At 34.7% G+C, this 46,078-nt stretch carries 48 protein-coding genes; 17 read left to right on the top strand and 31 right to left on the bottom strand.

Annotation, left to right across the window (positions count from 1 at the left end; genetic code table 11):
• The first annotated feature begins 335 nt into the window (after positions 1–335).
• The 4 genes from EKM66_RS09770 (at position 336) to EKM66_RS09755 (ending at position 2,691) form a co-directional block, all read left to right on the top strand.
• Positions 336–962 (top strand): NAD(P)-dependent oxidoreductase, encoded by a 627-nt coding sequence (locus EKM66_RS09770; protein WP_125764082.1) that lies wholly within the window; start codon positions 336–338, stop codon positions 960–962.
• 110 nt (positions 963–1,072) lie between these two features.
• A complete protein-coding gene (locus EKM66_RS09765) occupies positions 1,073–1,471 on the top strand; it encodes a hypothetical protein (protein ID WP_125764080.1) in 399 nt (132 codons plus the stop codon).
• Positions 1,464–1,736, top strand: a complete 273-nt coding sequence (locus tag EKM66_RS09760; protein WP_125764078.1) for a hypothetical protein — start codon at positions 1,464–1,466, stop codon at positions 1,734–1,736. Before EKM66_RS09765 ends, EKM66_RS09760 begins: the two co-directional genes overlap by 8 nt.
• 244 nt (positions 1,737–1,980) lie before the next feature.
• A complete protein-coding gene (locus tag EKM66_RS09755) occupies positions 1,981–2,691 on the top strand; it encodes an alpha/beta family hydrolase (protein ID WP_125764076.1) in 711 nt (236 codons plus the stop codon).
• Positions 2,692–2,724: 33 nt separating this feature from the next.
• Here the strand turns inward: EKM66_RS09755 and EKM66_RS09750 are convergent, their stop codons facing one another.
• From EKM66_RS09750 to EKM66_RS09730, 5 genes are all read right to left on the bottom strand, one after another.
• Positions 2,725–3,660: an NADP-dependent oxidoreductase gene (locus EKM66_RS09750; protein WP_125764074.1), complete on the bottom strand. Its 936-nt coding sequence runs from the start codon at positions 3,658–3,660 to the stop codon at positions 2,725–2,727.
• A 15-nt stretch (positions 3,661–3,675) separates the two neighbouring features.
• Entirely contained in the window at positions 3,676–5,154 is a 1,479-nt protein-coding gene (locus EKM66_RS09745; RefSeq protein WP_125764072.1) for an MFS transporter, read from the bottom strand.
• 147 nt (positions 5,155–5,301) lie between these two features.
• On the bottom strand, positions 5,302–5,787 hold the full coding sequence (locus tag EKM66_RS09740; protein WP_125764070.1) for a GNAT family N-acetyltransferase: 486 nt from the start codon (positions 5,785–5,787) through the stop codon (positions 5,302–5,304).
• 91 nt (positions 5,788–5,878) lie between these two features.
• The gene (gene ppk1, locus EKM66_RS09735) at positions 5,879–7,873 is read right to left on the bottom strand and encodes a polyphosphate kinase 1 (RefSeq protein WP_125764068.1); all 1,995 of its coding nucleotides are present in this window, start codon (positions 7,871–7,873) and stop codon (positions 5,879–5,881) included.
• Complete coding sequence (locus EKM66_RS09730) at positions 7,863–9,239, bottom strand: DUF2252 domain-containing protein (protein ID WP_125764066.1); 1,377 nt, start codon at positions 9,237–9,239, stop codon at positions 7,863–7,865. The genes ppk1 and EKM66_RS09730 overlap by 11 nt, the downstream gene beginning before the upstream one ends.
• Before the next feature lie 279 nt (positions 9,240–9,518).
• Here EKM66_RS09730 and EKM66_RS09725 point away from each other — a divergent pair, with 279 nt between their 5' ends.
• Both EKM66_RS09725 and EKM66_RS09720 read left to right on the top strand, forming a co-directional pair.
• The gene (locus tag EKM66_RS09725) at positions 9,519–9,950 is read left to right on the top strand and encodes a pyridoxamine 5'-phosphate oxidase (RefSeq protein ID WP_125764064.1); all 432 of its coding nucleotides are present in this window, start codon (positions 9,519–9,521) and stop codon (positions 9,948–9,950) included.
• 20 nt (positions 9,951–9,970) lie between these two features.
• Positions 9,971–11,299: a replication-associated recombination protein A gene (locus EKM66_RS09720; RefSeq protein ID WP_125764062.1), complete on the top strand. Its 1,329-nt coding sequence runs from the start codon at positions 9,971–9,973 to the stop codon at positions 11,297–11,299.
• 38 nt (positions 11,300–11,337) lie between these two features.
• Here EKM66_RS09720 and EKM66_RS09715 read toward each other — a convergent pair whose 3' ends face one another.
• From EKM66_RS09715 to EKM66_RS09685, 7 genes are all read right to left on the bottom strand, one after another.
• Entirely contained in the window at positions 11,338–12,117 is a 780-nt protein-coding gene (locus EKM66_RS09715; RefSeq protein WP_125764060.1) for a hypothetical protein, read from the bottom strand.
• Positions 12,118–12,369: 252 nt separating this feature from the next.
• Positions 12,370–13,224, bottom strand: a complete 855-nt coding sequence (locus EKM66_RS09710; RefSeq protein ID WP_125764058.1) for a GGDEF domain-containing protein — start codon at positions 13,222–13,224, stop codon at positions 12,370–12,372.
• On the bottom strand, positions 13,214–15,277 hold the full coding sequence (locus EKM66_RS09705; protein WP_125764090.1) for a cellulose biosynthesis cyclic di-GMP-binding regulatory protein BcsB: 2,064 nt from the start codon (positions 15,275–15,277) through the stop codon (positions 13,214–13,216). Before EKM66_RS09705 ends, EKM66_RS09710 begins: the two co-directional genes overlap by 11 nt.
• 7 nt (positions 15,278–15,284) lie before the next feature.
• On the bottom strand, positions 15,285–16,538 hold the full coding sequence (locus EKM66_RS09700) for a glycosyltransferase (protein WP_191988042.1): 1,254 nt from the start codon (positions 16,536–16,538) through the stop codon (positions 15,285–15,287).
• A 5-nt stretch (positions 16,539–16,543) separates the two neighbouring features.
• The gene (locus tag EKM66_RS09695) at positions 16,544–18,097 is read right to left on the bottom strand and encodes a hypothetical protein (RefSeq protein ID WP_125764056.1); all 1,554 of its coding nucleotides are present in this window, start codon (positions 18,095–18,097) and stop codon (positions 16,544–16,546) included.
• Entirely contained in the window at positions 18,087–19,580 is a 1,494-nt protein-coding gene (wsfD, locus tag EKM66_RS09690) for a glycan biosynthesis hexose transferase WsfD (protein ID WP_318530621.1), read from the bottom strand. Before wsfD ends, EKM66_RS09695 begins: the two co-directional genes overlap by 11 nt.
• An 11-nt stretch (positions 19,581–19,591) precedes the next feature.
• Entirely contained in the window at positions 19,592–20,716 is a 1,125-nt protein-coding gene (locus tag EKM66_RS09685) for a hypothetical protein (protein WP_125764054.1), read from the bottom strand.
• Between the two features lie 217 nt (positions 20,717–20,933).
• Between EKM66_RS09685 and EKM66_RS09680 the strand changes: the two genes are divergently transcribed.
• A complete protein-coding gene (locus EKM66_RS09680; protein WP_125764052.1) occupies positions 20,934–21,728 on the top strand; it encodes a polysaccharide deacetylase family protein in 795 nt (264 codons plus the stop codon).
• A 290-nt stretch (positions 21,729–22,018) separates the two neighbouring features.
• On the opposite strand, the gene EKM66_RS09675 is transcribed toward EKM66_RS09680, so the two are convergent.
• On the bottom strand, positions 22,019–22,390 hold the full coding sequence (locus EKM66_RS09675; protein ID WP_125764050.1) for an iron chaperone: 372 nt from the start codon (positions 22,388–22,390) through the stop codon (positions 22,019–22,021).
• A 140-nt stretch (positions 22,391–22,530) separates the two neighbouring features.
• On the opposite strand from EKM66_RS09675, the gene EKM66_RS09670 reads away from it, so the two are divergent.
• The gene (locus EKM66_RS09670; RefSeq protein ID WP_125764048.1) at positions 22,531–23,724 is read left to right on the top strand and encodes a CPBP family intramembrane glutamic endopeptidase; all 1,194 of its coding nucleotides are present in this window, start codon (positions 22,531–22,533) and stop codon (positions 23,722–23,724) included.
• A gap of 39 nt (positions 23,725–23,763) precedes the next feature.
• Here the strand turns inward: EKM66_RS09670 and EKM66_RS09665 are convergent, their stop codons facing one another.
• A complete protein-coding gene (locus EKM66_RS09665) occupies positions 23,764–25,509 on the bottom strand; it encodes a glycosyltransferase family protein (protein WP_125764046.1) in 1,746 nt (581 codons plus the stop codon).
• Positions 25,510–25,848: 339 nt separating this feature from the next.
• On the opposite strand from EKM66_RS09665, the gene EKM66_RS12595 reads away from it, so the two are divergent.
• Positions 25,849–26,073 (top strand): hypothetical protein, encoded by a 225-nt coding sequence (locus tag EKM66_RS12595; protein WP_164505113.1) that lies wholly within the window; start codon positions 25,849–25,851, stop codon positions 26,071–26,073.
• Entirely contained in the window at positions 26,060–26,503 is a 444-nt protein-coding gene (locus tag EKM66_RS09660) for a DUF2335 domain-containing protein (protein ID WP_164505112.1), read from the top strand. Before EKM66_RS12595 ends, EKM66_RS09660 begins: the two co-directional genes overlap by 14 nt.
• A 40-nt stretch (positions 26,504–26,543) precedes the next feature.
• On the opposite strand, the gene EKM66_RS09655 is transcribed toward EKM66_RS09660, so the two are convergent.
• Positions 26,544–26,912 carry a nuclear transport factor 2 family protein gene (locus EKM66_RS09655; protein ID WP_125764042.1) on the bottom strand — a complete coding sequence of 123 codons (369 nt, stop codon included), beginning with the start codon at positions 26,910–26,912 and terminating at the stop codon, positions 26,544–26,546.
• Positions 26,913–27,143: 231 nt separating this feature from the next.
• Between EKM66_RS09655 and EKM66_RS09650 the strand changes: the two genes are divergently transcribed.
• Complete coding sequence (locus tag EKM66_RS09650) at positions 27,144–27,551, top strand: GNAT family N-acetyltransferase (RefSeq protein ID WP_125764040.1); 408 nt, start codon at positions 27,144–27,146, stop codon at positions 27,549–27,551.
• Between the two features lie 142 nt (positions 27,552–27,693).
• Positions 27,694–28,431: an oxygen-insensitive NADPH nitroreductase gene (gene nfsA, locus EKM66_RS09645; RefSeq protein ID WP_125764038.1), complete on the top strand. Its 738-nt coding sequence runs from the start codon at positions 27,694–27,696 to the stop codon at positions 28,429–28,431.
• A gap of 93 nt (positions 28,432–28,524) precedes the next feature.
• Here nfsA and EKM66_RS09640 read toward each other — a convergent pair whose 3' ends face one another.
• The 7 genes from EKM66_RS09640 to EKM66_RS09610 form a co-directional block, all read right to left on the bottom strand.
• Positions 28,525–29,004, bottom strand: a complete 480-nt coding sequence (locus tag EKM66_RS09640) for a GNAT family N-acetyltransferase (RefSeq protein ID WP_125764036.1) — start codon at positions 29,002–29,004, stop codon at positions 28,525–28,527.
• Between the two features lie 149 nt (positions 29,005–29,153).
• Positions 29,154–30,413, bottom strand: coding sequence for an SLAP domain-containing protein (locus EKM66_RS09635; protein WP_164505111.1), 1,260 nt, complete (start codon positions 30,411–30,413; stop codon positions 29,154–29,156).
• Between the two features lie 159 nt (positions 30,414–30,572).
• Entirely contained in the window at positions 30,573–31,142 is a 570-nt protein-coding gene (locus tag EKM66_RS09630; protein ID WP_125764032.1) for an LOG family protein, read from the bottom strand.
• A gap of 142 nt (positions 31,143–31,284) precedes the next feature.
• Entirely contained in the window at positions 31,285–32,655 is a 1,371-nt protein-coding gene (locus EKM66_RS09625) for an MFS transporter (RefSeq protein ID WP_125764030.1), read from the bottom strand.
• A gap of 129 nt (positions 32,656–32,784) precedes the next feature.
• Positions 32,785–33,066, bottom strand: a complete 282-nt coding sequence (locus tag EKM66_RS09620; RefSeq protein ID WP_125764028.1) for an ArsR/SmtB family transcription factor — start codon at positions 33,064–33,066, stop codon at positions 32,785–32,787.
• 51 nt (positions 33,067–33,117) lie between these two features.
• A complete protein-coding gene (locus tag EKM66_RS09615) occupies positions 33,118–33,459 on the bottom strand; it encodes a TetR-like C-terminal domain-containing protein (protein WP_125764026.1) in 342 nt (113 codons plus the stop codon).
• A gap of 54 nt (positions 33,460–33,513) precedes the next feature.
• Positions 33,514–33,687 carry a TetR/AcrR family transcriptional regulator gene (locus EKM66_RS09610; protein ID WP_125764024.1) on the bottom strand — a complete coding sequence of 58 codons (174 nt, stop codon included), beginning with the start codon at positions 33,685–33,687 and terminating at the stop codon, positions 33,514–33,516.
• Positions 33,688–33,791: 104 nt separating this feature from the next.
• Here EKM66_RS09610 and EKM66_RS09605 point away from each other — a divergent pair, with 104 nt between their 5' ends.
• The 3 genes from EKM66_RS09605 (at position 33,792) to EKM66_RS09600 (ending at position 36,711) form a co-directional block, all read left to right on the top strand.
• Entirely contained in the window at positions 33,792–35,522 is a 1,731-nt protein-coding gene (locus EKM66_RS09605; protein WP_125764022.1) for an MFS transporter, read from the top strand.
• A 356-nt stretch (positions 35,523–35,878) separates the two neighbouring features.
• The gene (locus tag EKM66_RS12590) at positions 35,879–36,052 is read left to right on the top strand and encodes a hypothetical protein (protein WP_164505110.1); all 174 of its coding nucleotides are present in this window, start codon (positions 35,879–35,881) and stop codon (positions 36,050–36,052) included.
• Between the two features lie 89 nt (positions 36,053–36,141).
• On the top strand, positions 36,142–36,711 hold the full coding sequence (locus EKM66_RS09600) for an AAA family ATPase (protein ID WP_125764020.1): 570 nt from the start codon (positions 36,142–36,144) through the stop codon (positions 36,709–36,711).
• Between the two features lie 44 nt (positions 36,712–36,755).
• Here the strand turns inward: EKM66_RS09600 and EKM66_RS12585 are convergent, their stop codons facing one another.
• The 3 genes from EKM66_RS12585 to EKM66_RS09590 all read right to left on the bottom strand — a co-directional run bounded on the left by EKM66_RS12585 (position 36,756) and on the right by EKM66_RS09590 (position 38,933).
• Entirely contained in the window at positions 36,756–36,926 is a 171-nt protein-coding gene (locus EKM66_RS12585) for a hypothetical protein (RefSeq protein ID WP_164505109.1), read from the bottom strand.
• 132 nt (positions 36,927–37,058) lie between these two features.
• Positions 37,059–37,904, bottom strand: coding sequence for an alpha/beta fold hydrolase (locus EKM66_RS09595; protein ID WP_125764018.1), 846 nt, complete (start codon positions 37,902–37,904; stop codon positions 37,059–37,061).
• A 27-nt stretch (positions 37,905–37,931) separates the two neighbouring features.
• Positions 37,932–38,933 (bottom strand): NADP-dependent oxidoreductase, encoded by a 1,002-nt coding sequence (locus tag EKM66_RS09590; RefSeq protein ID WP_125764016.1) that lies wholly within the window; start codon positions 38,931–38,933, stop codon positions 37,932–37,934.
• Positions 38,934–39,089: 156 nt separating this feature from the next.
• Between EKM66_RS09590 and EKM66_RS09585 the strand changes: the two genes are divergently transcribed.
• Complete coding sequence (locus tag EKM66_RS09585) at positions 39,090–39,632, top strand: TetR/AcrR family transcriptional regulator (protein ID WP_125764014.1); 543 nt, start codon at positions 39,090–39,092, stop codon at positions 39,630–39,632.
• A 48-nt stretch (positions 39,633–39,680) separates the two neighbouring features.
• Here EKM66_RS09585 and EKM66_RS09580 read toward each other — a convergent pair whose 3' ends face one another.
• The 4 genes from EKM66_RS09580 to EKM66_RS09565 form a co-directional block, all read right to left on the bottom strand.
• On the bottom strand, positions 39,681–40,427 hold the full coding sequence (locus EKM66_RS09580) for an HAD-IIB family hydrolase (RefSeq protein WP_164505108.1): 747 nt from the start codon (positions 40,425–40,427) through the stop codon (positions 39,681–39,683).
• Positions 40,428–40,657: 230 nt separating this feature from the next.
• Positions 40,658–41,200, bottom strand: a complete 543-nt coding sequence (locus tag EKM66_RS09575) for a hypothetical protein (RefSeq protein ID WP_125764010.1) — start codon at positions 41,198–41,200, stop codon at positions 40,658–40,660.
• A 172-nt stretch (positions 41,201–41,372) separates the two neighbouring features.
• A complete protein-coding gene (locus EKM66_RS09570) occupies positions 41,373–42,284 on the bottom strand; it encodes a zinc-binding dehydrogenase (RefSeq protein ID WP_125764008.1) in 912 nt (303 codons plus the stop codon).
• A gap of 233 nt (positions 42,285–42,517) precedes the next feature.
• Positions 42,518–43,243, bottom strand: coding sequence for an SDR family oxidoreductase (locus EKM66_RS09565; protein ID WP_125764006.1), 726 nt, complete (start codon positions 43,241–43,243; stop codon positions 42,518–42,520).
• 297 nt (positions 43,244–43,540) lie between these two features.
• On the opposite strand from EKM66_RS09565, the gene EKM66_RS09560 reads away from it, so the two are divergent.
• Positions 43,541–43,948 (top strand): winged helix-turn-helix transcriptional regulator, encoded by a 408-nt coding sequence (locus EKM66_RS09560; protein ID WP_225426592.1) that lies wholly within the window; start codon positions 43,541–43,543, stop codon positions 43,946–43,948.
• Here the strand turns inward: EKM66_RS09560 and EKM66_RS09555 are convergent.
• Positions 43,945–44,580 carry an NUDIX hydrolase gene (locus tag EKM66_RS09555; protein WP_125764004.1) on the bottom strand — a complete coding sequence of 212 codons (636 nt, stop codon included), beginning with the start codon at positions 44,578–44,580 and terminating at the stop codon, positions 43,945–43,947. The genes EKM66_RS09560 and EKM66_RS09555 overlap by 4 nt on opposite strands.
• A gap of 649 nt (positions 44,581–45,229) precedes the next feature.
• Entirely contained in the window at positions 45,230–45,553 is a 324-nt protein-coding gene (locus tag EKM66_RS09550) for a helix-turn-helix domain-containing protein (RefSeq protein ID WP_125764002.1), read from the bottom strand.
• Positions 45,554–46,078 lie beyond the last annotated feature (525 nt).

Here is a 46,078-nt window from a genome sequence, read left to right as displayed (position 1 = left end):
TCCAAAGCATTTGTGCTTCAAAATACACTTGTACCAGTAGTTCAGGTAGTATCGTAAATAGTCCCTACTTGCCCAATAAATAGAACACTTTTGGTACTAATACGTACCCAACAGGTCCAATCAATCGTTAATCAAAATGATTAACGATTTTTTTGTATTCAAAACAGTTCATCAAATACTTGTATCTATTGAAATAAAAAAAACATTGGAACAACCATCTGTTTAATCACAAAATAAGTATCCTTATGCTTTATTTACTTTTTTCACTTATCATCTTATTCTATATATGTTATGAATTCTATGGGGAAACCACAAATAGAAACCAGGTAAATAAAATGAAGATACTAATTATTGGTGCCACCGGACAAACTGGTAGATGCGTTATCCAATCAGCTTTAGACGCTGGTCATGAGGTTACTGCTTTTGCCCGCCATACTGAATCACTAAATGAATTGGATGATCAAATTGAAATCATCACGGGTGATGCAATTTCCACTCCTGAACTTGAAAAAGCCATGACTGGAAAAGATGCTGTAATTTCAACTCTTGGTCGTGGCAAATCAACCAGAGCTCACAATTTATTCACTCGTGCCGCAGTTTCAATCGTCAACGCCGCTAATCACACTGAAGTTAAACGACTAATTTGGATGTCTTCATTTGGTGTTGGTGAAACATTCAAAGATGCCAATGTTGCCCAAAAAGTTGCCTATAGTACTATGCTTCGCAATATTTATACCAACAAAGCTGATGCTGAGAGAATCATTCGCCTCAGTCATTTAAATTGGACAATTGTATATCCATCAGCACTCACTAATGGGAATCTAACAGGGGAATATCAAATCGGTGAACATTTACGAATGTCTGGAGCTCCCAGAATCAGTCGAGCAGATGTTGCTGATTGTATGATTAATCTACTGAAAGATGACGAATGGATTCATCGCGGTATTGAAATTACCAATTAAAAATTTTGCTTTAGTTTTTATAATTATTTAAATACCTGTTTCACCCCTGCAAAGCACAAATCAATAACCATTATTGATATAATTAAGTTGTGGTTCAAATTGGAGGTACGATGACGAATGAATTTAATTCCATTTACGTTACACAAAAAGATAATGGCATCCCAATTTGGTACTATGATATCTCCAATCATGAATTACAAATTGATATACATATACAATCCATAGGGTTCACTCTTGGGAAACATAAATTTGTAATGAGTGCAAAAAATCAATTTGGTAATGAATTACTAAGTTTGGATCCAATGACTTTGAATACAGATAATCAATACCCTATTTTTGCAAGCACTAACAATTCTTCAAAATATGGTGCTGGTGAATTTTCCTTTTATATTGAATTGAACGAAAAAGATTTGATCAATATCGGAAATAGATTAACTATTAATATCAAAATGGATAATGAGGTTGAAGGGACATTTGTCCTGCTGTTGATTGGAGAAAATAATGGCTAAATCAGGAATTAAGGACAAAGTAGTATACCCTTCCTTCAATGGAGATGGTGGTGACAATGGTATGGAAAAATACGTTACTAAGGCTGAACTAATTCATGCGGAACAGCTTTTGACTGAAAAAATTGACCATCGTTCTGATGTTTTGGAAGAAAAGTTTAATACTACTTTCACGAAAATTGATTCATTAAACAACACTGTTAAATGGTTATTTGGAATTATCGCATACCTACTTGCGGTGGGATCAGGGAAGATATTTTTTTATTAATTATCAAATAACAACCTAAAATAGACTGGCTATCACTTTGCCAGCCTATTTATTTGCAATTTTTTCGTTCCAATCCACATCTAGTCTCTTAACATAAATTTATTTAAAGACAACTTTTTATACCTTCATATCTGTTGTTCATACACAATTACCAATTAAATTTCAAATACATTCATTGTTAATATTGCCACATAATAATACAATTAATTAGACAAGTAATTAATCATATATTAAGGACGATTAGATGAAGAAAATTTTTAAATGGCTGGTTGGTATTTTCGTAGCCATCATAATCATTATTGGAGCAACCTTTGCGGTTGTTAAACACAAGGAATATCAACCATCGGACTCTGCCATAAAATCTGCAGCAACTACCACTACTATTTCAAATACAGTGAAGTTTCAAGGTGATGATACTAAACCAGCAGTAATATTTTATCCTGGTGCCTTGGTTGAACCCAAGAGCTACAGTATCTGGGCAAATGAAGTATCCAGAGCTGGCTACACTGTCTATATCATCAGATTCCCATTAGATTTGGCGGTAACTGAAGTCAATGCCGCAAACAAAGTTCAAAACGGTGGACCATACATTATTGGTGGTCATTCCCTAGGTGGGACCATGGCGGCACGATATGCCAAAAAGAACACAAAGGAACTCAAAGGTGTATTCTTACTAGGAAGCTACCCAGAAAAAAAGGGAAATTTAAGCAATGTTAATGTCCCAGTTCTATCTATAACTGGTAGTGAAGATGGCGTCCTTAATCAAAAAGCATATAAAAAGGCTAAAAAATACCTTCCTAAAAACACTGAGTATGTGACTATTAACGGCGGAAATCATGCCGGATTCGGTAGTTACGGCAAACAAAAAGGCGATAATCCTGCCAAAATCAGTAATGCTGATCAACAACGTGTTATTGCGGATCTTCTACTACATTGGTTAAATAAAATAGATTAAAAAAAATCTGTCGAAGAAATTTCGACAGATTTTTTATTTGATCAGAGCAACTTTACCAAACACATGATTACTCTGATAATAATTTTGAGCATCCCTTACACCATCTGCGGTTAATGGGAATTCTTTTTGAATATTCAATTTAACTTCACCATCAGAAATCAAATCCAATACTTCAGCCAATGGATTATCAAACTTACCACTTAGATACATGGCATGGACATTAAATTTATCGGCTAATTTTATATTAGAGTCTTCAACTAATGATACTAACCTACCACCCGGTTTTAAAACTTCAAAGCTATGTTTGTACGTTTCGCCACCGACCGTATCAATGACCAAATCCATGTCGGACAGTGTTTCCTCGAATTTTTCAGTGTGATAATCCAAAACTTTATCAGCGCCCAAATTCTTCAAGTCATCAAAGTTTCTAGGACTAGCCGTAGTATAAACGATTGCGCCAACACTATGTGCTAATTGTATTGCCATCGAGCCTACACCACCGGCTCCACCATGGATCAATACTTTTTCACCAGAAACTAGTTTTCCAAGATCAAATAATGAATTATAAGCTGGAATTGCAGTCATTGGCAAAACAGCAGCTGACTTGATATCCACAGCGTTGGGAACCTTGGCAGCTTTACTTTGTCCCAAAACCGCATAATCAGAATAAGCTCCGAATCCCTTAACGCCAACCATACCACAAACGTTATCGCCAATCTCAAATTGATCAACTTCTGAACCCTTAGCAACTACCTCTCCGGCAACATCAGTACCAGTAATAGCAGGCATCTTTAATTCAAAATCATCACTAAATTCACCACTTCTAACACCAATATCAAATGGTGTAACAGAACTACCAGCAACTTTAATCAACAGTTGCTTAGGTCTCAATTCTGGAATATCTACCATTTGATCACGAAATTCATCGCTATTTCCATACTTATCAATCACAACTGCATTTGCTTGCATATTAAATCTCCTCTTCTACTCATTTGAAATACTTTGCTTGTGGTAACGTATCATCATATTGATGACAATTACCAATGAAATAACGATCATGACTAATCCCAAGAACATGATATTGCGATATCCACTGTATAAAATCCGGCGCATTTCTGGAATTAAATTCTGCGGTAATTGTTTAGCTTTACTAGCATCACTCAAATGATTGAGCATCGCCATCGTGATTCGTCCATTAGACTCATGAACTCCACGAATCAAGGCATGATTAAGTATTACACCATATACAGAGGACATCAGCGTTTGACTAAGAATTCTCAACAAATACGCCAATGATGTAGCCGTTGGAATATCACGTCTTTCAGCATCTGTCTGCACATTCACTTGCAAAATATTGAAAATCAATCCGACTCCGAAACCTTCGAAGCCACCTGCTGTTAACAATAACCAAAAGGGAGTTTTTTGTCCAAATATCAATATCGTCACAAATGCAAGAAAAATGGAAGTAGCTCCAACAGTAACTATCAGATATTTACTCCACTTAGTTTGTAAGAATGATACTGACTCAGAACCAATGATATTAGTCGCTGCACCGGGAATTTGAGTCATCCCTCCCATTAGAGCACTTAATCCTAAGATTCCCTGTGCCCACATTGGAATATAAGTGATGAACGCAATAAATGATCCCCAGATAATCACGAATAAAATGAAATCAATAACCAAATCCTTATTGGTTAACAATCGACTGGGCACAATTGGATCTTCAGCTTTACTATCAACTTTGACCATCCAAGCAATTAGAGCCATTCCAATAATCAATAATATTGCAATAATCAAAACTGACCAAGAACCTATCATTTGAATTCCAGTCAGAATGGAAACCAATCCAATAACTAACAACGTAGCTCCCAGGTAATCAACCGACTTACCCTTGGCATTACGCTTAGTATCCTTATAAAAAATACTAAGAATTGTTACGGATATAAGAGCTACTGGAACGTTTAAATAAAATACCCAGCGCCAAGTTAAAGCATCAACGATCCAGCCACCAACCAGTGGTCCAATAATCGAAGCTGTACTGAATAATGCCGTTGCCAATCCGATCATCTGTGAGCGTTTACGCAAATCACGATAAATATCAGCAAAAACAATGAACGGGATAGTATTCATACCACCGCCACCAATGCCCATTACCGTTCTGGCAATAATAAACCATTGAATGTTGGGTGCAATACCTTGAAAAATAGCGCCAATGGCAAATAAAAAGGTCGAATAAATATAAGCGCGTTTATTGCCACGATGTTCACCAAATTTACTCCACAAAGGCGTAGAAACAGCCATCCCTAATAAAAATGTAGCTACGATCCACCCCATATACTGTAGACCATGTAAATCACCAGTAATTGCTGGCAAAGCAGTATTAACAATCGTCGCATCCATACCAGTCATGATATTGGACAATAGGAGAGCAATTGTTACTAAGGTACGTTTTTTATCTTTCACATTTATCCCCCTATTAAAATTTTATTATCTTATTAATTTTATAACTAGAGCCACATAAAAACCACTGTTGAGCTATCTCAACAGTGGTTTTGTTTTCAGTATTCAATTAAATATCTTACAACCAGAAAGGACAATCCTAAATAAATTCTATAGTGCCTTCTCCATATTGTGCCAAGTCTCATTCCCATGATTAGAATCAGAAATACCCTTATCAATATAACCATTGATCTCATAAAATGGAATTCTGTCTTCTAAGCATGTCAATGAGATAGTTTCTCTATGAGCTTTCTGAGCATTCTCTTCAAAATGCTTCAATAACTCACTACCAATTCCTTGTCCACGAAACTCCGGATCAATCGCAATTGAAAATACCAATTGATGTCCGCCTAACATTAAGTTCTTAGGTGTCTTGTTAAACATCTTGTCTTTAATATATCTATCTTTTACCGCTGGACCAACGATAAATCCAACGAGTTCATCATCATCATTTTTAGCAACTAAGAATGTTCCTTTTAACTTATCGATCCTGTCACTATAGACCTTTTTACTACCGGCTTCAGCTTCACTGAAGCTGGCATTTTCAATTTTTACTATGTCATCTAAATCTTCTGTTTTAGCAAATTCGTATTTCATGTTTTAATATTGCCTCCTCCTTAATTCTACAACTTATTCAGGCAATAAAAAAAACACCACCTAAAAAAAATCAGTGATGTTAATAAAAAAATTATACATATCGACGATATTTGATCTTATGTAGCCAATTTTGCTGAGCAGAGAAATTAAAATATTTATTTTGACACTTAAAATACTCGCCATCTTTATTCAAATAATATGAATTAGCGGTATCTTTTGAATACATCTTAATAATTTTACTCAACTTTTTCTTTGGTTTAGATTCAACAATCGGTATAGCAAGTTCAACACGTCTATCAAGGTTTCTAGTCATTGTATCAGCTGATGAAATCCAAATTTCATTCGTTCCATCGCTATAATTAAAGCCATAGATACGACTATGTTCAAGCAATTCACCAACAATACTTTTAACCACGATATCTTCTTTTTGGCCGCAAATACCTAATCTCAAAGAACAAGGACCACGAACAATAATTCTAAATGGCAATCCCAACCTTGCTGCACGATAAATACCATTGATTATATCGATATCGGTCAAGCCATTCACTTTCATAAAGACTTCTGCCTTGCCATTTCTCAAATAATCCTGTGTAGCTTTTTTGATTTTGTTAAGAATCATACGCTTCAAATTATTAGGTGAAGCAGTCATTAATTCATATCCATTGGAAATCTCCCCAGAAAGTCCATTGAAGAATTTGACCGCATCCCCGACGTAGCGCCGATTACTTGTATAAAAACTAATGTCAGAAAATACCTTTGCGGTTATAGCATTATAGTTACCAGTACCAATTTGAACATAACCTTTATCATCACCCTGAAGAACCAAGCAGATCTTGGCATGAACTTTATTTAATCTGTCACCATATAAGACTTTACAACCGGCATTTTTAAGCTCTTCAGCTACCTGAAGATTATGTTCCTCATCAAATCTAGCTCTCAATTCAACGACAACTTTAACTGAGATTCCCTTGGCGGCGGCCTTTTCTAATAGTTGGACCACCTGTGAATGATTCTCTGTACGATAAATCGTCATTTGAATGCTTGTAGTCTTAGGATCATCAACAGCGGTACTTAAAAAGTTTAAAAATATATCAAATGAGTCATATGGATATTGAACCAAAAGTGATTTCTGATCCAAATGTCTCAATATATTCTTCGAACTTCTCCAAGTTAGACCCTTGAATGGTGCAAATACCAGACTAGGTTGGCTCTTATATTTCTTGAATAATTTATCAAGGATCTTCAAATTGACTGGTCCAGGAATTGCATAAATACTCTTCTTGCTGATACCAAACAAACCAGACAAAAAGCTGCGTCCCTTGTGTTCTGGACTATAAAACTCAACACGTGTTATCTTTCTAGGTCCACGGTTATTTATATACTTCGTCATTTCAGACAAATATTGTTCATCACTAAGATTTTCATCCAAAAAATCGTACTTTTTATTCTTATCATAAGTAACACGGTAAACAAATTGATCAGTAATTTGAAGTTGTTGCGTAATCTCGTCAAAGTTATTGAATATCAAGTCTTCCAACAATATATATTTATTAGGAACACCTGTATCTACCAACCTATCGAGATCGTCTGGAATTGGAATCGTATAATTTTTATTCTCTGAAACTAATAAGAAGTTCAAATCAGTCTTCGTCTTGTTTTCAGGTGAAAAGTCTTCTACACGAATTTTTTCAGCGACGACCTTATCATAATAATCATCAACCTGAGCTTTCTCAACCGAACTTAATTCATGGTATCTCATTACTTCAAAGACGTTCTTCTTCTTCAAATCTTCAAGTACCAAGCTTAATGCCTGATACTCTTTGGTTATATTTCTAGAATTGAACTCATAAATATGAGCCAATAATTCATTTCCATCAAGACCTGTACGTTTGTCCACTCTACCTTTTGAAATCATAGATTGAACATTATGCAGCCTCACCCCAAAGAATTCATCCAGATTATTGGAAGCAATTGAAAGAAATCTCAATCTTTCCAATGCTGGAATCTTTTGATTATAAGCTTGATCGATTACTCGATTATCAAATAATATCCAGCTCAAATCCCTATTGTAATATTTATCCTTCATTTGCTAATTCCTCTTTAAATGAATCATAATCAAACATTACTTGTTCAGTGTAGCTGTTGACAAAATTCATCAATGAATTATCCAAATCCTTATATTCTTCTCCAAAACCAATAATTAATGGATAGTTTGGCGAATGTGAATGCGCTCTGGCTAATAAAATACAACACACTGTAACGTAATCTTCGAACGATTCAAAGTCTAATTTATCCAAATTTATAGATGTTTTCATATCCTTAAATTGACGCATATAGAAACTGTATTTCTCAGTATCAAATGCCCCTAAGAATGGATCCGATGCACTTTGCAAGATTAATTGACTATCAACAATATTTTGCCCCTGACTATTGTTCTTGTCAGTATACAATTCGTCGTTGTTATAAATTGGCAAGGCTTGTTTTGCTTGAAGAACCAAATAATTCTTATCTAGATCCTGCAACAAAATAAGATAGCAAAGGGTTCCGACACTACCTACACCAACGCTGTGTCTAACCACATCAATGACATCAAAATCTTCGAGGAACAATCTGACGTCACTACGCTGTCTCTTCTTATACTTGCGATAACCGTTGATCAATGCTTCAAAGTCTTCTTCACTGATATGCTGTGTTACCGGCTTATTCTCAACAAATCTGCGTTCGCCAAGTTCATTCAAAGTCGTATATTTCTCAATAACAAGCTTTGAATTACTCTTTTGAGCTTTTTTGATACTCTTAGTAATTAATTTTTCAAAAGATTGTTGGAAATACTCTTCATTATCTTTTAAATCACCAAATATTTCAGTAATATTCTGCAAAGTGTTAGGCAAAATAAAACGCTTCATCTCAGAAATCTTGGTCATATGCTTCAAAGTATCAAAATAAGTATGAACTGTCTTCAACAAGAACTCTTGAATATCAGTTTCTTCAAATCCGTGATCTCTGGCAACCAATAACGCACTTACCAAAAATCGTTTCAAATCATATTCCCAATAACTCAAATGAGCCTCATCAAAATCATTCATATCAAAAAGCAATTGACCTTCTGAAGACCCGTAAAAACCAAAGTTCCCAAGATGAGCATCCCCACCGATCAAAACCTTGATTCCACTATCCGGATGATTAGCCAAATCATAATGCATAACATCTGCTGTTCCACGGAAATATGCAAATAGCGATTTGGACATGCGTTCACGCTTCACATCGATCAATTCTGGAACTAATAACTTATTCTTAATATTCAATATTTGGTGAATATTTCTTTTCTTTGGTTCAAATTTATCAAAATTTTCAGGGACCATGGTCGCAAAGTAGCGACCTTTAATGATCAATTGTTCCGTGCTCTTAAAGGCATCGGTATCCTGAAAGGTATAAGGTGTAGGATTTGTCATCGTTTCATCTCCTTACAGTAATTATACAATAGCTCGACTGAATAATTATCGGCAATTGCACGTTTAATTTAAGGATTATATGAAATTCATCTTAAATTTATCTTTATTTTTTCTCCGTTCTAAAACTAAATTACGTGACATTCAAATTATTGGTCTCAAAAAAGCACAAGAAATCAAAAATTTATTATTTGAAACATTAATAGCGAACGTACGTTTAGATTTGTTTCAAAGTAAGTTATAATTGAGGTACATGTAAAACCATCAAAGGAGCTCTTAAATATGAACATTTCATTATTAAAACAAGTTGCTGGAACCACCAACAAAATTGCGCTTGGGACATCAATTGACAACCAAGCAAATGTCAAAATTGTTAACTTCGTCTGGTATGAAGAAACTCCAGACACCTTATACTTCTCTTCTGTTGCCGGAACCAAAGGCGTTGCCGACTACGAGAGAAACCCTGACGTTGCCTTCATCACAATCCCAAACAGCGATATGATCGGTAATCCTTATATCCGTGCTCAACATGTTACTTTGCAACGTTCAGATAAAACTATGAAAGAACTACTACCACAATATCTTGAAACAGTTCCTAACTATCAAAAAGTATGGGATATGATCGGATCAAAACTAGAAGTATTTGAACTCAAATTACACGACGTATACGTTGATCCAGGCTTGGATAAGGAAAAAATAACATTACACTTCTAATTCATTCATAGGAGGATCTTATGAAACAAGAGTCACTTTTTGCATCAGCAAATGAACAGAATACTCCTCTAGCTAATCGCATCAGGCCAAATAATCTCGATGAATTCGTTGGTCAGCAACAGTTAATTGGTAAAGGCAAAATTCTTAGAGAAATCATTGACGAAGATAAATTATCCTCAATGATTCTTTGGGGACCACCTGGTGTCGGTAAGACCACACTTGCACATATAATCGCCGAAAAAACAAAATCTAATTTTATTACCTTTAGTGCGGTCACTAGTGGAATAAAAGAAATCCGCAAAATAATGGAAGAGGCTGAGTTGAATCGTGAAATTGGTCAACGAACAATTGTCTTCATTGATGAAATCCACCGATTCAATAAAGCACAACAAGATGCCTTCTTACCGTTCGTTGAAAAAGGCAGCATTATTCTAATCGGTGCCACAACCGAGAATCCATCATTTGAAATCAATTCTGCCCTGCTTTCCAGATGTAAAGTATTCATCCTGCATTCACTGCAAAAAGCAGATATCGTTGAACTCTTACATAATGCTCTGAATAATAAAGAAGCCTTCCCAAAATTAAAGGTAAATATTGATGAAGAATCTATCGAAATAATCGCTGAATTTGCTAACGGCGATGCTCGAGCTGCATTGAACACCTTAGAAATGGCAGTTTTAAACGGCGATAAAAATAATGATACCGTAACTATTAACACCAAAACATTAAGTGAAACAATCAATACTAAGTCACTTCGATACGACAAAAAAGGTGAAGAACACTACAACATTATCTCAGCATTACATAAATCAATGCGTAACAGTGATGTTGATTCTGCAATTTATTGGCTTCACAGAATGCTTGATGGTGGCGAGGACCCACTGTACATAGCAAGACGATTGGTCAGATTCGCCAGTGAAGACATTGGATTAGCCGATACACGTGCACTATCGCTGACGATTGACGTCTTCCAAGCCTGCCAATTCATCGGAATGCCAGAGTGCAACGTCCACTTGACTGAAGCAGTGATTTATCTTTCACTAGCACCAAAATCAAATGCCGTCTACGTTGCCCACCAAAATGCCGAAAAAGACATCAAGGAATACGGCAACTTACCCGTTCCACTCCAAATAAGAAATGCACCAACTAGTCTTATGAAAGACTTGGATTACGGCAAAAATTATGAATATGCACATGATTCAAAAGATAAGATCACAACTATGAAAACTACGCCGCCAGAACTAGACGGACACGAGTATTATTATCCAACAGAACAAGGAAATGAAAAACGATTCAAAGAACGTTTCGAATATATCAAAGAGTGGCACAAACGTAATGATGACAAATAAAAAGCTGTTTAATCCAATTTTTAGGATAAACAGCTTTTTTAAAATATATCGAAAATACCCAAAATCTTAATTACAATAATTGCTAACAACATACTTAATACAGCATGAACCATAAATAATATCGAAAAAGATGTGAACTCTAGTAAGTAATTATCAAGTGTATCCATCTTGCCTAAAATAATAAAAATATTACCGATAACAAACTGCACCACTATCCACGGTAAAACCCCTTTATTGACAGTCTGAAAATCAGCATCACTCAAATCATAGCCGGTACTGGCAATCATAATTGTCAAAACAAGATATAGCAGAATCATCGACCACGTTCCGCTCGCATACGATGTTTTCATATTATTCAATACTGATTCTGTGATACCGGTCAAGGTTATTTCGGTATCTGCGCCAAGAGTGGTGAAATTCAATTGTGCATTCAACATTACTTTTTGGAGAAAATACAGCACAATAGAACACATATAATACGGAGCCAATCCAATAAAAAAGTTACCAAGTCGCTGATACAAGTTTCTTTCATCCCAAGTGTGCTCCACCGATCCAAGAGCACCAGAGTTGCGATAATTAAAATTCAAAAGCTGAACCTTTTTAACATGATGACCAAATATAAATGCAAAAATAGCATGACCTAGCTCATGGATCACCACACCAAGTCCGCCAACAACTAGTTGGCTATTGTTTCCTAAATTATTAACTAACACACTTTTAGCAACATGTCCGAACCATGAAACCAATCTAGCGGTCAGGTATGGAACTAATGTAAAAGTGATTATTATCTCTAAAATCCACTTCAGATAGTCTTCCAAAAAAATTCTCCTTCACGATGTAGATTCTTTTCTATATTTATATTGAATTTATTTATGAATAGACTAAAAAAACAAAGTATCGGTTTTTTACTACTCAATTTAATTTTAAATCTTTATAACTAATTTTTCTCTTAGACCCAGTAATATTAAAAAAGACTTATACAACTCTACTTCAAAAGTCACTATATCCGAAAGTGAAAACAAGACTACTAAAAAACAACGCAGCATACAAATGTCGCGTTGTTTTACTATTTATACATCATATTGTGTTTCTCTAATAGCTGCATTCATCAGATCATAAGGTGTCTTCATCTTTTTGCCATCCCATGATGCAATACCAACTACCAAAGAAATCGCCATTGTCGATAACTCGGCATTATTCTTCAAACGTTCATCGAATCCCTGTTTAACACGGTTGGTAGCAATTGTTGCACCATCAGCATTGGAGAATAATAATATTGCCCACGTTGGATCATCATTATTTACCAGATAAATAATATCGTTGACACGAGTCTTATCCTTAATTGCAGCAGTCGTCATCTTCAATAATGATTGCAACTGGTTATCGCTCATCATACGACGAATATCGTTAAAATAGCCAATTTTAATAATTGCGGTTGTAACAGGTAGCTGGAATCTTTTATTTGTTTCGGCATATACAGCAGCATCTTCCATATAAGCAACGGTTGTACGCAAATGGGTCTGTTCATCAAATGCACCTTGCTCAATCATTGCTGTACGCAATTCAGCGTTAGCACTCTGTAACTTCAATTGATTGTAAGTCATACAGTATAACGTTAGACAAAGTAGAATTGGAATTACCATCCAAAACGCCAACTGCCAATGAATCTCACTACCTTTTGCTACATACTGATAAATCATAATTGTTGCTTGCATTGCTATGAACAAAATATTGGCGATCAAGCTCGGCATGATACCGAAGAAATATGTCAGCATCAATAAAGCAACCGTTCCAAATAAGTAAATAACATTCAACAAAACTTGACCCGATAATGACATCAGAATAGCGGTAGCACTGAACAAAACCAAGAACATCAATAAACCGACATCAGCTAGTAATGAATTCTTTTGATCTTTATTTCCCATGCTTATGACCTCCACTCATCAGTCCTTGTTTTCTCATAACTAAGAAAACAGCCGCACCAATCATCAGAATAACCACAAGTGCTAATACCAAATAAATTATCAGTTGTGTGTTGTTGCTGATCAATTGCTTAGTAGTCAATGACTTATCAATTGCCTTATTCTTTTTGAAACGATATCCATAATGAGTGTTGTTGGGATCAACTACAAGTCCATCCCCTGAATATTGTTGAATATTAGCCTGAAAATTGATTTGTGTTGACGCCAAGTAGACGGCATTATCATTGGCACCAGTAACAACCATCATCCCACGTTTGTCATTATATGGCGAACGAAGTAATTGAGCTGTACCTATCGTCTTACCATAATTATGCTCAATGCTTAGCTTCTCATTAGAAACAATCCGACTAAAGTCTTTGGAATATTTGAAGTACAGCTTAGGGTTCAATGATTTGATCATCGAATTATTCTTAGGAGTACCAATTACAATAACATTCCTATTCTTCAGAACACTCTTACTTGGCATCTTTGAATAGAACTGAATATCACCAGTATTGCTCTTGGAGAAGTTACCTATCAAATTAAAAACATTGGTCAATGTTCTAAAATCATCATTACTTAACTGACGTGGCGCAATAACTGCAATATTGTCATAAGTCTGATTATTGATGAATAACGTTGGATAGTTAGTAAATAGCAAATCATTGCTACGCTTAGATTTAACATACATCTTAGATTCCGTGTCGATTTCAGCCCACGGAGTCTGACTATTATCAGATGTATTCTGATCTTTCATCTCCAGATCAAATGCAATACTGATCGTAAAACTATTCCCAAGATTCGTACCACGAGGAACTTTAACAGTCAGCGTATCCCCATTTGCTTTTGCAGCTGTAAGCTTCTTACTTCCAAGCGTTGTATCATTGACCCTCACAGTAACAAGTGAACGGTTGAAATTAAGATTCTTACTGTATCTAAACTTCAAATAAACTTCAGAACCATCAGCATTGGTACGATCATTAGGCAAACTGATCAAATAATTATTCTCACGGTGACCAGCCCCATTGATCATATCAGTTGATGAAGTAATAGTTTTTACACCATTATCATGAAGTGACGAAGTAAATGTTGCAGTACCGTCAGTTATGTATTCCGTACTTTGCGAAGTCTCTTTCATTAATTCCGCATTGGCCACAAACCTTGCAGCCTTCTTTAACAAAGCGCCAGTTTTGGCGGTAACAATCAAATAATACTTACCATTATCATAATATGTTTTAATAACAGCCCGACCATTGACCTCTTCAGCAGAAACCTGCGATTTGAACTTATCAGGCAAATGATTATATTTAGCAACCACCATCACATAATCTCCATCAGCGGCATGCATATTATCCATTTTCACAACTGGAATCTGATCATTAGTAGTCGTGATAATACGCGATTCACCCGCCAAAGCAATCATACTTGCTGTCAACTCATATGGTGTCGGATCATTGGCTGTAGCAATCCTAGAGCGAGCATTTGAAATGGTATCCTGACCAGAAAAGTGATCATAAAAAGAATTGATAGTATTATCAGCATCCTTCAAATCATACTCAAAGTTGACATTTGAACCCTTCTCAATTGTTAACCAATTTGCCGGAGTCTGTGCTAACTGATAATTATTGTTATTATCAGAGCTCAAAATCTGTCCTTCAATTTGAAGTTTGTTGCTTCCACCTAACAATTTAACCGGTACATCAATTGCTTTGGTTTGCATACCTGTCTTCTTCGATGGACGGAATGAATAGAACTTCACACCGTTCAAAGAAACCGTGATATCCGATATGTCTCGAGATGCCAATTGTGAAACTTGAAAATTAAAATTGAAAGTAACTTTTTTGACATCCCAATAGTCCATCTTGGTCAGATACATGTTGGATTCAACAGAACGACCAGATAACGTTGTGGTACTATTTTGAAATTGTTGTGTATAGGTCTGCATATCTTGTGCAGATACATTAGTAGTGGTTGTTTTGCCCGCAAATAAAATTACCGAGACAAAACAAACTAACATCACAAATTTATTGATAACGTTTGGTCTTATACCACTTTGCTTGTTTATGAAATACTTGTTCACGTATATACCCCACCATTCCGTAGGCTGCAACTGCAAGCCACATTTGACTATAAACCAGGTACATAAATACAATTAATAACAAATTACTAAAGGTCAATTCCCCTCGCTCAGTTGTTATCGTCACAAACGTACTTATGACGAACATCAAAACTGCGAATAACCATAATGAATTACTGAAACCTTGCAAATCCGAGTGAACTATTCCCGCTACAGATAATACAAACACTGAATCAGACAAAAGCAATGAGGTCATTAATAAGAAATATATTGATAAAAAGTATAACAAATCAAATCTAATTCTACGACCTTGTTTTTTGAATAATAAATGAGCATTTTTAACTACAACATAAATGTTTCCTTTTACCCAGCGAGTTCGTTGGTGGAACCATACATCTAGAGTCTGCGGTTCTTGTTCCCAAGTAACCGCCTTAGGTTGGAAACGAATCCGGTAACCCATTTGATAGACACGGAAACTAATCTCAGTATCCTCAGCTAGCGCCTTAACATCCCAACCGCCAACTCGTTCAAGAACATCTCTTCTGATAACGTAATTAGTCCCTGGAATTGTACATAAATTAAATAATTGCTGACGACCAGCTTGAGCCATCCATTGAAATGACAATGTCTCAATATTAATGAACCTAGTTAAGAGCGTCGCCATCTTATTACGCGTTCTGAACTTACCAATGACCGCAGCAGCTTTGTCATCCTGAAGCAATTCAGCAACTAGAATTCTCAAAGCCTGATGTTCAGGAGTATTATCCGCATCATAAATCGAGATAATACTACCCTTTGCATGAGTAAGACCAATATTCAACGCATTAGACTTACCCTTACCACCGTTAGTCTTGTCTGTGTTAATAACTTTTAAACGTTCATGTGAAAACTTGTCCTGTAGTCCAGCAAGTAATTGAGCTGAATTATCGTCTGAATTATCGTTTATGACAATGATCTCATATCTATCTTGAGGATAATCAAAAGATAACAATGATAAGACTGTCTTAACAATTACCACACCCTCATTATGAGCTGGCACCATTATTGATACAAATGGTGCCTTTTCAGGAAGTTTAGGAGCTGGCTTATTAACATTTCTAAGATACCAAGTATATCCGGCAATGGTCAAAATTAAGTTGACTACCAAAGTTCCCCAAATTGCTAGAACTGCTATAAACAAAAATACATCTAAGACTGAGATCTTTATCACTTCCTCTTATTGAATCTATTCCAGTAAATTTTCCTACCTATTAAAATGAAAATAATTAATACAATTGCAACGATTACAAACAATATAGTTAGAACATTACCTTGAATATTGAAGTAATTGCTTAACAACGGCTTCTGTTTAATTGTCTCATTAAACACACTTGATGAATCAGCCGTACCGATACTTTCCTGCTTACCATTAACAAAATAATTTCCATTCTTAAATGAAACTGTTGAAGTACCAGTATTGATAGATGTTGACATAGTCATTTCCATTGGATCAAACCAAGCAAAGTTTAGTTTGTTTATTTGCTCTTTGAAATCCGTTAGTTCCTTGGTTGAATGTGGCAATGGAATTGTAACCGCAGTTGGAATTGAAAATCTTGTTTCTTCCGTCTTCTTCACACTATTTAATGAAGATGCCGAAATTGCAAAGAAACTTTTTTTTACAGACTGAGCATCATCATCTTCATCGACATAAACAATTTGCTTGTTAGGGAATAAAATCCAATGATCAGCGTCCATTAAAAAGTTTTTACGTAATATTCTATCCTGATTCCAAAACCCCTCTGAACTTATTCCAATTGGGTATACCTGTCCTTTTGCCAAACTAACAACATAACTTGTTAGTCTCTGACGAAGGTCATTAGCACTATTTATTCCGGGACCACCGATTTCTGGTGATTTAATAAATATCACACCACCACGATTCTCGATATTCCTTAAAACGGCTGTAAACTTATTAAACGCCTTCATCTCGGTGTTTGATGAAACCGTTGTTGTACTTACAGCAAATGGAATGCTGTTTTTGTAGCAAAATTTACTTAATGAATCCAGAATCTTCAAATCACTTACTGGTGTTACATCAGTAATAGTGAGCAGTGGTTGATAACTACCAGCGCGATAAAACAATTTTGCAATCATTTCATCCGCTGTTAATAAACTTAAACCTTTCGAATCATAATATGGAAGAAAGCCGTTATTACCAACTATCACTCCATATCCATACGATTTAGCACCTTTTTGTTGCGTACTTAACGTCCCAATTTGTTTTGAACCACTTGGTAAGTCAGTCAGCACATCTATTGTCTCACTAAATGGAAGAACCTGACTTGCTCCTTTATTTTTTAAAATCAACTGTTGTTGATATAATCTGGTTGATTTAGCCTCAAATTGTTCGGCTTCTTCATTTGTTAATTCATCGCCAATATGGAGTTTCACACCACTAAATTTAGATCTATCTTGTATAAATGATTTATTTGTTAAACCGACTTGCCGCCAATTGATCATCGTAATTATGCCTGAATATTTATCGTCTAGCATTCCAGATTTGTAATCTGATTGCGATAAAGTTTTTACTTGCAAATTCATACTTGTCAAACTACGTTGTAAAGCATCGACTTTGACATCATACTTGTTGGTAGTATTTTTAGAATCATAAACAAGCATAACTTTATTGGAATCAGCCGCTTTAACATTATTTGTTAAAAATATCCAGAGCATTAATGGCAAGCACAGAAGAGTTATGGTCCTCAATAGTTTATTTCGCATCAGGTAAAAACTCCTCTCTATCTTCAGTATTCCACAAACGATGATGAAGAACATCGGAGATAAATAGGACAAACATCAGGTCTAAACTAACTGGAGTCATAAAAATATGCTTAGCTAAATCTGCATCACCATCACCAACAATTGCGATTATAGGTACAAAGAATACAATCGTACACAGACCAAAAACTAGGAAGAATCGCATGACCCCATGTGGGCGCCCTGCTCTAATATCCATATACATGCCTACACTGTAACATCCAATTAAGCCAATTATTAATAGACAAACAAATGCAAATTTTCCTGGGAAAAATGCTCCCATAAATTGACTGTAAGTCGTAAAGTATCGGAGCTGTCCGCTGGGTTTCTTACTGCTGGGTACATAATCTCCAACTGCCTTAACCTGAGTAATCATAATATCCTGCGATGCAAGATCCATCAGAATTCCAAATTGCTTAGGATTATGGGCATAATATTTCAAAGTCCAACCAATACCATTATTTGGCAATAGTTTTGTTTGAATACTATCATTTTCAACTTTAACAGTGGTATAAGTCTTAGGATAATAATCCTCAGCACGCAACAATGCAAACTGCTCATCAATCCCTTGTTTTTCAATCTTTTTACTTGGATCACCCGTGTCCATCAGAACGCCATGAGTGAATGACTGATACTGATTGACATCATTAAATTCCTTTTTTATGGCAGTATAAGTAAATGCACCTGATCCAATTAATACAAACATACCTAACATTATTGCAAACCTTCTGGCTTTAAAGTTCGGCAAAAACATCATTCCCATTGCAACAGCAGAAAAACTTAAAGCCAAAGGAGCATTCTGTGATTTATCAGTTATTAATAAAACCATACTAAGGAAAAATAAGGTTATCATTTGCCAATTCTTTTGATAACATCCTTTTGCCAATAACATAATAGCTGCAAATCCATACATCATAGAAATATACATAACCGGTTCGGCAAAAAATGAATTGAAATATAAGGTAAATGACGAATCAGCAAAAACTAAAACCACTATTAATGAAACGACATAACTTCTAACCTTTCTGTACGGATAGACAAAAGCTTTGGTTAGCATATAAATCGCACCTAGATAAAATACATAATAAACAACGCCTAAAAACCTAATGTCAAAAAATTTAGTACTATAAAATAGTTTATTAAAGAATAATGCAATTTGAATAAATATAGTTTGAGAAGAAAATGCAATCATTCCATTCTCATTAAAATATTGATAAATACCAAATTTGTTAACTACATAATCAATTGTAGAAGTGTGATCATATGGGAGACGATAAATACTATTAGTTAACATAGCCCGATAAAAATCACCATTATCAGCATAACCATGAATCGGAGGCACAAAAAGTAATACCCCACTGATTACTGCAGCTAGAATCGTAGCTAACAGTGCAGGGGAAACACAACGACTAAACTTTTCTGCCAATGTCTTCATAATTTTTTTCAAATTTATTTCCCTCAATATTTAGAAGCAACCAGCCCATTCAAGTTATTAAATGAGTATGCCTGTTTCAAATGTTTGATACCCAATGCACCGTATATCGGTGAACTTTTATCAGTAACTTGTGACTTCCACATATAATTCATTGTATAGTTATACATTTTCTCATTCTTTGCATTCGCAAAAATCATGGCTGCCAATGCATAACTACCAGTTGATTGATCTTTATCAACAACTGATCCATTAATGGAATACGTATTATACAATTCGTGGTTTTTAACTTGTTGTTCGAGCCAGTTCAAGGTAACCTTCTTAACTTTACCAACTTCAGAAAGATGTAGTACCGTCTCCAAAGCTTCAGAAGTGTTCAAGTTCTTACTACTGTAACTACCTTGCCTCCAACTATAACTGGAGGCATACAACGGAAAGGCATCTCCCAAATAACCTTTTTGAACTACATTTAACTGATTCTTATAGTATTTCTTTTCTTTACTAGATGTAGATTCAAAATACTTCAATGTCTTGAAATCGTAATATGCCAAAGAACTATCTGTACTAGACTTCTTGGCTTTAGTATCATAGAAGTCAACTAATTTACCATTTGGAATAGACCCAGACTTCAGCTTAGCAAACCTAGTCGCTGCTTCTTTACGATATTTACTACTATTAGTGACTTCAGCATACATTTGAAGTGAACGAATAATTCTCAGATCATCCAAAGTCGCATTAACATTAGATTTCTTCTTATCCTTTGAATCATAGCGATAGCTGAATTGTTCTCCTTGATCAAAGGTCTTCTTAGTTGCCTTATAAAACTCACGATACTTCTTGTATTGATGAGTGTAAACCATATATTCTAGCCACAAACCAGATGATTCAGACAACAGTTCATGCCCAGTCGCTACACTTTTCGTAGTTTTTGTTTGATGATAATTAGTATAAATACCTTGCTTCGTCAACATTTTGTTACTTACAAAATCATCCAACATTTTGTTCTGATTGGAATAGTCTCCGTAATCACTCTTATCCAAAAAATCGCTGGCACTCATCTTTGGAATACTTACTTTGACGTCATTTTTATTGCTGCAACCTGCCAAAAAAATTGTTGGCAATAACATTAATAAAACGAATAATCTTTTCATATACACACACAACTTTCTGTATGGGACATTCATATATAATTATAATATATATGAATGTTAATTGTTCTTTATAGAAGCAAATTCTTATTCTTATCGTAATTTAGTATTAGTACAAAAAAATCATATTACTAGTCTTTATATACAACTTGTCTCTTACGCACATAAATTAATCCATGCTTATATATAAGTGAAAATACAATTGCAAAGGATCTTGACCATGAAAAAAATAATGGCATTAATAGCCGCCATCCTTTTGAGTTGGAATTGTCTGCCAACAAACACAATATCTGCATCCAAAACATCTAGTCATGTGAATACTCAGCACATAAGTCGCCATTGGAAAAAGTCGAAAGACAACATCAAGTTTCCTATTTTGATGTATCATTCAATCGCCCCTACTGGTAACTCACTCAATGTTCCCATCGAACAATTCAGAGAGGAATTATCCTATTTAAAGAGAAAACATTTTTATTTTCTTACTCCAGAAGAAGCCTATACTGTGTTGAAAACGAATAAAAAGCCACGTAAAAATATTGTTTGGGTAACTCTTGATGATGGGTACAAAAATAACTTCGATGCTTTAAAAAATATTCACAAAAACTACAAAGCTAAGGCAACCGTATTCGACATTATCAATAGTCAAAATGCTTCTAGTTTTTTGAGTTATTATCAAATTAAGGCTTTAAAAGAGAGCCACATCGCCATTCAGAATCACACTTTCCACCACCTAGAATTGAACAAACTATCCAATGACAAGCAGATAGAAGAAATTGATCGTGCAAAAAATAGTCTAGACATTTTCTTACATCAAAATACCATCTCTATGGCATATCCAGCTGGAAGATATAACCAAACAACTCCATTGATTGCCCGTGATACCGGACATAAATTGGCAGTTACAACCAATGAAGGACTCGCTAGCCGTGACAACGGATTGCTCACCTTGAACCGTGTCAGAGTCAATAAAGGTATTGGGCTGCAAGAGTTTGAACGAATTATCAATCATGGCTAAATATCACAAGCTAATAAGTGGTGTTACATTCCGCAACCTGTCATTATAATGTATAGATACAAAGTTATTTGTATCGTCCCCCGCAACACATTATTACTCAACGAGAAAGAGTCCCTGCTCCAGTACATGGCAGGAACTTTTTCAATTTTGTAGGTGATGTCATGAGAATACCGAGGAACAGATACAAGTTACCCATGATCTTTATGGTCATAGCCTTAATTTTTCCTTTAATAGGAATTGAAAAAGCCAAGTTTCCGGGACGTAGAAAATCCTAGAGACTTGGCTTTTTGTTATTTACGCCAAAACGTATCGCAATCTTTTTTATCTTCAATATTAAAATTAATAATCTCTTTTAATAGATCATAATTAATATCCTGATCAAATCCAATTCGGAACATTTTAGTTCCGTGAGTATATCCAGCTTCTTCAGCCTTATCGGCAAATAAGTCCATCCCCTTGCCTTCTGGTGCAACAGAAATATGCTTCTTTGCTACACTAAAACCTATAATAAACGTACCGTGATCAGTGAACATCGGCTGTCTCCACGCAAACCTCTTATCCAAGTTAGGATAAGTATTAGCGACCCAATTCAAAATTTCAATCATTCTATCACGATGTGTTTCATCCTCGATATTAGACAAAAAATCTTCAAATACATCCATAATAATCTCCCTGATATAGTCAAATTTCCTCAAGTATATCAAATTGATATAGAGAATTATACGTTTTCATTATTATTGAACAAAGCGGTATCTATTTGAAATTACTTGTTTTAAAATTTAAATATTAATAGGGGGACATTATGATAAATACACCATCGTTTTATCGAGCAAATAACGACGAACACCAGACAATTAAATATATTTTATGCGCCCAAATTATCATCAATATTGTTCTGTTGTGGTCATACAACTATCTAGCGCACGCTTCAATTATAAATTCTGTTTTACTAACTTTATTAAACATTGCTGTAGCATTTATTGAATATGGCAATCAAACTAAGTTACTCTACGTGATCAATGTCTATTTTCAAGCAATCTTTCAATTAATCACTGACTATCTCAGCTTGAACTATTTTATCTTCATAACTCAAGACTTCATCAACTGGAGTTCTCCACTAGGTGCGATAGTCATAGTTCTGACTTTTCTCCTAATGTACTTACCGACAATCGTCATCATTTGGCCCAAAATAACTAATAACGTCACACGTTTACTGATGTCCTTTCTCTTGATAATCACACTTATGTCTTCTTTTGCTCTATCCATTGATCATACCGTTGTCACAAATAACAGTTTCGTTGCAATGCTTGCGACTACCGAGGTACTTGATGCAATCGTATTGTTTATTATCTCTATTATTGCCATGCACTCGTGGGGATATAAATTACCCGGCTACAGATTAGCTCGTAATACCAACTTGTGGGTGATGGTTGGGTTATTGCTGTTTGGTATCTGGTTCTTACTTCAAAACTCATTTGGATCCGGAAACAGTATCATCGCCAGTTACTTTACGTTTGATTTTTCTGGATTCAATTTAAAGTTGAAATATATCTTTGCTGGATTAGAAGCTGGTATTGCTGAAGAGACTGTCTTCAGATATATGTTATTAACAATTCTCTTAACTATGTTCAAGCGATTCAAATATAATGTCTTTTATTCAGCACTCATTTCCAGTTTGCTATTCGGCTCAGTTCATATTTCTAATTTATCCGCCGGGCAAGACTTACCTAACACGCTGATCCAAGTACTATCAGCTTTTGGACTGGGTATGATGTTTGCTTCCATATACTTATATACTGGATTATTCATTTGGCCAGTTCTCTTCCACACTTTAATCGATGTCTTATCTTTCACACAATCTGGCATGTTAATGTCCGGTAAAGTTGGAATTGGAGACGTTATTGCACTTGTTATCATGGTTATCATCTATCTGGCAATTTCACTTTCACTACTATATCTAGTTTATAAACGACAAAGAAATCCGTACTCGTTCTAATAGTAAAAAAAAACAGACTAAGCTTAGTCTGTTTTTTTATTACTTCTCCGACGTAACATTATCAACATCGTCAACTATTTGATATACAAATACATAATCATATTCGGTGGGCATCACAAAGACTGGAACTTCATCTGATAACGAAATGTACGTACGACGTCTCTTGTTGAAAAATGCCAATGCCAACAACAATATCGATACTCCTGATATCATCAAACTCAACTTCTGAATAAATGTATTCTCATATTGAACTTTGACCGTACCTTCTCCGTTCAGATCAATTGTCGTTAAACCATTGTTAGATATTTTAGGTGTTGTTGCACTTCCACTATCACCGTATACTTCTGATTCATATCCCTTATAGTAGATCAGTGGTAATGTCACCTTAGTAGTCTTGCCATGAGTATTGAAATTAAAGGCAATATATTGTCGATTAATAGTTGAATTATTAATATCAACTTTTGATCTATTGTAATCAATTACTCGTTCTTTGTGCTGCAGAACCTCTGGATAGCTCACTTCGCTAGGCAAGTATTCATGACCAGCACCGATGTAGAAACTATCAACGTGGTTAAATTCCTTGTAAGTTTCTAACTTATCTTTAAATTGGCCAACAGTCTGAGTCCCAATGCCAACTGTAACAAGTGCAATCAACGATACCAATCCGTAAACGACATACTTATTAGTGAAAATATGCAGATCATCATTTACCAACAAATATGCAACTATCAGCGAAATTACAGAGAAGAATCTCCAAGGAAATTGAATCATCGCAAAAATTGTATGACTGAATACTTTCCAAGGAAATATATTGGTACAAGCAATGAACAATAACACTGCAATTATCGTTAAATCAAGATTCTTTCGTTGGATAACATTACAAATTGAATATACTATCAATCCAATAATCACCACAGCACCAACGTTGACCGTCTGTGCGCTAAAGACTTGATTAGTTAATGAATTATAAACCAAACTTTTTAGTGGCAAAATTTCGTTGGTAATATTGATCAAAGGATCAGTAGTTAATGCATACTGTTGCCCTTTCATCTGCTCTAAAATGGGTAAATACACGCCTGCACTGATACCAAGCGTCAAAACAGCTGCCTTTACAATAGAGATAAGGCGACTTTTGTTCCAAAAAACTCGAATATTTAATAAAACAAACAAAGCCGAAAATACAATCATCATGAATAATGAGATAGTATGTGAACAAGCAATACCTATCATTGCAAACGACAATACATACCATTGCTTCACCTTGCCATACTTAAAATTCATCAGTTCCGACAAAACCAATGGGAAGAACATCATACCCATCAGTTCGCCTAAGTCTTGACGGCTAAATAAAGTCTGTAATCTATACACATTGAAAGAATATATGAAGGTAAATAACAATGCTTTTTGAGATGAAAAATTTAACCTTTTTCCAGCAATATACCCAATCAACAATGTTACGAAGTTGATCATTACCAAAGTAGATAGATACGAAACCGTTGGTGTTGCACCCGCAAGCCTCAATAAAGCTGCCGGATATAAGAAAATATCCGGATAGAACAAACTTGAAGCATATCCATATCCACCAATAAAATGACCATCAACTTTGGGCCAAAAATTCAAATGACTAATCGAATCAGCTAACGTTTCAATTCGATCAAGATGATAATGAAAGTCACCGGTCGCAAAAATATAACCAAAGTGCCAATTGACCAAACCAATCATAATGACACTTACACACAGGAACAATAGTAGGATGAGATAATTGTTTCTAACTAACTTTTTCATAATGATTCCACACCTTGGTTTTTATCCATTTTGAATGAATTCTAACTATTTTGTTACAAGTAATCCAATAGTTTGATATGAGTGGAATTGTTGAAATATACGTCTATGACTGATGTTATTGGTTTTTGGAAAAAATGCTTGTACGATATGTATTATTCAACATACAAAATTAAGATTCAGTCTAAAAATAACGCTTTATATATTAGATTTTCTATATTATATATTATTAATTGACATGTTATATGTTTACAATTGATTGTCCAAACATCGCTTGATATACTTTGGATATGATTTGATAGTTACCCAAAAAACGATAACGTATGTAAGGAGAGAAGCTTAATGGATATTAAAAAATATGAACTAAAGAAAGAAAACATCGTAACATTATTCAAATCCATAATTTTAGATATGAATCACATACCATTTTTTCCCTCCGAACGTAAAATAGAAGACTATAAAGAAATAAGAACTTCGAGCAAACAAGATATCATCAATTTACAAAATGATTATCTAAAAATCGGCAATGATATACAGAAATCCATTGACGAATATGACAGCAAGTAAAAAGAACGATTCAAATCATACAATCCAGGATAACCACGAGATTGAAAAAGTTTTAAAGAAACTTCCTAAAGAGGATCGTGACAAAGTTATAAGCATAATAACTTCCACACACTTTTCTGGACCCATACCACGTCCAGAGATACTTAAGAAATACGGAGAAATAGTCCCTGAAGCACCAAGAAAAATTATAGATAATTCTATAAATGAAGCTGAGCATCGTCGGAAATTCGATGACATGGCATTAAATGCAACGGTTCACGAAAATAATAAACGTTTAAACCTTGCTACTTTAGTCTGTATGACAATGATAATTTGTGGAACAGTTTTGATCCTAAATAATCATGAAATAACCGGTGGACTCTTAGCAGGTACCACATTGCTAGGGGTATTGGGAACCTACCTCAAAAAAAATCAAAATACAAAAAAATAAGATCCAATACCCATAAAAATGGGTATTGGATCTTATTTAATTACTCAATAACAACCTTCAAATCAACAATCTTACCAGCATCATCAAACTGATAATAATCGAATCCATGTAGAGAGAACAAAGTGTCATCTCCCTTTAGCCCAGCGACTACCCACTCCGTCTTATAATTATCATCGATATCTCTAGTTTTAAAAATATGTTTCAATTGTTTATTTCGTCCAAAAAACAATTTGAAGAAATCCGATACTTCATCTTTACCCCTTGCAGTTTCATCCATCCCAGACTTAATTCTGGCATTATCATCAAACAAGTTGATGATTTCATTGAATGAATCTATATCGCATGAAGCAAAATCAGACAACTTGAAATATCTTTGAATCGTATTTAAGTTCGTATCAACATCAGCCATTACAGTTATCTCCAGTCGGTAATTATTGAAACAATTGTACATCGGAATTAGTTGCTTAATAGTGAAGTATACAACTTGTCATAATTCTTTGTATTTCATGACAAATATAGATAATTATTTACATCAAAAATCAACAGAGTATACTTTAATCAATTATCGCAAAAGAGGTACAACAAAATGGAAAAGTTGAGAATAAACTCTTAATTATACTAAATAATTAGGAGGATAAAAATGATAGATTACAAAGAAAACACCGAGATAAAGCGCACTGATTTGGAGCAATTATACTTGAGCGTTGGATGGTTTGCTTACACTCTTGACATGGATATCTTGGAAAATGCTGTGAACAATTCACTATCAGTAATAACCGCATGGCAAGATGATAAATTGGTTGGATTGATTCGAGCAGTCGGCGATGGCGTCACAATACTATATGTTCAAGATATTTTGATTAATCCTGAATTTCAGAATAAAGGCATTGGAACTATTTTGATGACCAAAATAATTGATAAATATAACAATGTTAGACAAAAAGTTCTGCTGACAGAAGAAGCACCTGATGTTAGACATTTCTATGAAAAGTTTAACTTTGTATCTTGTGATCAAGGAAATGCAGTAGCTTTCTACAGAGAATTTTGATTATATTATGACACGACTTAAAGACCATCAAGGTTAAAATTGATGGTCCTTTTCTTTGTACTTTGAGGGTTAATCAAACCATTTGGAATCAATAGATGATATCCTAATATGTAAGCTAAATATCTAAAAAAGAGGTTTAAAAATGAATTCCACAATTGAAAATATGCTTCAACATGTCTCTGTTAGAAACTTTACAGATCAACCTATTACACCAGAACAAAAAGAATCACTAATTGCTGCTGCCCAACACGGTTCAACGACTGAATTCGTTCAAGCCTTCTCAATTATTGAAATCACTGATCAAACGTTACGCAATAAATTGTCAGACATTACTATAAGTTCTCCCCATGTTAAAAAAGCCGATACATTCTATGTTTTCGTCGCAGACTTACATCGACAGGCCAATATTTTACGAGCAAATAACCAAAGTTTAGATAGTATCAAAAATATGGAGGCACTTCTATTGTCGACTATTGATACAACGATTGCTGCTCAAAATATGGCTGTTGCTGCCGAATCAATGGGCTTGGGGATATGCTATATCGGTAGTTTACGAAATAATATTTCCCAAGTTGCAGAACTCTTAAAACTACCAGATTTTACAATTCCATTATTCGGTATGACTATTGGTGTTACAAGTTCCAAGAACCAGTTAAAACCTCGTATGGCACCAACTAATCAAGTTGCAACTAATTCATATAACGAAGATAAATTTAATGATTTATCAACATATGATCAAACTGTAAAAGACTACTATGTCAATCGCAAAACCAACCCAGCCGATACATCATGGACTGATAAGAATTTAGCAATTTTTAAAGAAGTTCACCGTGCTGATGTTGCCGACTTTTTAAGAAAACAAGGATTCTCTTTAAACTAAATTATAAACTGCAATTCATTTTAACAATGGATTGCAGTTTTTCGTTACACAAAAATAGCCTGTTCCATACGAATGTGGAGGAACAGGCTATAACTACAAAACACTCTTATTAAAAATATAAATTTTTCCAAGATGACTATCGGTTCTTTTACCCGTATCAACAAATCCTGCTTTGGAATACAGAGCTTGTGCAGCAATATTATCGTGATTTACTGCCAGAATTATTCTTTCAATACTAGAATAATTATCTTTAACAAAATCAGAAAGTTCCAATAATGCCGCCAGTGCATAACCATTCCTACGAAATCGAACATCAATTGAAAATGCACGGACTAGTATATCTGTTTCATAATCGCCACCATAGGCCAATGGTCCATCTTTAACATGCAGACAAAAACATCCCACTAACTGATCATCATTTAGAATCATAATTGGATGCATATTTGAATTGTAATTAGATCTATCAATAATTGAATTTGGACCACCGATATTGTCATTCACACTCAAATCATAACCGTCAATCATACTTTGCGTGATTATTTTTTTATTGTACTTTTGTAATTTGATACTCATAATCAATCATCTGTTTTTAAATAGTCTTTTATTAATTATCGAGAATAATATCTTAAACGGTTTACGTATCCATTCTTTTATTGAATCAGCTAGACCTAGTAAAGCTAATATTGCTATGGATATTTTTTCCATTTTAATCTCCTATACTATTAGAAGTTCAATGCAAAACTTGGTTCGTGAACGACGATACTTGGAACTGAATCAGCATCCCCATATGACATATCAACAATTTTATAATTTCCATCAGCAATCTTAATCCATTCATTACTAGATACTTGACCCCAATAGACATTATTACTATTAACAACGACCTTACTTACTTTCCAAGATGAACCATTTGACAATGATCTTGAAAGTGAATTAGTCGATGTATCATAGACCTTCTGACTACCTACTAAAGTAACAGTTATAGAATTGTCAGCTGGAACATAAGTACGCTTGACCCATTGATTATTGGCAACTCGATAATATCTAAAACCACCAATAACTTTGATTTGATCAACCTTCCATGATGTCCCAACTGATAGATGATTACCAGTTGCAATTCCGCTATTATTCACAATTGCAGTTTCGTTAGCTCCAATGGTTACAGTTGTATCAACCTTTGCAACTTCTACATTAGAATTATTGTTTGAATTATCATTGGTTGTCTTAAAGGCAATCGCTAATGCATATTCATTAGTAGCAACTTTATAGTAATTATTACCCTGAATAGTTACTAACTTGCCTAGTTGCCATGATGAACCTGCGGGTAATGTAACGCCTGTATCATTGCCATTGATATCGACAACTTTAACATTATATCTAAGTGTCCCTACAGCTTTGTCCTGATTAGATACAGAAGAATTATTATTATTTGAAGTTGGAGCATCAATTAATGATGATCCTGATGAAAGAATGTATTCACTACCACTTACTTGATAATAAGTTTTACCACCAATTACAACATTAGAATTCAATACTTTCCAAGCAGATCCAACAGATAATGTTCTACCAGTGACATTACCGTTGATACCATAAACAATTCCCCCGCCTTGTTTAATAGTAGCAACGGGATTGTCCAATGTTAATCTACTATCAGTATCAACATTATTTTGTACTTTATTATCGGCTCCAACAATATCCATACCATCAGCCTCAGCATATTCATTATTACCAACTCGATAATAAGTTACTCCATCTTTGTTAAAAGATGAACCTAATTTCCAAGACGTAAAGTTAGGTAATGAACTATTAGGAATCAGGTTTCCATTCCTATCATAAAGCGCATTTCCCCCACGTCGAATTGTCCCCGTCAATCCACTCTCAGCTGCATGAACAGATACTGTTGAAGTTGGCATCGAACCAAGTACTGCGGGAGCCATTAAAATGGCAAGCGATGAAGCTAGTATGATTATTTTTTTATTCATTATATTTTCTCCTCTAATCAGATTATGAACATTCGAAAATAATCTGTTTATATTTTGCATTATACTTCCACCCCCCATTTTTCAAGAAAAACTCATAATATAATTAATTAATTATAAAAAAATTAAACACTTATGCTTTTAAGATCAAAATAGCCTTAATTATTTAGAATATTTACGAATCATCGGTGGAACATAACTATCCATGAATTCATAAATATCATCTAATGAATCTGAGAAAAACAACTTTTCTCTATCAGCTTCCGTCAAGAATCCTTTATCTGTCATACTGTCGAACATCAACTTCAATGGATCAAAATATCCATCAACGTTGTACAGAACACACGGATTATCATTATCGCCTAATCGTGCCCAAGAAAATGCTTCGATGATTTCCTCCAAAGTACCAGGACCACCAGGTAGTGCGATACAGCCATCAGATAGTTCTAGCATTTGTTGCTTACGGATCGACATATTAGATACTACCTTTAAGTCAGTCAATCCTTCGAATGCTGCTCCACGGTCAACCAATTCTTGCGGCATGATTCCATATACCTCGCCGTTTTTAGAGAGAACTTCTTGCGCTAGAGTCCCCATCAATCCGACTCCACCACCGCCGTATACCAAATCAAGATTGTTTTCTACCAACCAATCAGCTAATTTAACAGCCGCCTTTTTGTAAATATCATCATTTCCAATTGATGCTCCGCAATACACTGCAATCCGTTTCATTATTATCTCCTTATTCGTTTAAAAATAACCTTAACATATTTTTATTGCTAAAAATTACGAGCTTTTTTGTATTAAATATTACTCATATTATTTCAATTTAAAAATAGGAGACAAACTTTTTATAAGTCCATCTCCTATTTGACTAGTCCCTGATTATCCTTTTAAATCGAAATGAAAATATAATGCCAAGAATAGAAATCAATCCAGCTCCAAACATCGCTGCTCGAAATCCGTTTGTAAACAAAGTGGCATTAGAAATTCCACCAAACTTATAGAAAATAATAACTGAGACAGTTGTCCCAACTGCACCACCAAGCAATCTAAAAACATTGTATATTCCTGATGCTTTGCCAATTGCTGATTTATCAACTGATCCTAAAACAGCTTTTTGTAGCGCGGGACCGGCCATGGATAAGCCCACTCCTGCTAGTGCAAGTGGAATGACCATATTCAAATATGAACTGTGCTCATTTACCAAAATCATTATCAATAAATATCCAATTCCCTGAAGCAATAATCCAAGTGTTGCAATCAATCTCTCTCCATATTTATCAACAGCATTCCCAGCAAATGGTGCAACAACAACCAAAGTTCCAGTCCAAGGAAGTATCTCAAGACCAGCTGTCAATGAATCCGCGCCATCTACAATCTGTAAAAATTGTGGAAGAAAGAACACTACTCCGTACATTGACCCGTATAACAGAAATGTTGCAATGTTTCCACCAGTAAAAGTTGTTGATCTGAAATAATCGAACGGAATCATCGGCTTGCTTTCGAGCTTCTGACGAAATCCAAACCAAACTCCAGCAAATATACTGATTATTCCAATCACAATCGGTAATAATGTTAGGTTTGGAGATGTAACTGATGATAATGACCAGATAATCCCAGCTGAAGCGATAATAATAAGAATCGAATCTAACAAATTGACTTTATCGCTATTTCCAGTACTCTCTGGCAATATTTTGTTTGAGAGATAAATTGCCACAATTCCAACTGGAACATTGATCCAAAATATCCATTGCCAAGCTAACTTAGCAACAATCAATCCACCTAATGACGGACCAACAATTAGCGCTAGTCCTCCGATACCACTCCAAATTCCCAGTGCCTTACCTCGCTTTGATACTGGTATTGAATTGGTCAAAATTGCCATAGACATTGGAGTCATAACTGAGGCACCGATTCCCTCAATAATACGTGCAATCACTAGAATCGTAATATTATTAGATAACGCACAGAGTATTGAGCCTAGCGTGAAAACAAAAATTCCGTAATTGTAAATTTTACGACGTCCAATACGTTCCCCCAAAGAAACTCCCACCAAAAGTACGGCTGCAATCGTAATATTATATGCGTTCATCGCCCACTGCAGTGTATCAATTGAAATATTCAGATCCATTCGAATAGCCGTCGAAGCAGTGGTTACAATCATTGAATCCATCATCGACATGAAGAATCCCAATGAAGTTAAAATCAAAACCCAGGTTGAATTAACTTGTTTGTCTTCCATTTAAATTTTCCTCATTCATTGTTTTCTGTTCAAAATAGTTCAAATATTCTTGAACTATTTAAAACTAACATTACCTAAAAAATATGACAAGAAAAATGACAAACAAAAAGAGAGTACAAATATGCACTCTCAAATATTTTTATAAAAATTAGTAACAAATTTATCAAACGTCACTGAATTAAGACGGACGTATTTTTCTCGGGCCTCTTTCCTAGTAATGATAAGCCCAGCCTCTTGCAACAATTTGAAATGATATGATCCAGAAGTCTTACTAATATTCAGTGCCTTCCCTACCTCACCACAAGTAACTTCACGGTCAACATGCTTTAGGTATTCAATAATATCTAGCCTCACTGAGTCTGCCAATGCTTTAAAAATCGTTATTTGATTTGTATTTTGTGTATTCATCATATTATGTATTCTACTAGATTTGTGCAGATTACTCCAAGAAAGTATAACTATTTATTGAGCTCCCAAATCTTGAATGGTATTCATCAATTCACGAATCATTATTTTACTATCAATCTTGCAGTCAGTAGCAATCCATCCAATTAATACATTAATAATTCCACCTGTAGCAAATTGGACTCCGATACTAACTTGTAAATCATTATCCCAATTTCTCCACGGTGCGGGGAAGTCATTTATCAATGTTATAAATATGTGTGTAAATGCAGAAGTGAAGTGATCCGACAAGTGTGCTTTAATTAACACCTTCATGATATATTGCTTAGTCTCAAAATAATTGAAACAGATTTCTAACGTTTTATCGAAGCTAGACGGGGAATCTTTCTTAACTAACAACGCATATTCCCCAATGATATCATCAATCAAGCTTTCGAGAACTTCATCTTTTGTTTAATAATGACGATAAAACGTGGGTCGAGAAATTCCAGCTGTGGCAACAATTTGTTTGATGGTTATTTCATCGAAATCATATGTCTTCAATAATTCAATTAATGAATCCTTGATCCAATTCTCGGTTTGTCTTTGCATGCGTGTTACAGATTCTACAGATGTGTCTCTATCCATTACAATCACCTCAAATTTATAACGATTATTGGTTAGTTAATAGTGGTTCATAATAATTTGGATAATAATGCTCTCGAAACAACAAAAGAACGGGAGTGAAAATTTTGATAAGAAATATTAGTTCAAGTAAAAGAACTGCAATAATCATCACAATGTCCATTATTGGATTCTTAGTAATTTTGGACACCAGCATAATGAACATTACATTGCCCAAAATCCAAACAGCATTCGATGTTTCACTAACCAATCTATCATGGTCAATTAACATTTATACAATTCTCTTCGCATCATTATTGATACCTGTCGGACGCTTAGGAGATATATTCGGTCGTGTCAAACTTCTAAACATAGCATTAATAGTATTCTTAGCCGGTTCCATTATCAGTGGTACTTCAGCCAATTTAAATATTTTATTAGTAGGACGCGCAGTTCAAAGCATTGGCGCAGCAACTATGTTATCAGCAGCCATGCTAATTTCATTGAATATTGCTAGTCAAGAAGAACGCGCAAAAGTTCTAGCAATTCTCGGCGTAACACAAGCATTAGAATCAGCCATGGGACCAGCTATTGGTGGTATTATCTCACAATTCTTCGGTTGGCACTGGGTATTTCTCATCAATGTACCAATCGTCATTATTCTATTGTTAAGCACTCTTTCAACTCTATCAATGAAAAATGAACTGACTAAGAACGTTAAACTTGATACTGTTGGAACATCATTAATAGTTGGAACCTTATTGTTAATGACATCAGCTTTAGTTGATGGACGTGACTGGGGTTGGATCAGCTTCAAAACACTGATCTGCGGAATTAGTTCAGTCGTACTATTACTATTATTCATATTACGTGAAATTAAAACCAAAGATCCTATTATTCCAATGAAACTATTCAAGAATCGTGATTTTGTTGCCTCAATTACTAGCATTTTAATAGCATTCATCATACTTGCTAGTTTCATCGGAATATTACCAACTTACCTAATAAAAATAACAGATATTTCACAGTTAAAAGCTGCATTGCTGATAACACCAATGTCCATTGCAATGTTAATCTTCAATCCATTATCAATTGCACTTATTGGCAAGATTTCAAATAGAATACTAATAAGCATAGGAATTCTGGCATCAGGAATTGGTATCTATTTGTTAAGCAATCTCAACGTTACAAATAATTGGAATCAACTGTTTATCATCGATGTCATCATTGGATTCGGAATTGGATTCATTAGTGGTCCAGCTTTAACAGTAGGTATATCTGAATTGCAAGGTACTGAATTAACTGCTGGACAGAATGTCCTGAATGTTATGAGAACCGTCGGAATTACCATTGGTATGGCATTATTCCTATCAATGCTGAGTGGCAACATTACTGATGCTAAACGCCAAACTTATGATTATGCAGTTGAACAAGTTGATAAAATCGATGTTGCTAACAGTTCAAAAACGACTATTAAAAATAAGCTACATAGCAAACTGATTTCAAACAACAATAACAATATCAACAGTTCAAACAAAGTTAAAAGCAGTACTATTGACTCTACTAAACGAAACAAATTAATCAACGCTGAATATACAAAAATTGTTGCACAGAAACAAGAAACATTAGGGGTTGTACTACCCGAAGCCGCTAAAAATACAATTCATCAACAAGTAGCAATTGCTGTCGACAAAAAAGTCGATAAATTAAACAATCAAATTACATACACTACTAGAAATATTAAGAATCACTTAAATGATCAGTTGAATGATTCATTTTTGAATCTATATACACTTGAATATCCATTAATATTTGCAAGCTTAGTTCTTGTATTTATATTTAAGAAAAAGAGTGTATGAAAAAATACACAGGACCTATTTTAATATTTGTCCTGTCCTAAATAATTGCTGAATTACATAGCTACTGATAAAATGTACTTGAACAAAATAAAAAGCAGACCGAAATGATGGTCTGCCGGCAGTTCCGCTAACGCGGTGGCCAATTATATCTTAGCTAATAGTGAGCCTTGACCGGTCAGTCAATGGGGTTCACTTTTTTAATATCCAAATGATAGATTTTACCTGCACAATTATTTTGAATGTAACCATCAGTGACGAATGAGTCACTCCTAAGATGGCTCTTAGACAAAATAACGAGTACAGAACATTTATCAAAAAAGTTAACAAGATCTCTCCTTTCAATTCGGATTAACACTATGAAATTATCCATAGCGACACCTCCTTTACTTGCAGTCTTTGGATTGTTGTTAGGATTGGGATTGATGTTCCTGGGATTTTTCCTAACTAGCTTGATGGTAATTATCGCCTTCTTCGGTGTTAATTCATACACATTATTATTGGCTGATACGCACATGCAAACACAACGTTAACGAGTCAATTCTTAATAACATCCCTTAGTGAATGTTATTTTTTTGCCATTAGCTATATAATTAACTCAAAAATTAAATGAGATGATTATTTGAAATCTAGCTATGTTGTCGTTATTAGTGGTGTAACTGGTAGTGGCAAAACAACCTTAATCAATGCCCTAAATAAAAAATTAAATAGTTTCGTGATTTCTTTTGACGATTACAATATTGATGCCCTTCCGTCAGCGCCACCAATTGATACACCAGTAAAAGATGCAGTTAATCAATACGACATTGGTGCTTTAATGGCAGATTTGAAGAAAGTTAATAATCATTATCCATTTATCTTGATTGATTTTCCTTTCGGATACAAGAATAAAACTTTGAATCCGTTTATTGATAAAGTAATTTATATTAAAACTCCACTGGATATTTGTTTGGCTCGTCAGGTTACCCGCGACTATCAAGATAAATCAACCGATGAAATTATGTCATGGATGAGAACTTATCTCGACTTTGCTCGCCCTATCTTTGTCGATCATGAACAATTCGTTAGTAATGATGCGGATCTAGTAATGGATGGAACGCTGTCATTGAATGAAAAATTAAATTTAGCTTTAAAAACTATTCCATCAAAAAAAGACCTTTTAAAGTGCAACACAAAAGTTAGACAAAATTAAATATTGTTAAGCTGCTAAGGCATGTTCTCTGTATTTACGGGGAGTCATGCCTTTTGTTTTTCTTGAGATTCGTCGATATAGTAATTTAATTGATAATGCCAACCTTGATCCAAATGAATCGTTGGCTTTACTCCTTCTGGAATGACTGTTATGAGCTCATTCAATGTGTTCACTATCAATTCACTATTAGGACTATTGCTTACTTGAAAGACCAACAACTTCGGCCTTTAGTTTTGCGCTGTATTTAACCATATAAAAAGTGCTCCATAACTGTTAGATTTCTTGTCTAACAATTATGAAGCACTTTAGGATTCCAAATTTCATTAAACGGCTTACTTAATTCAAAACTATTCTGTATAAAACTCATCTGCACTGGCAACGAACGATATATTATTCTGTGCGATACTACCATGTCCAGCATCAGGGTAAATAATTAATTTGCTATTAGGTATTTCACGGTTAAGAATGCATGTGTTCGGTTCAGTTGGCACCATAATATCGTGATCACCATTAACTACTAATACTGGTTTATCAATAACTGATAAATTAGCTGGTGCTTCTTTGCCCCACTTATTGATGGCTCGTAATTGGCGACGATAAGCAAACCAATTGATAGTTTTATCACGATCGTTTTTTCTAATCTTCAATCTTGAAATGAAATCTTTTCCGCTCTTTTTACCATTTGGAGTAGTTGTAAAAAACATGTATTCCTTAATATCCTTGAAAGTTAATAAAGCCTTGATAAGAGACGCATCAGATATTTTTGTTACATTTTCGATGCCTTCACCACCACGAGGACCAGTTCCTGACAAGATTACACGATTGATAATCTCAGGATCCAACAGCATTAATTCTTGTGCAACCATACCACCCATCGAGAATCCCAGTATATTAACTTTGGTAAAACCTAATGCTTTAATGAAATTAAGCGCATCCTTTGCCATCCCTTGAATAGTATCTTGCACCTTACCAGTAGATCCACCTACACCTTGATAGTCAAAAGTGATTATCCAGTGTTCTTTTGCCACCCCATCAATAATCACGGGATCCCAATTATCTAGATTGGCTGATAAGTGATTGAATCCAATTATAGGTATACCTGTTCTTTTACCAAGTTCACGATACAAATATGAAACACCGTTATCGGCTGTAATTAATTTGTTTTCTGCGTTGATATAATGAAATTCCTCCATTACAATGCCCTCATTAATATTTATTTTTTAGAATCTAATTACTACTTTTCCCTTTGGATGTCCATTTGCTACAAAATCCAAGGCATCATTGATATCAGCTAACTTGAATTCAGTTGGATCTACGGCAGGCTCAATATTGTTTTCTTCAACAATTTTGGTGATTTTCTTTAATTGATCACCATCACTTCTAACAAAAATAAAGTGATACTCTGCATCTGCCTTTTTAGCTTGCTTATCAATTTTATTCCCAGCAATTGAAAACATTGTTGTTTTCACAAATCCAAGATTACGACCTTGGGCGAATCGACGATTAGGTCCCATTATAAGTGAAAGTATTCTACCATTTGGTTTCAAGATCTGTAATTCATGATCAAATTCTTTTTTACCAATAGTATCAATTACATAATCAACTGACTTAAGATGTTCCCAATAATTTTGCTTACGATAATCAAAATATTGTTCAACTCCCATATCCTTGGCTGATTGTTCTGAACGAGCATTACCACTGACCATAACTGTTAATCCCATTTGCTTAGCAATGGGAATTGCCATTTGTCCAAACGAACCTGATCCACCAGGAATCATTACACTCTGTCCAGGCTGTGCATCTAATTCTTCAGTCAATCCCTGATATGCCGTTAATCCCGTTAAAGGAACTGCAGCACTGTGTACAAAGTCTAAGTTTGCTGGCTTAATTGCTACAGCATGATAATCTATGGCTGCATATTCCGTAAAAGCACCAATTTTTTCCAATGGCAATCGTGAATATATTTCATCACCAACCTTGAATCCTTTAACATTTGCACCAACAGATTCTACAATTCCTGATAATTCATTTCCCATAATTGTGGGCATCGCATAATCTTGAATCAACTTTACGCTACCTGTTCCAATTAACATATCCACAGGATTGACAGCAGCTGCCTTTACTTTTACTAATACTTCATTATCATTAGGCTTTGGTATTGGCATATCCTTAACAACTAATTTAAAATTCTTATCATATTTCAATAATTGAGCAGTTTGCATCTTGAAGACTCTCCTTTAAATGTTACCAGGTAACTTTATTTGTATTTTGTAACTGAGGCTATCTTATAATCTTTAGTTACAAAAGTCAAATAAAGTTACTTTTTTATTTTTTGTGTTAGAATAAAATAAATTATAAAAAGGAGCCAACTAATAAACATGGTTCAAAATACTAGAGATAAAATACTGACCACTGCCGAAGAACTAATCATGGAAACTGGTAATACTGAGGTAACCTTGGATCAAATTGCATCTAAGCTCGGTCTCTCCCACGCCGCACTATATAAACATTTCCGCAACAAACAAGCCTTGTGGGAAGCTGTTGCAACTCTTTGGTTTAATCGTGAAATCATCAATAAAATAAATATTCCTTCTTCTCTTCCACAAAAAGAACAACTACACAACTGGTTGTGGGCCTTCGTTAATGCCAAAAAAGCAGCATTCAATACAAACTCCAAAATGTTTGCATTGAATACCGAATATATTGATAATAATCCACCAGCCCTGCGTAATGTTCTTACAAGTGCTTATAGAGAAATTGATTCAATTATGGGTTACAACGACCCAAAGCTTGAAAAATCAGAATTGATTCTTGCCGCATTTTCAATTTTCACACTTCCAAACTTCAAAGATACTTGGAATGATCCTGAATATGATAAACGATTTGAAATATTGTGGAATTTGATAAAAAACGGAATTTAAAAAAGCATCCATTTGATAGATTTACCTATCACAATAGATGCTTTTAATTTAAACAAATTTAGCAATATTCTCGGTGATTTCTCCAATACTAGCTTTACATTCAAGTTGATTATCCAACAAAGAATCAGTTTTACTAGTAATCCATATACCACTTTGTGCATGTCGCAACATTTCAATATCATTGGTATCATTCCCAAATGCAATATAATCTGTGATACCCATTTTGCTCAAAGTAGAATATTTATTAACTTCGTTCGCAGTTATATTCAAATCACCTTCACCAATATGACTAACTACGGCCAAATCAGTATTGATGTTTAATAATTCTGAAATTTTACTAAGTAGAGCATCATTAAGATCTAACAAAATCACTTTTACTGGTGTTTCAATCATCGACAATGGAACTTGTCTTGCAAAGTTACCAATATCAATTTGTCCATACATGAAATTATCTTCAGCTATCTGTGAAGCATAATTCCAATCACTGTCGACAACATACGACAACTGATATTTGGTAATTAATTCAAAAATAAACTCAGTATCTTCTGGATTAATAGTATTAATAATCTTAATTTCAGAATTATCAGAAACCATTGCTCCATTGGCACCTATCAGGAGATTATTTCTGAATTCATCTGGAAGAACTGGCAATAAATCTCGAATTGGCCTTGCTGATGCAAAAATAACTCGATGCCCACTAGCAATTACTTCTTTTATTGAATCAATTATTTCATCCGGAATACTTTGACCATCGAAGCAAATTGTCCCGTCGATATCAAACACAAAATTTTTCATTGATAATTTCCCCATAATTGTTGATACGTAATTTTACCATGTGGACGACACTTATTTTTACGAGTCTTTTTATAGAAAAGATTAAGATATTTTTTACTTTACTATTCTGTTTACCAGCACAGCATATTAATAAACTAGTAAAAAAGACGTTGATTCTCTTTTGAAGTAATAAATAGAGAATTAGCGTCTTTTATTTTTTTAATCAAAATCGTTTATCTTAAATACCATCGTTAGTGTTTATTTCGGCCAAGATCTCTACGTTTGCCATGCTGACTCCGATCTCTTTGTTGAGTTACAACATTAGCAGATATTTCCTTGGGGTATTTGGAAGAAGCCCGATACCAAACTAGTCCACGTTGAATCAAAAGTGTAATTCCTAAATACAACAATAATGTAACTGAACTTTTGTTCCAAATCTGATCAACAGCAACGTGCATTCCAATACCAATAATCCACCAAACAATTGTCATCCAATTACCTTCACGCATAACAAGTCCATCATCATCGAGCCAGAGTTTGTATGACCATGCTCTTAAAGCGGCAAATATAGCGGCACTGATTAAACTGAGAATTCCAAATACATAGATATTACTTTGTGAAATATTCAAATGCTGCTTATTTATGGCATCTCCAATCGATGCAATTCCAAACAGAATAACAATGATAAAAAATTCTGGTTTAAATCTAACAGTCCGTGCTTCTAATTGTCGCTTTATTACAACGTATAAAATCAATAATGCCAGTACAATGTTCGTATAGCTAAGATTCTGCATAATGTATTTCCTTTTTATTTTTATTACAAGAATAATACTACAAAAAAATTACTTGGCAATATATTTTCACACAGGTATTAAGAGAAGTGTTTTTTCAAATAGTATAAAATTGCTAAAATCAAACATACTCTAACAATCTGAATTAACATATATGAACTAAAGAAAAATATAATTAATTGTTCCATTTTAACAATATCCTTCCTTGAGAGTGAGAATCTTTAGATACAGTTTGTGCTTTAATAACATCCCTAAAGTAAAACACATCTTGAATATAAGCATGCAACTCTCCAGTAGATAACATATTTAACAGTTTCATATAATTTTTGAGTAAGATATTGGGTTGAATAAAACTAAATTTGTTTGTATCAAAATAATTCAGTGCAATGGAAATGATCGATATCTCAGGAAAGATGGAATGGATTTCATCTAATATTCTTACATCACCAGCAGCATCAATCACCCTTGTAATATCAGAATTATTCAAAAGTTGGTTATTGATATCATTCGTATAGTCTATTACTACGTCTGCTCCAACTGTTGTCAAAAAATCAATATTAGAGCTATGGCCTACCGCAATCACTTTTGAACCTCGTAATTTTAATAGTTGTATTAAATAAGTTCCAATGCCTCCAGATGCGCCAGTTATTAAAACAATATCCTCAGAATTAATATTTACTTTATTGATAATTCCTAGTGCCGTATCAGCACCACCTATGATTGTTGCCGCATCTGACAATTCTACCTTATCCGGAACCTGAAATAGTAATGGTGGAATGCGGGAATCTACTATTGTACTTGATGACCCGGACATGGATGCTCCAATTACTTTTTTACCAATCAAACTTTTATTTCTTAAACCACCGACATTTTGAACCATGCCGGCGAATCCATAACCAATTATAATTGGAAGTTTGACTGGACGAATATCTCGTAATTTACCACTTTCAGTCCGCCAATCATATGGCAACACCGGTGTATATGTCGTCTTCACCATGACAGACAATGGACTAATTAGTGGATCAGATACCTCTTTGATTTTTAAATCCTGAATTCCATCAAATGAATCTTGTATTATTGCTTGCATATTTATAAGCTCCTTATTGATTTAAGGAAAATATAACAAGAACCATCGAATGTAGATAATAAGAGTCCTTATATATCAAAAAAGCCGAGAATTTCTTCTCGACTTCATGACACGCGTGAAACGCGTTTACAAAAAACAACAACTTTCGCTTACTACGACTAGTGACTTGACCACTCTGTGGTAAACTCACTAATCTAGGTAATGCTCAAATTGTTCCCGTTTTTTGACACGCTCTAGTTGTCTTGAGCAGTAGCAGCAATATCGACTTCACGGATATTAACATCTTGTGGCATTTCGTACATGAACTTGACTGTTTCAGCAACATGTTTAGGGTCCAAAGTAATTCCACCCATTGATTGTTTCCAATCTTCATATTCACTCAGTGCTTTATCATCAGTAACATGCGTTAATAATTCAGTTTCAGCGGCACCTGGAGCGACCATCATCACACGAACATTTTCACCAGATACTTCTTGGCGAACTGTTTCGCTTAAACCATGAACACCGAACTTGCTGGCAACATATGCAGCATGGTTTTGGAATGCCTTGAATCCAGCAATTGAAGAAATATTGATAATAGTACCGTGATGATTCTCTTTCATTTCAGGAAGAACAATCTGCATCCCATTCAATACTCCCATAACATTAGTATCAAGCATAGTTTGCCATTCTTTTGAAGATTGCTTCCAAACATTACCAAGCAACATGACACCAGCGTTGTTAACAAGCAAATCAGTAGCACCATATTTAGCCTCTGCCTCATGAATCGCCTTAGCTAATTCATCTTGATCAGTTACGTCAGCATGTCTGATCATAACCTCACCAGTTAAGTTCAATGCCTCGATTTTTTCCGTACGACGGCCTAGTAACAACAATGGATAATCATTTGCGTTGAGCAAACGTGCCATAGCTGCACCAAATCCTGAACTAGCACCAGTAATAACTATTAATTTTTTCATATTTAAAAATACCTCACATAAATTGATTTCGCCCATTTGACGACCACGAGTTCATATTATAGACTGAGATAGCAATTTTAAAAGTACGCACTTTTTGGTTACTAGATCCAGAGAGTGGAGAAAATCGGGAAATGTTGAGCATAGCCTAGGTTAACAATTGATACGGTTTTTGTATCCTTTGTTAATCGTAGCTAAGCGGAGACATTTGATTTTCGCAGCTCGTTTAAGCAGAGAGTGGAGAAAGCCGGGAAATTTTGAGCAATACCTAGAATAAACAGTGGAGCACGAAGTGATACATTGTTTATTCGTAGTATGCGCAGAAATTTGGCTTTCGCAACTCGTTTTAATAAAGAGAAAGAAGATAAAAAATACATGTACGCAAATGAATTCGATGCAACTATGCAATTAATACGTGGTAAATGGAAAATAAGAATCTTATACCAATTAGACGGTAACGAACATTCAAGATTCAATACTTTAGAACGAAACATGAAACCCATCACCCACAAGATTCTGGCGGAACAGATCCAACAAATGATTGATGACGAACTTGTCGAACGTCATGACTTCCATGAGCAACCATTACATGTGGAATACAATCTCACAAAAAAAGGTCAATCCTTAATACCAGTCGTTGACGTTATCTGTGACTGGGGATTGGCCAATATTGATCCTTCAAAGTTGAAACAAACTCTTTGTGACTAGTCAAAAACTGTCTCCCAATTCTGACTATTATGACACTTAAAGGCTAATTTCAAATCCTCAGGAAGATTTCTATTTAATGATAAGTTTAGTTTTAACGCTTCATCCAATGTAAAATATTTTGCATCATCGGTCTCTGAATTGTCGACATTATCCAACAGCTTGTTACTGTCAGGCTCACATTCAACGAAGTTCTTATAGATATAACTGAGATTTTTCTTGGCATAATCATGCTTTTGCATATCACGAACTGCTATCAATCTCTTCGGATTTACATGTATTCCAGCTTCTTCATGAGTCTCTTTGACTGCAATTTCACTGATAGAATAGCCAATGTCTGCCCAACCACCGGGAATAGACCAAGTATTGCCACGTTTTTCATTAACTAACAATATCTTACCTTCACTATTGAAGGTTGCAGCTCGGACATCGACTTTTGGAGTTACATAACCATTATCGGAATCGAAGAAAACATTCAATTGTTCAGGATTTGCACCAGTAAGTTTACCAGTTAATTTTTTAGCAACTTCTTCTAATTGGTCGTAACGCTCTCGATCAAAGACATCCTTACCATAATGCTGTCCTGATTGTGCGATGGCCTGTAGTTGTTGAATCAGTAATTCTAAACTATCCATATTATTACCCTCCGCAAAAAAATTCAATCCACTCATTTGTAGATGCTTGATACATTAAATTACTATTTGTGTAAATTCTAACATATATAACCTTTTCTTCTTGGAATATCTGAATTTGTTGACGATAAATAGATGCCTTGCTACAATGTGATTGTAATAAAAAAGACGAACCATACAAGGGCCCGTCTTTTGCAATTCCGCTGACGCGGTAGCAGATTTAGTCTAAAATAGCAGACCTCTAACGGCTAAGTTAAAGAGGGTCTGCTATTTTAGTTTCTTCCATAGAACTTTACAAGTAACAACCAAATGGAATGTGGCAACCAGCAACTTTTCAGTTGCTACTACGATTGCTCTTAGACCAGTGAGTATTACAAGGGCTTCGACTATCCAAACATACACAAGCTAATCCTTTCCACAAAAATTTCCATCATGACCTCTAATTGCACCATAACTTCCACCTCTTTTTCCAGAAGTAGCTACCGCTCCAACAAATTGCTTAATTAAAATTATCCTATATTCAAAGATGTATTCATAGCAATATGTAAGAATATCAAAATGTAATTAGAGCGTTGATAAATATAAAAATAAAGACGATGTCGAATAAAATTTCAACATCGTCTTTTTGTATTAACTGACCATATATATTATCTTAATTATCATCAATTACATAATCTAATCCTTTGGATTTGAGATTGACATAATATTGTAAATCATCGCTAGTTTCGCCCATTTTTGAAGATATAGAGATTCTTTCAGATCTTGTTTTTATTTGATTATTGATTTTGGACATTAATAAAAAATCAGTGGTCACATCAAAATATTCGGCAATCATAATAAGTTTGTCAAAATCAGGTTCTGACAAACCACTTTCGTATTTAGAAATTGATTGACGTGATACATCCAATATCTCACCTAACTTTTCTTGCGAAATTCCTTGATCAATTCGTAATTGTTTAAGTGCGTCTTTGAACATGACTATCACCGTCCTTATTACCAGTATCAAGGACCGACTTAGTTATTGCAACCAATTTCAGGTAGCAGTCTGACAACCATTAGTAGAATCTGTCGTTATAACGACAAAAACCCATTGCAATGCTATAGTCCCCAAGCACTTTACAGATTAAATAACCAAAATCTGTAAATACACTTGGGGTCTATTTTTTTTGTATTTTAGCAATATCAATATAGTACTTTGGAAAACTTATATCTAATGGTACATACACAAAATCAAGATATGAGATTGCAGCAAGTAAACTACATAGTTCATGTTTCTTGGGTTATTAACTCCAACAACTGCATGTTTTTCTAATTTCAGCCTGCTCACCTACGTTTGAATCTATATATGCAATTTTATCTGCAGATTCTACACAAGTTTGATTAATTCTTTAATAAATTTTCAAGTGTACACATTCTATTTTATACGCAAATTGCAAGAACAAGTTAGCCACTTTTTAAAATACTGATACCAAGGGGATTTCAGTTAATGGAGTTAAGTAAT

The organism is Companilactobacillus hulinensis, from assembly GCF_003946555.1.
In the GTDB taxonomy this organism is placed as follows: domain Bacteria; phylum Bacillota; class Bacilli; order Lactobacillales; family Lactobacillaceae; genus Companilactobacillus; species Companilactobacillus hulinensis.
The sequence above is the reverse complement of the archived record's forward strand: the minus strand, read 5'-3'. Positions and strand labels throughout refer to the sequence as shown.

What these genes read in the sequence shown, in the direction of transcription:
- EKM66_RS09770 (WP_125764082.1), top strand. Translation starts at nt 336, where the DNA reads ATGAAGATACTAATTATTGGTGCCACCGGACAAACTGGTAGATGCGTT.
- EKM66_RS09765 (WP_125764080.1), top strand. Translation starts at nt 1,073, where the DNA reads ATGACGAATGAATTTAATTCCATTTACGTTACACAAAAAGATAATGGC.
- EKM66_RS09760 (WP_125764078.1), top strand. Translation starts at nt 1,464, where the DNA reads ATGGCTAAATCAGGAATTAAGGACAAAGTAGTATACCCTTCCTTCAAT.
- EKM66_RS09755 (WP_125764076.1), top strand. Translation starts at nt 1,981, where the DNA reads ATGAAGAAAATTTTTAAATGGCTGGTTGGTATTTTCGTAGCCATCATA.
- EKM66_RS09750 (WP_125764074.1), bottom strand. Translation starts at nt 3,660, where the DNA reads ATGCAAGCAAATGCAGTTGTGATTGATAAGTATGGAAATAGCGATGAA.
- EKM66_RS09740 (WP_125764070.1), bottom strand. Translation starts at nt 5,787, where the DNA reads ATGAAATACGAATTTGCTAAAACAGAAGATTTAGATGACATAGTAAAA.
- ppk1 (WP_125764068.1), bottom strand. Translation starts at nt 7,873, where the DNA reads ATGAAGGATAAATATTACAATAGGGATTTGAGCTGGATATTATTTGAT.
- EKM66_RS09730 (WP_125764066.1), bottom strand. Translation starts at nt 9,239, where the DNA reads ATGACAAATCCTACACCTTATACCTTTCAGGATACCGATGCCTTTAAG.
- EKM66_RS09725 (WP_125764064.1), top strand. Translation starts at nt 9,519, where the DNA reads ATGAACATTTCATTATTAAAACAAGTTGCTGGAACCACCAACAAAATT.
- EKM66_RS09720 (WP_125764062.1), top strand. Translation starts at nt 9,971, where the DNA reads ATGAAACAAGAGTCACTTTTTGCATCAGCAAATGAACAGAATACTCCT.
- EKM66_RS09710 (WP_125764058.1), bottom strand. Translation starts at nt 13,224, where the DNA reads ATGGGAAATAAAGATCAAAAGAATTCATTACTAGCTGATGTCGGTTTA.
- EKM66_RS09705 (WP_125764090.1), bottom strand. Translation starts at nt 15,277, where the DNA reads ATGTTAGTTTGTTTTGTCTCGGTAATTTTATTTGCGGGCAAAACAACC.
- EKM66_RS09695 (WP_125764056.1), bottom strand. Translation starts at nt 18,097, where the DNA reads ATGCGAAATAAACTATTGAGGACCATAACTCTTCTGTGCTTGCCATTA.
- EKM66_RS09685 (WP_125764054.1), bottom strand. Translation starts at nt 20,716, where the DNA reads ATGAAAAGATTATTCGTTTTATTAATGTTATTGCCAACAATTTTTTTG.
- EKM66_RS09680 (WP_125764052.1), top strand. Translation starts at nt 20,934, where the DNA reads ATGAAAAAAATAATGGCATTAATAGCCGCCATCCTTTTGAGTTGGAAT.
- EKM66_RS09675 (WP_125764050.1), bottom strand. Translation starts at nt 22,390, where the DNA reads ATGGATGTATTTGAAGATTTTTTGTCTAATATCGAGGATGAAACACAT.
- EKM66_RS09670 (WP_125764048.1), top strand. Translation starts at nt 22,531, where the DNA reads ATGATAAATACACCATCGTTTTATCGAGCAAATAACGACGAACACCAG.
- EKM66_RS09665 (WP_125764046.1), bottom strand. Translation starts at nt 25,509, where the DNA reads ATGAAAAAGTTAGTTAGAAACAATTATCTCATCCTACTATTGTTCCTG.
- EKM66_RS12595 (WP_164505113.1), top strand. Translation starts at nt 25,849, where the DNA reads ATGGATATTAAAAAATATGAACTAAAGAAAGAAAACATCGTAACATTA.
- EKM66_RS09660 (WP_164505112.1), top strand. Translation starts at nt 26,060, where the DNA reads ATGACAGCAAGTAAAAAGAACGATTCAAATCATACAATCCAGGATAAC.
- EKM66_RS09655 (WP_125764042.1), bottom strand. Translation starts at nt 26,912, where the DNA reads ATGGCTGATGTTGATACGAACTTAAATACGATTCAAAGATATTTCAAG.
- EKM66_RS09650 (WP_125764040.1), top strand. Translation starts at nt 27,144, where the DNA reads ATGATAGATTACAAAGAAAACACCGAGATAAAGCGCACTGATTTGGAG.
- nfsA (WP_125764038.1), top strand. Translation starts at nt 27,694, where the DNA reads ATGAATTCCACAATTGAAAATATGCTTCAACATGTCTCTGTTAGAAAC.
- EKM66_RS09640 (WP_125764036.1), bottom strand. Translation starts at nt 29,004, where the DNA reads ATGAGTATCAAATTACAAAAGTACAATAAAAAAATAATCACGCAAAGT.
- EKM66_RS09635 (WP_164505111.1), bottom strand. Translation starts at nt 30,413, where the DNA reads ATGAATAAAAAAATAATCATACTAGCTTCATCGCTTGCCATTTTAATG.
- EKM66_RS09630 (WP_125764032.1), bottom strand. Translation starts at nt 31,142, where the DNA reads ATGAAACGGATTGCAGTGTATTGCGGAGCATCAATTGGAAATGATGAT.
- EKM66_RS09625 (WP_125764030.1), bottom strand. Translation starts at nt 32,655, where the DNA reads ATGGAAGACAAACAAGTTAATTCAACCTGGGTTTTGATTTTAACTTCA.
- EKM66_RS09620 (WP_125764028.1), bottom strand. Translation starts at nt 33,066, where the DNA reads ATGATGAATACACAAAATACAAATCAAATAACGATTTTTAAAGCATTG.
- EKM66_RS09610 (WP_125764024.1), bottom strand. Translation starts at nt 33,687, where the DNA reads ATGGATAGAGACACATCTGTAGAATCTGTAACACGCATGCAAAGACAA.
- EKM66_RS12590 (WP_164505110.1), top strand. Translation starts at nt 35,879, where the DNA reads ATGAAATTATCCATAGCGACACCTCCTTTACTTGCAGTCTTTGGATTG.
- EKM66_RS09595 (WP_125764018.1), bottom strand. Translation starts at nt 37,904, where the DNA reads ATGGAGGAATTTCATTATATCAACGCAGAAAACAAATTAATTACAGCC.
- EKM66_RS09590 (WP_125764016.1), bottom strand. Translation starts at nt 38,933, where the DNA reads ATGCAAACTGCTCAATTATTGAAATATGATAAGAATTTTAAATTAGTT.
- EKM66_RS09585 (WP_125764014.1), top strand. Translation starts at nt 39,090, where the DNA reads ATGGTTCAAAATACTAGAGATAAAATACTGACCACTGCCGAAGAACTA.
- EKM66_RS09580 (WP_164505108.1), bottom strand. Translation starts at nt 40,427, where the DNA reads ATGAAAAATTTTGTGTTTGATATCGACGGGACAATTTGCTTCGATGGT.
- EKM66_RS09575 (WP_125764010.1), bottom strand. Translation starts at nt 41,200, where the DNA reads ATGCAGAATCTTAGCTATACGAACATTGTACTGGCATTATTGATTTTA.
- EKM66_RS09570 (WP_125764008.1), bottom strand. Translation starts at nt 42,284, where the DNA reads ATGCAAGCAATAATACAAGATTCATTTGATGGAATTCAGGATTTAAAA.
- EKM66_RS09565 (WP_125764006.1), bottom strand. Translation starts at nt 43,243, where the DNA reads ATGAAAAAATTAATAGTTATTACTGGTGCTAGTTCAGGATTTGGTGCA.
- EKM66_RS09555 (WP_125764004.1), bottom strand. Translation starts at nt 44,580, where the DNA reads ATGGATAGTTTAGAATTACTGATTCAACAACTACAGGCCATCGCACAA.
- EKM66_RS09550 (WP_125764002.1), bottom strand. Translation starts at nt 45,553, where the DNA reads ATGTTCAAAGACGCACTTAAACAATTACGAATTGATCAAGGAATTTCG.